Here is a 49,131-nt window from a genome sequence, read left to right on the forward strand (position 1 = left end):
TCAAACGAACAAATAGAGCAGATAGAATTTGCACTCAACCATCGTCCTAGAAAAACACTAGGTTGGTATACACCGAGTGAAGTTATGGCTGGTTTTTATACTGTTGCACTTGCCGCTTGAATCCGCCAATTAATTATTCCTAAATTTGATAAATTTACTAGTTTTCTTATTTGTCTAATATCATTTTTTATTTTTTTAGTTGTTTCCTTTAGTCTTGAATCTGCTGAATTTTTATACTATATAATTGTATGTATTTATTTATATATCTTTTATATATTGATCTATAATATCTCTCTAGAATATAAATATTTATCTAAAATATTGAATAATAATTCTAGTATTGAAAATGCTTATGAAAAAATTCTCAAAAATAAACTTAGAGAAAGAAAAAATGCTTTATCTATTCTTATGGGGGCTTTTTTGATCATACCATTTTTAATGGGTGGTCAATATAATGTAATTGAAAAAATAGTTAACTTTTCAATGGAAAAAACTAATGTGAGAGTCATGAAAACTAGTATTTATATTAAAAATGATTTTGCACAGTTGATATTAATGAAGAGTATGGGGGGAAATAAAATAAATTATACTAGAATTAATAATGTTGATATCCTTTTTAGGGGCGGAGGTAAAAATACATTAATAGGCTTCTTAAAGAATGGGGTTTATATAAAAATGGAAGTACCAAATGATTCTCTTTTAAACGTTTATCATGTTAAAAATTAAATTATAATATTAATATCTTCAATTATTGATGTAGATACATGCCCAAATAATCCCGCTTTCTCTGTATCGGTGGCTTCCTAAACGCAACCCAAGTGAAAGACCAAGGCGACAGTTTTATCTGTGTCGAAAATGGTAAAAAGGTGACTTACCATAAAAAAGAAATCTTCCATCAAGATGCTTGGGATCATGATTATTATGTTTGTGAAAGTACGACAGACCAGCAAGCACACAATTGGGTTTATGATATTCCATCGTATTAATTGAATCTATTTAGGACATAAATTAAACAATTACTAGAAACAATAACTTGCATAACATTTCTAAAATTGATTTTTCATACTGTTTTCCTAAAACTTTATGAAAATAAAGCCAATAGGGAATGTTATGAATTATGAAATCGATGCCTTTGGCACCTTGGTGATTGCAGTATTTTTTCTTTTTATTGGGCGGTATCTTGTTAGTAAAATTGGCTTCTTTAGAAACTATAACTTACCTGAGCCTGTAATCGGCGGTCTAATCGCAGCGATTACAGCTTTTATTCTCTATAAATTTTTTAATATCAGTGCCACATTTGACTCAGAAATTCAAACCATTCTGATGCTGATGTTCTTTACCTCTGTTGGTTTAAGTGCAGACTTTACCAAGCTCAAAGAAGGTGGGAAATCACTGCTGATCTTTCTGGTCTGTGTCATTCTATTTGTAGTTGTACAAAATGCGGTTGGCATGAGTTTAGCCACAGCACTTGGGCTTGATCCATTGATTGGTCTGATTGTCGGTTCTGTTACTTTAACAGGGGGTCATGGTACTGCTGGTGCTTGGGGTGAAGTTCTGGAAACTCAATATGGAATCCAGGGGGCAATTGTTCTTGGTATGGCCAGTGCTACTTTTGGTTTGATTATTGGTGGACTTGTAGGCGGTCCGGTTGCCAAATTCCTGATTAAACGCAATCAATTGGCAGAGACAGTAGCGCAAGAGACCAATGAGCAACAACTCGATACTAGCATCAACACCGCACCCTTCGAATATCCAAAGAAAACCCGGTTGATTACAGCCAGTAATGCAGTGTCGACTTTGGGGATGTTTGCGCTATGTATTTTTGTTGCGAATGAAATGACAGAGATTAGTCAGGGAAGATGGTTCGAACTGCCGACCTTTGTCTGGGCTTTAGGTACAGGGGTGATTGTACGTAACTTCCTGGAGCATGTACTGAAAGTCGATATTTTCGACCGTGCCATTGATGTATTTGGCAACGCGTCATTGTCCCTGTATTTATCTATGGCTTTACTGTCACTGCAACTCTGGTTGCTGGCCGATTTGGCAGGCCCGCTCATTACCATTTTGTTTGCGCAGACAGCGGTACTGATTTTATTTACCGCAATTGTGACCTTTAGAATCATGGGAAAAAATTACGATGCAGCCGTATTGGTGGCAGGGCATTGTGGTTTTGGTATGGGAGCAACCCCGACGGCGATTGCCAATATTCAGGCGGTCACCAATAGTTATGGTCCATCGCATAAAGCCTTTTTGATCGTACCGCTGTGTGGTGCATTTTTTATTGATATTGTGAATGCTGTGGTCATTCAGAGTATCATTGCATTTTTCGGTTAAATGTTAATACGACTTTAAAATCATATAGACATGAAAAAGCCCCATGGTTAGGGGCTAGTCGTATGCACATCTAAGGCACATACTGTAAGAGGCTCATCTCATACTAAGTGTATTAGAACACAGAACTGCATGGACGGATATAAATATCGTATTTTCCTCACCAGATTTTTAACAGCTGATTTATTTATATTCGGTTTGATCTTTATTTTAAAATCAGTTTAGTAGGGGAGTTACCAAACCAAAAGATTGTCTTAATTTAAGACGAATGGTATTTCTATTAATTTAATGACGCTTATCAATGTGATAGAGTTGGCAAGTTTTTTCTAAAACAACTTAAAAATTATAAAATTAAATAAAAATTAGGTTAGTTATAATGTTCATAAAACAAAAACATCCAATATTATTGGGAGTAGCACTCTCATGTTTATTATCCGCATGTGGTGGCAGTGGAAGTTCTGATAGTTCTAATTCTTCAACCAATGAATCCAATAATAATCTCACCCAAACAACTTACGCAGAAATTTCAGGTGTTGCATTCGCTAATAAAGCGTTGGCTTCAGCAGAAGTAAATGCAATCTGCAAAGATGGCAGTGGATTTAAATCTAAGGTAAGTACAAATCAAGATGGAGCGTGGTCTGGTGAGGTCAACGCATCACAGTTTCCATGTCGTATCGAGGTGCAAGCTGACCGAAAATATTATGGCTATGCGCAAAAAGCCGGGAATGTGAATGTAAACCCATTAACAGATTTATCTATAGCTTATGGGAGCTCACAACTACCTGAAATATGGTACAAATCAGGGGTGATATCTACCGATAAATTAAATTCAGGTCAATTTGAATTATTAACTGAATTAATTAAAAAAGGTTATGGCATTGAAAACAATGTCGATATTTTTAATGGTAAGGTTGAAATAGCTGATCCAATTCATCAAGTTATACAAAATTTATTGGAAGCAATTCGAACTGGAAATACAATTAAAGATTATGATGCTTTATTGATATTGGTTAAGGATGGGAATTTATCTTTTATACCAGATAAACCTAATAGTGCTTTAGTTGATCCATTGAATATACAAGTAAATACAGGCGCTTGTGTTCCTTATGATCCAAAGGAATTCGGTCGATATGAATATTGTAATTCTAGCGTACTTCCAGATTTCGAAGAAGATCAATTGATTTCGGTATTTGGTCAAAAATGTGTATTAACGAAAGTCGGTGAAATATTAAGTATTACTGACGGTAAATTGACAATTTCCGCTCGTATTAATCAAGACAAAGATGACGCAATTTTGGTGCAATATAGTGAGGGTGCTTTATTTGCTGCAGTGAATCCAAATCCTCTAGATGCAGATGATGTGACGCATAACGTCGCCATTTCATTGCTTCCATCAGGTCAAATAAATGGTGTAACTGCAGGTAATGATCAAGGGGATGCTTTATACTGCGCATCAACACGCCCACATTAATAAATTGATTTTATAAATGTTCAGACATTAAAAAGCCTATGGTTAGCGACTAGTCATCTTGTGTATTAGAGCGCATATATGATGGAATTTATAAAGAATCTTATTAACTCAAAAAACCATCAGGTCGGGTTACAGGCCTGATGGTATCAAAATACAAAAATGAAAAAGAGTTAAATCGCTGTGATTTCCTGTTCAATCACCGGCCATAAATTCTGGTGGCTACGTTTAAACATTAGCATATGTCCAATGGCTTTATGTCCAAAAGCGGAGGGCTTGAGTTTTTTATGACTGGCATTTGCATTTGGATATAAACGGATCAAATCTTTGACATTGGCTTCGGTGGCAATTTCATCATCCGTACTCCATAGCACTGTAATCGGGCAGGTGATTTGCTCATGATGATCTTCGGTTTTTGGCACAGTCTTACCAATGGCATTAATGACATAACCCGGCTTACTACAGAACTGTGCCCATTGTTTTGCCACATCTTTCGGCAGATTTTCACCCATACCAATTTTGCTGGTTGGGCCATAACCCAGAGTAAAGCGTGATAGAGGAAAGATCACATCAAACATGACAGGAGCGAGTAGTTTGGTTCGACCTTTTAAGCCTTTGACATGACCAGTTGAACCAGAAACAGCGACGACTTTCGCTACTTTGTCATAGTTTGGCACGATACCGAGTAACTGACCGCCAGCACTATGGCCGACCAGAATCACTTTTTCTGCTTTAGTTTTATCCAGTAAAGCATCAATCGTTGCTGGAATATCTAACTGACCCCATTGCACGATGCTGGCTTTGGATTTTTTTAAAGATCCATTCAATGATTGTCCAATACCACGGAAGTCGAAACATAAGACATCATAGCCTTGCGCTTGCAGCCAGACATTAAAGCTGTGATAGAACTGAGCGGTGATTCCGGTCGCTGGACAGATCAATACCGGTAAAGATTTTCGGGCTGCTTCATTCGCTGTATAAAAACGTGCTGTCAATGGATAGCCATCCTTGCACCTAATGGTCAATGTTTCGAATTCGGACATGCGTTACACTATATTTTTGGAATCATTATCAAGAATTAATCTACACCAGTTCCGAATAGGAACGGCTTTAAAATATGACTAAAAAGTCAAAATAATGAATGTAATGGAATTTATTTATGCAGCCAATGGAACTAAGTCTGGCAGTTAAGCTGGCAATATTATTTAGTGGAATTTTCTTGTGGGTGGGGATGCTGACTGGGGTATGGAAGTATTTACAGATTCGCAGTTCAGCACAGTCACGGGCACATTATTATGTCGATATCGCACATCGTAGTAGCTTGCTGTATGCACCGGCAGCGCTGATCCTTGCAGTGCTGGCTTATTATTCTCAATTTTCAGAAACTATAAATCTACTCTGTGTGGTACTGAATCTGGCTTTTTTCAGCTTTTCTATTGGCGCTTATATCCTGCATGGTATGCTGAAAGATACCACCAACCAATTTAGAAAACCGCATCAATTAGGTAAGTTTCAATTACCCGGCATATTGATGACTTTGGCGATGATCGGATTAATTTTGGCGGAGCTGGGTGGAACAGGAGTTTTGTTTTGGGGCGCAGCGCAAGGGATTTTTTAGGTTATTTTTATTCTAAGTGGGAAGAGAGAATACTTGAATTGGACTTTTCTTTTTCTTCTACCATATGGATGAGTGGCCAGGTCATCCATATGGTTCAACACCGGTGTTGATTAGCGATATTTCTGGTCAATGACCACCCACAGGTAAAATGCAGCCGAGACGATCAGCGCATACGCTAAGTACTCTGGCTTTAAATTTCCTTGAATTACGCAATGCACGATTAAAGTCAACATAAGCGCAAAGGTGGTGCTTAAGAACACCACAAGGTTTGAATTGGCTTTAAGAGCGTCAATGAAGACTTGCTTATTGAAATGTATTGATAACATCTCCATCCCTCCTATTTTTAGTGTTATTGATGTCCAAAACTGAGTGAATTAATCAGGATTGAACATACAGTTGTACTGCGAATACTAGAACTTTTCAATAGCTCCGGATGACTGTGCTGGAGAAATACAGAAACTTTAGTCGTAGAGCTAAAAAAATATCAAAGTACAGCAATTTATCTGGACCATTTAAGCGCTTAAATTGGGGTTTAAGAGTGGATTAGTGAATAAAACTTAAATGGTACAAGCGGAAAAAAGCAAATTGTACGCCACAATCTGTGATTTACTGGGAAGAGAGTGTAAGCACGTGTATATGGAATGCGTAAGAATAATAAATAGTGTTGGAATGTTGATATAAGTCAATGAAATTGAATAATTTTGAAAATGATTGTAGTGTTTTGGTCAAATGAATATCTGGATTATTTCATAGATGGATTTTTATCCACTTTATTTAATTAAACGCTTTCGGATGAATCAATATGCAGTGAATTGAACCAATAAATGTCCGTTTGGGTAAAACCTGACAATTATTGATCATGCTTAAATCGTGTTTTGGGTAAAAAGACGATTTATTGACACTGTCCAGAAAGATTAGTTTCTGATACGGTCAATCACAGCTGAAATCACGAGAACAATTAGGGCTGGGATAAGCCATGCCATGTTTTGTTCAGAAAGCGGTAAATTCTGTAGTACTTCAGGTAAATCAAAGCCGGCAACTTTAAGGCCATCAAATACCCCGAAAATAAAGGCAACCAGTGTGGTTGGTGCAACGACTTGAGCAGGCTTTTTAAAGAAATGTCCGCAGAAGCTCAGCAGGATCACTGCAATTGCAGGCGGATAAATCGCGCTCAATACAGGCACAGACACGGCAATCAATTTAGTCAAACCAAGATTTGAAATCACCAGCGAGAAGCCGACCAATACAAAGACAAAGGCTTTATAAGGCAATTTAGTAATAGACGAGAAATATTCAGCACATGCACAGGTTAAGCCAATCGCAGTCACCATGCAGGCAACAAAGATCATGGTAGCAAGGAAATAAGCCCCCATATCACCAAAAGCATGTTGTACATAGGCATGCAGAATAATCGCACCATTCGCAGCATTAGGGGCAACATCATGACTACCTAAGCCTAGTTTAAACAGGCTGAGATACACCAGTGTCAGACCGATACCTGAAATAATCGCTGCATTGACTGCATATTTGGTAATCAGCTTGCGATCCGTTACGCCACGAGAAGTAATCGCACGCACAATCACAATACCAAAGACCAATGCACCTAAGGTATCCATGGTCAGATAACCATTAACGATGCCTTCAGTGACCGGGCTTGTAACATAGTTACCCACTGCAGCAGGTGGTTTGCCGGCAGGAATCAATACTGCAGCACCGCCTAAAATGATCAACGCGATAATTTTTACTGGGGACAGGAAGTAACCAACCGTATCCAGAATCTTATTTGGATAAAGGGAAACTAAAGTCACTACAGCAAAATAGATCACACTATAGATCAGCAGGTTGCTAGGTGCATTGCCAAAGTATGAAGAGAAGCCGATTTCATAAGAAACGGTTGCGGTGCGTGGTGTCGCGAATAAAGGCCCAACCGTCAGATAACACACGACAGTCAGTAAAAGACTGGCAGCTTTACCTAAAGGAGAACTTAAGATCTGAATTGAACCTTCAACACGTGACAATGCCACGATGGTGATGACAGGTAGGCCAACTGCCGTAATCAAGAAACCTAGGGCAGCTAACCATACATGCTCACCGGCTTGTTGAGCCACAATCGGTGGAAAGATAATGTTGCCCGCACCAATAAACAGTGCAAAGGTCATAAAACCTAAGGCCACAATATCTCTTGTACGGAGACTTGTCATAGAGGGAGAACAAATAAATAAAAGAAAGCGATTTTAGTGTATATATGATGATTTTTGGAGTTTAATTTAATCCTGAAAGCCTTGATTTTACTGATCTTGACGATCGGATAATGTGAACTTTAAAAGCTTGGTAGAAATATATCTTTGATATTCAGTTGAAAAAAATATAATTTATTTTTAAATAAATAAATCATTTAGGCTTCACTCAATCATTTAAGGCTTATTGTTTGTATAAATAAGCAGCAGTGAAATTCTCTATAGCAAGTTTTAAGAATTGTCATGCAGAGCGAACAAATGCGCATCTTGGCTGAAAAAGGACTATAATTTCCTGATTCACCTTGAGGATAGATCCATGCGAGCTCCAGCGATTACTCTGAAAACCGAACAAGATATCGAAAAATTACGTATATCTGGGCGTTTGGCTGCACAGGTTTTGGAAATGATCGGGGAGCATGTCAAGCCGGGTGTCACAACTGAATATCTGGATGACATCTGTCATGATTTTATCGTCAATACACTAAAAGTGACGCCAGCTAATATTGGCTATTATGGTTATACCAAAACCACCTGTATTTCACCGAATGAAGTGGTTTGTCATGGTATTCCATCTCCGAATACGGTCTTGCAAGATGGCGATATTATTAATATTGACGTTGCGATCATTAAAGACGGTTATTTTGGCGATACCAGTCGAATGTATTATGTCGGTACACCAACTCCTGAAGCCAAACGTCTGGTCAAAACCACTTATGAAGCTATGGTTGCCGGGATTCATGCCGTTAAACCGGGCGCAACCCTAGGCGATATTGGTTATGCAATCCAGTCTGTTGCACAGCGTGAAGGCTACACCATTGTGCGTGAATATTGTGGTCATGGGATTGGTAAAATTTATCATGAACAGCCAAACATTCTGCATTACGGGCAACCAGGTCAGGGCATCAAACTGGTACCCGGCATGGTCTTTACCATTGAGCCTATGGTCAACATGGGTAAAGCGCGTGTTAAAGAGTTGAAGGACGGCTGGACAGTCGTGACTGCAGATAAATCCTGGTCGGCTCAATGGGAACACATGGTAGTCGTGACTGAAACAGGTTTTGAACTGTTATCGCCGTGGCCAGAAGGCACTGGCGAATATCCGGAAATTTAAATTATTTTTCATGTTATGCATTGAAATACAGTAGCTTACATAAATTACAGCTTGCTTGCTATTAGTGACGAAAGTCTACAAAACACTACATGAAGAAGTGGTTTAACCAGCCAAATTCTCTTAATCTATTTATAGTTAGTTGATGTTTGCTTTGTTAGATGTCTGATTGCTGTATATTAGATTTGGCTTGGCGGTAGTAGTTTCCTTTCGTTCACTTCATGCTGTAGTGAATCGTTTTTATTAGCTCATTTTTCCCCAAGAATGAGCTATTTTTTTTGCCGGAAATATGTCTATTTATACAAGATGCAGATGCTCAACCAGATAATCAATAAATACTCTTACAGCTGGTAACAGACCACGACGGGAAGGATAAACCAGATGGAAAATTCCATGTGCCGTTTTCCAGTCTGAAAGTACCCGAACCAGTTCGCCCCGTTCTATATATTGCTGCACGACATTATCGGGCAATAAGGTAATACCACAGCCTGAAGCTGCCAGTTGTGCCAGCATATTCAGGTCTGATCCCATTACGGTCGGGTTGATCCGGATTTTCTTCTGTTGCTGCTGCTCATTCTGCAATATCAGGAACTGTTCAGTATGTTCCTCAGCCATGCTTAAAATTTTATGTTCAGAGAGCTGTTCAGGTGTTTTAAGATCGCCAAATTCATTTAAATAGCCCTGACTGACAAACAGATGTTGTTCAATTTTTTCAAACTGACGAATTACCAGATTCGGATCATCATCCAGGCTGGTCCGTACCCGTAAGGCCAGATCAAAACCTTCATTAATAATGTCCACACGTCGATTGGTGATCATCATCTGGACTTTAATTTCAGGATATTTTTTCAGGAAATCCGGCAGGATTTTTGCCATTTCATTCTGGGCAATGGAGACGGGCAGGCTGATTTTAATGGTACCACGCGGTTCAGTACTGAGATGATCCACCAGATCATGGGCGGCCTGTGCTGCACTGAGCATCACTTGTGCATGTCGATAGATATTCATGCCAATATCAGTGACTGCAAAATGGCGAGAACTACGCTGAATCAGGCGGACACCAAGGCGTTCTTCCAGATTATAAACACGGCGGCTGAGCTTGGATTTGGGAATATCGGTGGCACGTTCGGCTGCACTAAAGCCGCCATGTTCAACGACCTGCGCAAAACAGTAAAAATCATCCAGATCAGTCAGCATCGTTTAATTCCATTCCTGCAACAATAGGCTGATTAAAAAATGATTGTTGCATACTGTCAACTATAGAATACGAATTTTGAATGATGACTAGATCTCGGACTCAAGTAATTTAAGTAAGGTCTTCATGCCTTCTGTGGCCGTCTGGGAAATCTTGTGGAACTGGGCGGGTAAATGCTGTTGATCTGCTTTGGGATCAATATAATAAGCTGTGCAGTGAGCTGTAATCTCATGGATTAAGCCAGCAACAGGATATACTTGCAGACTAGTTCCAATAACCACGAAAATGTCAGCATCCTGTACACAATCTTGTGCTTCTTCATAAGCAGGTACGGCTTCGCCAAACCAGACTACATGTGGACGTAGTGGATAGCCCTCCTTACAGAAGTGTTTAGTTAAATCTAATTCAGTCCCTTCAATCGGATAAAACTCGGTGGTGTACTGACAATTCGGGCCTGAGGTTTTGGCTAGGCGGATATTGCCATGCAGATGAATGACCTTGGAGCTTCCAGCACGTTCATGCAGATCATCAATATTCTGGGTAATCACATGGACATCAAAATCATCTTCAAGTTCGGCAATGAGTTGATGAGCTGCATTTGGCTGCGCTTCCAGAATGTTTTTACGTCGGGCATTATAAAAGCGTTGCACCAGTTCCGGATTTTTAGCCCAAGCTTCGGGTGTCGCCACTTCTTCTATACGATACTGTTCCCAAAGCCCATCACTATCACGGAAGGTGTTGATCCCACTTTCCGCACTCATGCCAGCACCTGAAAACACCACCAGTTTTTTCATGATTTCTTCTCCTGAATCTTTAGGCCGCTGATGAACTCGACTGTAAATTGTCTTTCAGAAAGATACCGAGCTCCCTGGCAAATTTGAGTGGTTCGGTCAGTAAGGGGGTATGGCCAGATTTCGTGAAAAATATCTGTTTAGCCTGAGGCAGGCTTTGGGCAATCAGGCGCTGACCTTCAACAGGATAGAGTTTGGACTGCACACCGCTAAAGAAAGTCACCGGACAAGTAAGCTTCGCCAGAGCTTCACGATAATCTTCCTGATGATATAAATAATTATTGATGTACCACGTCATATAATCCACCCGGCTAGAAGGCAGGAGCAGGCTTTGCAGACGAGGTTGATTCATGATGAACTTAAATACTTTCAAACTGGCTGGACGATCATTTTGTAGCTGGATAAAGCGCAGCCATAATGCTGCAATCTGCTGACGTACTGCAGTATCCAGATCTCGAATGAATTCAATATGCTGATGTTCTGCAAGTAGTGATGAAAGCTGCTGCAAAATTTCAATAAATTCCTGATGGCGTGGACCAAAAAGTCCAAATGCCCAGGCATCATCCACCGGAATCTTCGGTGTTTGATCAATATGCAAATAAGCTGCTATGTGTTTGGAAAAATCTCCATAGCACAAGCCATGCATGGTAGTGGTTGCGCCCATAGAGTAAGCAATTACAATGAATTGATCTAAATTGAGCTGCTGGATCACCGACTGAACATCAAGCCAGTGACTCGAAATTGCATCCACATCTTGCGGGATTTTACAGTGACTAGACGCCCCAAAACCACGCCACTCGGGAATGATAAAGCGGAAATTTTTCTGATGTGGATAGAGAAAAGCTGCCCATTGCCAGCTCAACATGCCTAGACCTGATAGGACCAGTACCGGTTGACCCTGACCGTATTCACGTACAAATAACTGTTCGCCATCTGGCATGGTATAGAAGGGCATGCATATCTCCGTATTTATAATTTTTCTACATCGAATTGTTTAAGTCTGGGAATAACCTGTTCCAGCCAGGCAATCCAGCCCAGTTCCTGATCAATACCCAGTTGCAGAATCATTTTATGAATATACAGGGTTCGGTCATTTTTGTCAGCTTGAGCAAAGTCTTTGGCGAAAATCTGCTGATAGGTTTTAAGCTTCTCTTTATGTATTTCTAGATGGCGTTCCAGTTCAGGTAAGGTGCTGTTGCCGCCAAGCTGGGCTTCTGCACGCAGACGAACCATCAGTTCTTCCCGAAGCTGTGCTGGGGAACTGTGCTCCAGCATCCAGTTAGCCAGTTCTTCCCGGCCGAGTCGCTCTACCTGATAGGTTTTTTTACGGCTATGAGAATCTTCCTCTTCTATGGTCGAAATCCAGCCTTTTTGCAGCATGGCATTCAGTTCACGATAGATCTGCTGATGGGTGGCATTCCAGAAGAAGCCCATGGAGCGGTCAAAACGGCGTGCCAGTTCAATGCCGGTGCTCGGTTTCTCAATCAGGCTGGTGAGTAAAACATGTGATAAAGACATAAACGTCTCAAAAAAATGACTCGGGATTATTATGCAACATGTTGCATAAAAATCAATTCTGCACTATAAATTAGTGCAACAAGTTGCATAAGGCTGCTGCTTGATGGAAGTAAATCAGTCAGCCTGAATAAAAATAGCCAGCACATCTGCACGCTAGGGAGTTGAAATGTCTAAATATCCGAATTTACTTGCCCCACTGGATCTGGGTTTTACCACGCTTAAAAACCGTGTCTTGATGGGCTCCATGCATGTGGGCTTAGAAGAAGCACCGGCCGGTTATAATCGGATGGCTGCCTTTTATGCAGAACGTGCCAAGGGTGGTGTAGCCTTAATTGTCACAGGTGGTATTTCGCCGAATGATCATGGCGTCACTTTTCAGGGTGGTTCCAAGCTCGATACGATTGAAGAAGCTGAAAAGCATAAAGTGATTACCCAAGCTGTACATGAAGCTGGCGGGAAAATTGCCATGCAGATCCTGCATACCGGCCGTTATTCTTATCAGGCGGAAAATGTTGCGCCGTCTTCAATTCAGGCACCGATTAATCCAGTCAAACCGCATGCTTTAAGCTCGGCTGAAGTGCAGCAGACCATCGATGATTTTGCTAACTGTGCCAGACTGGCTCAGTATGCCGGTTATGACGGTGTGGAAATCATGGGCTCAGAAGGTTACCTGATCAATGAGTTTATCGCAGCACGTACCAATCATCGTGATGATGAATGGGGTGGCAGCTATGAAAACCGTATCCGTTTCCCGATTGAAATTGTACGCCGTACCCGTGAAATGGTCGGTGAGAACTTTATTATTATTTATCGTCTTTCGATGCTGGATCTGGTTGAAGGCGGTTCAACTCTAGAAGAAGTAATCCAACTCGCCAAAGCCATTGAGAAAGCGGGCGCGACGATTATTAATACCGGTATTGGCTGGCATGAAGCGCGTATCCCGACCATTGCTACCAAAGTGCCACGTGCGGCCTTTACCTGGGTTACGCGTAAGCTAAAAGGTCAGGTGAATATTCCTCTTATTACCTCTAACCGTATTAATACCCCGGAAATGGCAGAATATGTCCTGGCTACAGGCGATGCTGATATGGTGTCAATGGCACGTCCAATGCTGGCAGACTCTGAGTTTGTCTTAAAAGCAGAACAGGGCCGTAGTGATGAAATCAATACCTGTATCGGTTGTAACCAGGCCTGTCTGGATCATATTTTCTCGATGAAAATTGCCACCTGTCTGGTGAATCCACGTGCCTGTTATGAAACCGAACTGATCTTTAAGGAAACCAATTTAGCCAAAAATATTGCAGTGATCGGTGCGGGGCCGGCAGGTTTAAGCTTTGCTATCTATGCAGCAGGTCGTGGTCATCATGTCACTGTATTTGAAGCTTCGGCGCAGATTGGTGGGCAATTTAATATTGCGAAGACTATTCCAGGTAAGGAAGAGTTTTATGAAACCTTGCGTTATTTCAAACGTCAGATTGAGTTGCAACCACGTATTCAATTGAAATTAAATTGCACCGCGACCTTTGATCAGCTGGTTTCAGCCGAATTTGATGACATTGTGGTTGCCACTGGGGTGACACCGCGTCAGCTCGATATTCCTGGAATTGATCATCCTAAAGTGTTGTCTTATCTGGAGGTACTAAGAGAGCGTAAACCAGTCGGCCAGCGTGTGGCGATTATTGGTGCAGGGGGTATTGGCTTTGATACAGCCGAGCTGCTCAGTCATGGGACCGAAAGTGGTAGTGTCAATCCGGAAAAATTCTATGATGAATGGGGAATCGACACTAACTATGAAAATGTTGGTGGACTCAAGACAGCCAATGTAGAACAGCCTGAACGTGAAATTTATTTATTGCAGCGTAAAGCAGTTTCTGTCGGTTCAAGTCTGGGTAAAACCACAGGCTGGATTCACCGTACTGGCTTAAAACATCGTAATGTCAAAATGATTGCCGGTGCAAGCTATGAAAAAATTGATGATCAGGGCTTGCACGTTATAGTGAATGATCAACCTACAGTGTTAGACGTAGATAATGTCATTATCTGTGCTGGTCAGGAATCTTATACTGCCATGTTTGATGAACTGAAAGCTGCCGGTAAAAACGTGCATCTCATTGGTGGTGCCAAAGAAGCAGGTGAACTGGATGCGAAACGTGCAATCCGTCAGGGTGCTGAATTGGCTGCGGTGATTTAATTGATAAAACTTAAAAGATGACAGTTTTTGCTTTCATGCGAAATTGTCATGAAAGAAAGTTGATTCGCAACATTCCCTCTCCTTTGTTAAAGGAGAGGGTTAGGGAGAGGATTCTATTCTGAAACACCAGAATCCCCCTAAATCCCCCTATTTACAAAGGGGGACTTTACAACAAAAAGGAAATAATAATGACACTACAAACAACCCAAACTGCAATTATGCGTTGGCATGAAATGTTGGAAACACGTGACATGTCCATATTGAATGAACTCCTCGCGGACGATGTTGTATTCCGCTCGCCCGTGGCTTTTCATCCTTATCCCGGGAAACAGGTTGTATTTTTTATCTTGACCAATGTGGTTCAGGTCTTTGAAAACTTTAGTTATCACCGCGAATTTCTTAGTGAAGATGGTAACAATGTTGTACTTGAGTTCTCCGCCAATGTCGGCGATAAGAAACTTAAGGGAATCGACATGATTCAGTTCAATGATGAAGGTCAGATCATTGATTTTGAAGTAATGATACGACCAAAATCTGGACTTGAAGCCTTAGCTATAGAAATGGGCCAGCGGATTCAGGCTTATCAGGCTAATACTTAATTTCCTACAATTGATTCAAGTCGGCATGAAGTTTGTACATCACTGATAGAAAACTAGAGGGGAATACAGATGAAAATGTGGCTTAAAAAAATGAGTCAACTTTCAAGTGAATATCTGGACCGCTTTAGCGGAGCCGATCTTCCAACACTTTATTATAATCCGAATGGTTTATTTTCTGGTGTGATTGAACGTTTACCACTTTTAAAACAGAAATATCGTCCAACACCGTGGTTATCGAATGCGCATGCGCACATTCTATATCTGGACTTGATAAAAAAACGCACGATTAAGCTGCAATATGATGTGCTTGAGCAGCTGAATATGTCCGATGGCGGCATTACTGGCATTGCCTGGTATGGTTTAGATTTACCGCCAAGTACACCTACCATTGTGCTATTGCATACCATTACCGGCTCTCCGGAATCCATGCGGGAGCTGGTGCGTGACCTACATAAATATACAGGCTGGCGTGTTGCTCTGTGTTTGCGCCGTGGTCATGCTGACCTGCCAATGCCTGTGCCAAAAATGAACTTGTTTGGTTCAACCCAAGATCTGCGTGAACAGTTGCTTTATATTCAGGACAAGTTTCCTCAATCCGATCTCTATGGTGTGGGTTCCTCTGCGGGGACAGGACTGTTGGTTCGCTACTTGGGTGAAGAGGGCGAGCAAACCCCACTCAAAGCAGCCTTTGCTTTATGCCCAGGCTATAACACTGAAACCGGTTTTGCCTATGTACATCCGTTTTATAGCAAAGTCATGGCTAAAAAACTGATCAAACGTTTTATCCATCCTTATCAGGAAACCTGGCAGATTTATCCTTCATGGAAGCAATTGCTTGAGGTGAAAGACTTGTCTGAATTTGAACAGCGCTACTATGAGCTGGCAGGCTTTTCAGATTATGAAAGTTATACCAAGGCCACCAATCCAATTTATGTATTTGAAAATGTCAAAATTCCATTGATGATTTTGAACTCGGAAGATGACCCGGTCTGTCATATCCAGAATCTGGAACCGTATAAGGATGTCATTCGAGCCATGCCAAATATTGTGGTCGTCACCACTAAAAAAGGTAGCCATTGTGGCTTTTATCAGGGCTTAATGCAGACAGAATCATGGGCCACTCGTCTGATGGCAGATTATTTACTGCAACTTTCCGATACTCCAACGGCAGCTTGAAAGAGATTTTTAAACCATAAAAAACCCAGCATAAGCTGGGTTTTTTTGATGAAGGATTATATTAGTTTTCAAGTGCTGGCATAGCAGCAGCAATTGCATCTGCAACTGCATCATCTTCAGACTTATTTGCAGAAGATGAGTTGTTTTTAGGAGCGGCTGGTGTTGCTGCAGGTTTTGCAGGCTGCTCAGTGCTTGAATTTGTTTCAGCTGCAGGCGCAGGCTCTGATTGAGCAGGTTCCGGTTTTTTAACTTCACGGCGAATTTCAGTCGTAGTATTCGCAGTTTGTTCGCGCTGGATTTCAACAGTCGGTACTGCTGGTGCTTCTTCAACCGGTTCAACTGATGTTGATTCTAATGGTTCAACAGGCTCAAGTTGTACAGGTTCCGGAGCAACCACTTCAGATGCTGGAGTAACTTCGGTTTGTTCTTCTTCTTTTGGAGCTTCTTTTTTTACACAACCAGTCAGTGTAAGGCCAGTCAGGATCAGGGTACAGATTAAAAGTTTCTTCATCATCATTGCATCAAACAGAATAGTGTAGGGTGTGAATGTTCCTATTATAGCAGCAAAATGCAATATATAAATCATATGAACTTACTGTAATTTTTTTCAGGAATTGCTGTTAGAATAGTCAATTGTTTATTGTTCTTTGATTTGATGCGGATTGACTTTGCTTTATTGGTACAAGGTAAAGTAAAATTGCGCAACATTGCAGGCCGATTTAGGCTCGATTGTACGAGAAACCCAATGACCCATTTTATTTTCGTGACTGGTGGTGTTGTTTCATCACTAGGTAAAGGTATTTCAGCTGCTTCTGTTGCTGCACTTTTAGAAGCCCGTGGTTTAAAAGTGACCATGGTAAAAATGGATCCATACATTAATGTCGATCCAGGGACTATGAGCCCATTCCAGCACGGTGAAGTTTTTGTTACAGAAGACGGTGCTGAAACAGACTTAGACTTGGGTTACTACGAACGTTTCTTGCGTCGTGCGAAAATGACCAAACTGAATAACTTTACATCAGGCCGTGTTTACCAGGATGTTCTGAATAAAGAACGCCGTGGTGACTACCTGGGTGGTACTGTACAAGTTATTCCACACATTACTGACAACATCAAAGAACGTGTACTTCGCGCTGGCGAAGGTTATGACGTTGCGATCGTTGAGATCGGCGGTACTGTAGGTGACATTGAATCTCTCCCATTCATGGAATCTGTACGTCAGTTAATGGTTGAACTTGGTCATAAACGTACGATGCTGATGCACTTAACGTTACTCCCATACATTAAGTCTGCAGCAGAATTAAAAACTAAACCAACTCAACACTCAGTAAAAGAACTTCTGTCTATTGGTATTCAACCAGACATTTTGATCTGCCGTACTGAACATGATGTTGATGCAGATACGACGCGTAAAATTGCCTTGTTCACTAACGTAGAAGCGCGTGCAGTAGTCGTGTGTAAAGATGCACGTACGATCTACCAGATTCCACGTACTTTCTATGAACAGAACGTTGATGATCTCATCTGTGAACGTTTCGGCTATGACAATCTTCCAGAAGCAGACCTGTCTGACTGGGATAATGTGGTAGAAGCTTTACTGAACCCTGAATACACCGTTCGTGTGGCAATGGTTGGTAAATATGTTGAACTTCCAGATGCCTATAAGTCTGTGAACGAAGCACTTTTACATGCCGGTATTCAAAACCGCGTGAAAGTTCAGATCGACTATGTCAATGCTGAAGAACTTGAAAGCCAAGATGTCAATGAAGTATTGAAAGATGCGGATGCGATTCTGGTACCAGGCGGTTTTGGTGAACGTGGTACTGAAGGAAAAATGAAAGCAATTCGTTTTGCACGTGAAAACGGTGTGCCATTCCTGGGCATCTGTTTAGGTATGCAGCTTGCAGTGATCGAATATGCACGTAATGTGGCGGGTATCACTGATGCGACTTCAACAGAATTCAACCGTTCAACCAAATCTCCATTGATTGGTCTGATCACTGAATGGTTAGATGAGCGCGGTGAAGTTCAACAGCGTTCAGTAGATTCTGATCTTGGCGGTACCATGCGTCTAGGTGCACAGAAGTCTGAACTGGTACCGGGTACCAAGACTGCTGAAGTGTATGGTTCGGATGAAATTATCGAACGTCACCGTCACCGTTACGAGATGAACAACCGTTATATCCCAGTGCTGGAAGAAAAAGGCATGAAGATTTCTGGTTATTCTCCAGTGCAACACCTGGTAGAAACTGTTGAAATTCCTGCACATCCTTGGTTTATTGCAGTACAATTCCACCCGGAATTTACCAGCTCGCCACGTGATGGACATCCATTATTTGCCGGTTTCATTGATGCTGCGAAAAAACAGTACCAAAAAACTAAATAATGCGAGTTTAAGACACAACTAGGAAGTTTAAATGTCACAATTAAAACCACAAGAAATTGTACGTTTAGGCGATATACAAATGGCAAACCACTTGCCATTTGTACTATTCGGCGGCATGAACGTACTTGAGTCGAAAGACTTAGCTTTTGAAATTGCAGAGACTTATGTTGATATCTGCAAACGTTTAGATATTCCATATGTCTTTAAAGCAAGTTTTGACAAAGCCAACCGTTCAAGCCTGAACTCATTCCGTGGGCCTGGCCTGGAAAAAGGAATCGAGTGGTTAGCCGACATTAAAAAACATTTTAATGTGCCAATTATCACTGATGTACATGAGCCGTATCAGGCTGCTCCTGTGGCAGAAGTTGCTGACATTATCCAGCTACCTGCATTCTTAAGTCGTCAGACTGACCTAGTTGAAGCGATGGCAAAAACTGATGCCATTATCAACATCAAGAAAGCCCAGTTCCTTGCTCCGCACGAAATGCGCCACATTTTGCATAAGTGTCTGGAAGCAGGGAATGACAAGCTAATTCTTTGTGAGCGTGGTTCAGCCTTTGGTTACAACAATCTGGTTGTAGACATGCTGGGCTTCGACATCATGAAAGAAATGAACGTGCCAGTATTCTTTGATGTAACACATGCATTACAAACTCCAGGCGGTCGTGCTGACTCTGCCGGTGGTCGTCGTGCGCAGATTACTACACTGGCGCGTGCCGGTATGGCAACAGGTCTTGCAGGTTTGTTCCTGGAAGCTCATCCAAATCCGGATGTGGCAAAATGTGATGGTCCTTGTGCCTTGCGTTTATCTCAACTAGAACCATTCCTGGCTCAATTAAAAGAGCTGGATACTCTAGTGAAAGGATTTGAAAAATTAGATACCCATTGATGCAGTTTTAAGCATCCTGTTATTAATCAACTGAGGAATTGTTCATGAGCCAAATCGTTGACATTCGTGCACGTGAAATTTTGGACTCTCGTGGTAACCCAACCATCGAAGCAGACGTTATCCTGGCATCTGGCGTAGTTGGCCGTGCATGTGCACCATCTGGTGCTTCAACTGGTTCTCGTGAAGCTTTAGAACTTCGTGATGGCGATAAAGCACGTTACCTAGGTAAAGGTGTTAAAACTGCGGTTAACAACGTAAACACTCTGATTCGTGATGCGTTAGTGGGTAAATCAGTATTCGAACAGAAAGACATCGACAATACGATGATCGCTTTAGATGGTACTGAAAACAAAGAAAAATTAGGTGCAAACGCAACTTTGGCAGTATCTCTTGCTGCTGCGCGTGCTGCTGCTGAAGAAAAGAAAACGCCGCTTTACCAATATATCGCAGATCTTCGTGGTCAAAAGATTTTGACTATGCCTGTTCCAATGATGAACATCCTGAACGGTGGTGCTCACGCAGACAACACTGTTGATATTCAGGAATTCATGATTGAGCCTGTAGGTTTCACTTCATTTTCTGAAGCGTTACGTGCCGGTGCTGAAATCTTCCATTCTTTAAAATCAGTTTTGAAGAAACAAGGTTTGAACACTGCAGTTGGTGATGAAGGTGGTTTTGCGCCAAACCTTCGTTCTAACGAAGAAGCTATTACTGTGATCCTGTCTGCAATCGAGCAAACTGGTTACAAGGCTGGTTCTGATATTATGCTTGCGCTTGACTGTGCATCTTCAGAATTCTACAAAGATGGTCAATATATCCTGGCTGGTGAAGGCAACAAATCGTTCACAAGCAACCAGTTTGCTGACTACCTTGCAGGTCTGGTAAATCAATACCCTATCATCTCGATTGAAGATGGTCTGGACGAATCTGACTGGGAAGGCTGGTCTTACCTGACTTCTATCCTTGGCGATAAAATCCAGTTGGTGGGTGATGACCTGTTCGTTACGAATCCTAAGATTCTTCAACGCGGTATCAACGAGAAAGTAGGTAACTCAATCCTGATCAAGTACAACCAGATCGGTACATTGACTGAAACTTTAGATGCAATCTACCTTGCGAAAGCAAATGGTTACTCTACTGTAATCTCTCACCGTTCAGGCGAAACTGAAGATTCTACTATTGCAGATCTTGCAGTAGGTACAGCAGCAGGTCAAATCAAGACTGGTTCACTTTGCCGTTCTGACCGTGTAGCGAAATATAACCAATTACTTCGTATCGAAGAATTGACTCAAGCTGCATATCGCGGTAAAGCTGAGTTCAAAGGTTTGAACTAAGCGACTTATGTCAATGTTAAATGTATTCGACTCCTTGATGAGTAAAGTACTGTTGGGCCTTGCGATCGTTTTGATCGCAGGGTTTCAATATTTATACTGGTTCGGTGAGGGTGGTTATAATGACCATCAGGCATTGACCCAGAAAATTCAGCAACAAGTAGAATTGAATGAAGAACTGAAAGAACGTAATCGCGTTCTGGCCGCAGAAGTTTATGATTTGAAGAATGGTATTGAAGCCATCGAAGAGCATGCCCGTCTCGATCTAGGTTTGATCAAGCCGCATGAAACCTTTGTGCAAATGAGCACTATTAGTACTCAATATAAACCGATTTATCTTAATCCGAATAAAGTAGACCTGAGAACCAATGAATCAGCTGATGTTCCAACAACACCATAAATTGTGGGTCATTTTACCAGCTGCAGGTTCCGGTAGCCGATTTTCCAAAACCGAACTTAAACAATACCAGATGATTCAGGAACGGACCGTTCTTGAACACACGGTTTCCCGTCTGAATCAATTGCCATTAGCAGGTTATGTCCTTGCGATTGGTGCACAGGATGATGTTGCCAAGACTCTGCCACTTTCTCATCTGGATAAAGCACATTTTTGCTTGGGCGGTGCAGAGCGCGTCAACTCTGTACTAAATGCCTTGGAATATTTATCTGAGATTGCTTCAGAAGAGGATTGGGTTTTGGTGCATGATGCAGCCCGTCCTTGTGTGAGTCAAAGCTCCCTGATTGATCTGGTCAATACAGCAATTCAAACTGATCAGGCTGCGATTCTGGCCATTCCGGTACGGGATACCTTAAAACGTGTCGTAAAGGATCATGGTATTGAAATGACAGTAGATCGTTCGACATTATGGCAGGCGCAAACACCACAAATGGCGAAACTTGGAACTTTGAAGCGTGCGATTCAGCAGGCACTCGCAGATGGTGCTACCATTACCGATGAAGCCAGTGCACTGGAACATATAGATGAACCCGTCCAAGTAGTACAGGGGCGTTCCGATAATATTAAAATTACCTATCCAGATGATCTGGAACTGGCGAAGTTGATTCTGGCTGTCCAGCGCTAAATATATTGCAATAAAAATGGAATAAATCGGTCAATGGCGATTTATTCCGGAGCACTTTAACTTATAATTTTGCCATCATGAATTTTCTACCCGTGGGCCAATGATCCCTTCACAGCAGTATCGTTTTTTGCGGCAGTCCGCACGCGATGGACGTAGTATTAATCCCCAGAATGCCTCCCGATGGACCAAGTTGCACCTTGATCCATGGCTGCTTTGTTTCCTGATTTTAAATGCGATCTTGGGTCTGATGGTGGTTTACAGTGCCACCTCTGAAGATTCGGGGATGGTGATTCGCCAGGCGATCAGTTTTGGTGTGGGTTTTGTGGTAATGTTTATCTGTGCCCAAGTACCACCCAAGGTCTATCAGGCTGCCAGTCCATATTTTTATATGTTCGGTATCTTTATGCTGCTGCTGGTCTTTGTGATTGGTGAAAAGCGTCTTGGGGCAACCCGCTGGATTACGTTGCCGGGTGTGGGGAGCATGCAGCCGAGTGAGGTAATGAAGTTTGCCATGCCACTGATGATGGCCTGGTACTTTGCCCGTAAACCTTTCCCTCCAAAGTTTCTGGATATTGTCGGTGCCTTGGTGATTTTAGGCGTGCCTTTCGTACTGGTGGCATTACAACCTGATTTAAATATTGGTCTGGTGATTCCGGGAATCTTTGTACTGTTCTTAAGTGGCATGTCATGGCGTTTAATTGCTGGAGCCTTTGCTGCTTTAGCTATTGCAGTACCGCTGCTGTGGATGTTCTTGTTGCAGGAATATCAAAAGAAACGGATTTTGACTTTATTCGATCCAGAATCAGATGCCTTGGGCGCAGGCTGGAATATTATCCAGTCCAAAATTGCCATCGGTTCGGGTGGGGTTATGGGGAAAGGCTATTCGCAAGGCACCCAGTCTCATCTAGGTTATCTGCCTGAACATCATACCGACTTCATCATGTCGACTTATGCCGAAGAATTTGGTTTTATCGGGGTGTTTCTGCTATTCAGCCTGTTTACGGCCATTATTATTCGCTGTCTGATTATTGGCATGAATAGCTTTCATAACTTTGGCCGTTTGTATGCCGGTGCGATCGGACTGACTTTCTTTTTCTTCGTGTTTTTAAACTCAGGCATGGTCAGTGGGATTTTACCTGTAACGGGTGACCCTTTGCCATTGATGAGTTATGGTGGTACAGCCGTAATTTCCATGTTGGCAGGGATGGGTATTGTGATGTCAATTCATACTCATCGGTAGAAAATTCAATGAAGTAAGTTTTCAAAGCCGGACCAGTTCTGGCTTTTTTATTGCTCGTATTTATTAAAAGTAGCTTTATGCTATAAATATTCAATAACTTAGATAAATCGTATGTAATTTTTATTGTTGAGGGGAAAATGCATAAATTAATTATAGCCATTGGAATTTTGGGCTTATCTGTTTCAGCTTGGGCCAAACCACTGAGTCAGGCTGAATTTAAGGCGCAAACCAAACAAAAATATGATGAGTTAGAGCTAAAACTTGCCGTGTTGAACTCATCGGTAGACCGACGTGAGCATCCTGCACTTATGATTGCTAAAGCCTGTGAATATGCAACCGGTTTAAAGCAGTTAAAGTATCTATCAGAACAGAATCTGCATCTTGCGACAGCGCAGGATGAATTCCGGTTTGTGAGTACACTGGATAATCAGTTTACTCAATCCCTTCAGGATTTGGGAACTACCTATGAAACAGGCTGTGTTTCACAAAAGAAATAAAGAACAAAAAGCCCTCAAATGAGGGCTTTGTTTTTGGCTGTTTAATACCTAATTAAGAAACCAGGTGTAATAACCCCATAGCATTAACGGCCAAGCCAGAAACGGACTAAATAGCCATTTCCAGAACCAGTGCTGAGGGATAAAGCCAACCCCGTGAATAAAACCGCCTGAAATGCCGATCATGATAAACATCATGGCGCGGTGGCTATATTCCCCGTTGGCATCCAGCATTGCAGCAGGATGAACCAGCAACACCGCTGCGAGTGGAAAAGCCAATAGGCAAGAAATCACCATTGCAAAAGGGTTAGATTTTTTTTCTATCTTTACTTGTTCAACTGCAGCGTCTGTCATCTCTTATTTCTCATCCAGGTCTTGATGATTTTCAATATACAGTGCACTGAGTACACCAGCGAAACAGGCCATCAAAATGCCGAGAATCCATGCGAAATACCACATAATTTTATCTCCTAAGACACAGCCTTAGTACAGGCTGTGTGAATTCTCTTGAATATGTTTTTTGGTAATCACGCCCCACATCTTGTAGTAACACCAAGTGGTGTAGCACAGAATCAGTGGAACGAAAATGCATGCAGCTACAGTCATCACAGTTAAGGTATTTTGGCTGGAGACCGCATCCCACATGGTTAAGCTTGCAACTGGGTTGATGCTAGATGGCATCAGGAATGGGAACAGGGCAAAACCGGCAGTCAAAATTGCACCGATCACTGCCAGGGATGAACCCAGGAAGCTCAGGCCTGCTTTATTTTTACCTGCTGCCAGTACAATGATCAAGCCACCCAAAATGCCGGCAATTGGAGCAGCCATTGTGATTGGATAAGTCGAATAGTTGTTCATCCAGCCTGGATTGGCATTGGTCATCACTTCTTTGGCAAGCGGGTTGGCAACACCATTGGTATCAAAAGGTGTAACCAGGGTGTAGCCTTGAATACCACCAAAGTACAGCCAAGCGCCTGCAGCCAGGAAAGCTACCAGATAAACAATCCCCATGATTTTGGTTGCTTTGGCAGAACGTTCACGTAAATCGCCATCTGTACGTAGCATCAACCATGCACCACCGTGTGCACACAGCATAGATAAGCTGACAACACCACATACCAGTGCAAATGGATTGAGCAGGGCAAAGAAGCTGCCAGAATAAGTCGAACGAACTGTTTCGTCTAATGTAAATGGAACACCCAGGAACATATTGCCGAATGCGACACCGAAAACCAGTGCAGGCACAGCACCACCAACTGCTAGGCCCCAATCCCAGGCATTACGCCATTTGGTATTTTCCAGTTTGGAGCGATAGTCGAATCCTACTGGACGCAGGAATAAGGCAAACAGAACAAGCAGAAGTGCCCAGTACATACCAGAAAAGGCAGTTGCATAAACCATTGGCCAGGCAGCAAACAGGGCACCACCCGCAGTAATAAACCAGACCTGGTTACCATCCCAATGCGGGGCAATCGTATTGATTGCCGCACGACGTTCTTCATCATTCTGACCCACGAATGGCATGATCGCCATGGAGCCCATATCAAAGCCATCAGTCAGGGCGAAACCAATCAGCAAGACGCCAACCAGTACCCACCAGATTATTTTGAGTAATTCATATTCGATCATGCTTGAGCCTCCTCATTTGCCTTTTTTGCAGCTTCAAGTTTCTCGAAGTGGTATTTACCAGTATGTAGAGAACTTGGGCCAAGGCGTGAGAATTTAATCATTAAGTACATTTCAATGATCAGCAGTACAGTGTAGAACGCTGCTAATGCAATGATTGAACCCCATACATCGCCTGTGCTTAAGCTTGAAGTCGATAAATGTGTAGGCAGAACCTCACCAATAGTCCAAGGTTGACGACCTACTTCAGCAACAAACCAGCCAGTTTGTGCCGCAATCCATGGAAGTGGTAGTGCAAATAATGCAAATTTTAATAACCAAGGTTTGTTTTCTGCATTGCGTTTAGCCACCGCAAAAGTTGCAAGAACAAATAGAACCAGCATCAGGAAGCCAGAAGCGACCATGGCACGAAATGCCCAGAACAGGCTTGGTACATGTGGAATAGTATCTTTTGCTGCTGCCTTAATTTGCTCGTCAGAAGCATCTACAACATTTGCAGTATATTTTTTCAGAAGCAGACCGTAGCCCAAATCTTTTTGAGTTTCTGCAAATGCAGCTTTCAGCTCAGGAGACTGATCACCAGCACGTAGTTTTTCCAGTTGTTCATAAGCCACCATACCGTTTCGGATACGACCTTCATGTTCAACCAGCAGGTCTTTAATACCGGTAACAGGCGTATCTACAGAACGTGTAGCGATAATCCCCATAACATAAGGAATTTTCACAGCATAATCGGTAGACATGGTTTCTTTATTTGGGAAGCCAAATAAAGTAAATGCTGCAGGTGCTGGTTCAGTTTCCCATTCTGCTTCAATCGCAGCCAGTTTGGTTTTCTGTACATCACCAATTTCATAACCAGACTCATCGCCCAGCAGGATCACAGAAAGAGTTGAGGCTAAGCCGAAAATGGCAGCAATCGCAAATGAACGGCGTGCAAATGGCAAGTCACGTTTTTTCAGCATATAGTAACTTGAAATCGCCAGTACGAAGATGGCACCAGTCACATAACCTGCAGAAACAGTATGTACGAATTTAACCTGTGCAACCGGGTTAAAGATCAGTGCTGCAAAGTCCACCATTTCCATACGCATGGTTTCATAGTTGAATGCTGAACCAACCGGGTTTTGCATCCAGCCATTGGCAACCAGAATCCACAGTGCAGACATGTTAGATCCCAGTGCAACTAACCAGGTCACGCCCAGATGCTGTACTTTGGATAAACGGTCCCAACCGAAGAAGAATAAACCAATGAAAGTAGATTCAAGGAAGAAGGCCATCAAACCTTCAATAGCCAATGGTGCACCGAAAATATCACCCACATAATGCGAATAATATGCCCAGTTGGTTCCGAACTGGAACTCCATGGTCAAGCCTGTGGTTACCCCTAAGGCAAAGTTAATCCCGAACAGTTTTCCCCAAAACTTAGTCATGTCCTTGTAAATTTCTTTGCCGGAAATCACATAGGTGGTTTCCATAATGGCAAGCAGAAATGCCAGGCCTAAGGTCAGTGGAACAAAAATAAAGTGATACATCGCGGTCATAGCGAACTGGAACCGCGAAAGATCGACCACGCTTTCAGAAATCATCAACGTGTCTCCTTGATTTGGGAAGGATTGCCGGCGATACGCTCGGCGACTTGAGTGTCAAAATCTTTTGGAATAGTAGGCGCATCAAACCAGATATTTTTAATTATCATTAGTAAAATAACCTTGATAATTAAAATGGCGGTTATTTCTCTAACCACTCTCTGGTTTAGATTTTTGGGAACTAAGCTCATTCGACTAAGCCTGTTATATGACTTGTTGTATATTATTAATCTATTGTAACTAAAAAATAAATAGACGATACAGTTTAAATAAATATATATTTATAAGTATTTGAAAATAATAAATATATATTTATATGAGTTAAAATTTATTCTAAATATTTTTTTATGTAATTTTATTGGTTTTTAAATCCGACTAAAATGCTTATATTTATATATTTTAATGTAGATTATTTTGGTTGGAATAATATTCTCCTATTTTTAAATCTGATTAAAACGCTTGGTTTTAAAATAAAGAATAAAATTAATCAAACTAAATTGGTTGGTTTTATAAGGGTTGAATATCAGTGTCACAATCTTTCTCATCTTATTTATTTTGATAAAAAACACGCAAAAGAAAGAACATGCTGGAGGCATGTTCTTTTTAAGCTTTGTGAGGGAGGCTGGACTTAGAAGTCGTAACGCATGCCTAGAGAAAGACCTAGGCTGTCTTCACCGCGTACGCCACCTACAGTATTGGTACGACCTTGTGCCCAAGGGGTAAGGTTTGAGTTTTCATCATTTAGTACAGTTGCTATGTTGCCATAAATGCGGACTGTTGGATCTAAACGATGTTCAATTCCAATCGCCAGTAAAGTAGCATTGGCATCATCGGCATCTACATCACGGTGAAAGACCTGTCCACGCAATGAGGTCTTGGCTGCTAATTTATATTCACCCGCGATGCCAAAGACCTGAGCATCAGGATTGACTTCGGTATTGTCATGCTGAAGGAACTGATACAGACCACCGAGTTTCAAGTCTGGCGTGATTTTGTAGGCACCTGCAATCCGGAAACCATCACGTTCACCACGACTGGCTTCTTCTTCATAATGTTCATATGCCGCTGCAAAATCAACTTTATCTTTTTGGTAGGTAAGGGCAAGGTCATAAGCCTTATCTTTATCTTTTTCACCATCCTTAGATGCATCCGGGCTGTTGGCTTCATGTAGGGAAAGTGCACCCAGAACATTAAATCCATTGCCGAATTTTGGTGATTTATATTCAATGCTATTGGCATTACGTTCATCAAAACGCAGATTCCCTACTCGGGTCACATTACGTACATCGCCGACCATATCTCCAAAGAAGTTAACTGGACTGCGCGCCACTTTAAATGGGCTGTCGAAACGGCCGATCCGTGCCTGACCGAACTCACCTTTTAAACCGACAAAGGTATCACGAGTAGCAAACTCGACATCATCATTTGCAGAGCCACTGGCAAAGTTAATTTCCTGCTCAATCTGGCCAAATACGGTCATGCCATTTTCAAGTGTCTGTTCAGCTTTAAATCCAAGGCGTGATGCATTGGAGGAAATTCCAACTTCATTATAATCCTGGCCATCATCTAGATAATCTAAAGACACATGTGCACGTCCATAGACTTTGACATCAGCAGCGACTGCCATGAGCGGTGTGAAAACGCTCGCCCCAATTGCGAAAATGCAAAGTGATTTTTTCATATAAAGCTCCAATCAGACTTTTTTAGGTCTTTTGAGGTGTATGCAGTAGCTCGGTCTTGGCTACCATCCTGTATTGGTGCTCAGTATTGAGGATGAATAAGTCAGTATGGTTAAGGAAATATTGCAGATCTATGAAATCTAAAAAGGGAGCAATTTTAATTTTTAAGATTCTGTGCAGGATTTTTTTGCTTTAGTTAACGCTGATCCAGTAGATGAGTAATGCGGTTTTAATAAAGTCATTTAAGAGGAATACTGTATTTATGAATGGTGATAAAAAATGAAAAATAAGGCATAAAAAATGGAGCCGAAGCTCCATTTTTAAGGACGAAGAATGAATTAAAGAGCAGCTTTAATTTTCTCTGCCAGTTGTTTGATTTTTTCCTGATCACCCATTTGTGCAGCATGTTTGCCGAGATTGTGCAAAGAGGTAGGTACCAGATGGAAATGAACATGCGGAACAGTCTGACCCGCCGCAGCGCCAGAGAGCTGCATGAGTACAATGCCATCTACACCTAAACCTTTTTCAATCGCTTTGGCAATTTTTTGCACCACCTGAATGGTATAGGCTGCAACTTCAGGATCCAGGTCAAGCAAGGTAATTGCTGGAGTTTTAGGAATGACCAGAGTATGACCATCGGCCTGTGGCATGATGTCCATAAATGCAAGAACTCGGTCATCTTCATACACTTTAATTGCTGGAAGTTCATCACGCAGAATTCGTGCAAAAATATTTTGGTCATCGTAAGTCATAAGTGCATTCCTTGAGCAGAATTGAATTGTATTATTTACAGTTCAATTCTTTCTGACGTTCTTTGATCGCGTCAAGACGTTGCTGCTCTTTTTCTGAAAATTTTGGCTTGGTTGTGTAGCAATTATCATTAAACTTTGCTTTTGCTTCAGGATCCTTGAAACAGAAACCTTTTGATGCATAAATGACATCATGGTCATTTTTCAATTTTTTGCATTCCTGTTCAGATGCAAGAACCGATGTTGAAGCCCCAAACAAAGTTGCAGAACCGACGAGTGCTGCAACAAATAACTTATTCATAAGAGTTTCCTCAGTATCACTGCATGTGGCTAGTCTATAGTCACAATATTAGGTTTGTTTATTATTATTCAATGGCGAGATATTACTCAATGGTAATATTACTCCATGATTCATACATTTTTACAGCACTGGAAAAGTCACTATTTTTATCCGACAGATTGCTAGCAGCTTGCACCAGACTTTGACCTAAAGCGAGAAGTGGTACTGCCAGTTTGGCATCGCGCGCAAGATCAAGTGCAATGCCTGTATCTTTGGCTAAAAGAGGCAGGGCAAAGGTAACAGGGAAGCTACGGTTCAAAACACGCTGTGGTAAAACGGTTTCAGTCACATTGCTTTTACCGCTTGATGCATTGATACAATCCAGCGCTTCATTCAGGTCAACGCCGTGCGCTTTCAGTGTGGAAAAGCCTTCTGCTGCTGCACACAGGTTTACAGCCAGTAACATATTATTTACCGCTTTTACCGCAAAGCCGGCACCTGATGTCCCCACATGCTTGATCAATTTGCCAAACGCCTGCATCGCTGGCAGGGCTTTTTCAAAGCCTTCCGCATTACCGCCGACCATCACAGTCAATGTGCCATTTTCCGCACCAATGGTCTGGCCACTCACAGGCGCATCCAGGAAAATCACACCCTGTTCAGCCAGTGCTTCTTCTAAGCGTCGGGCAGCGTCAGGAACACCGCTGGTACAGTCTACCCAGATACTGCCAGCTTTAAGGCTGAGGCCTTGGACTAATGCTTCAACATCGGCACTGGTCGGCAGGCAGGAAAAAATAATATCTGCCTGAACTGCCTGTTCTAAAGCGACAGCTTGGGTGCCATATTCAGCAGCATGTTCTTCAGCCTTGGCAAAAGTACGGTTCCAGACATAAACTGTCTCAAAATGCTTGGGTAAATGCGCTGCCATGCGATAACCCATTGCGCCTAAACCAATAAATGCCACTGACTGAATCATGTCATACCCTCTGAATAAAATAATAAATACCTGAAAATTGCCGGCTCTTCCGGAATTAAGCATCTATCCGGGTTGAGCGTTGTGCCAGCCAGGTGGTCAGTTTCGGCCAGAATGTATTGGCTGTTTTCTGATTGGACATCAGTCCAAGATGACCACCCGGGATAAGAGTAAACGTCTTATCGGTACTACTTGTCAATTCCATCAATGGTTTAGCTGACTGTTCCGTAACAATCTGATCGGTTTTCCCAGCCCCGACCAGTAAGGAACAGTTAATATTTTTCAGGTCAATCGTTCGGCCGTTTAAAGTCATTGAGCCATTTTTTAAAGGATTTTGCAGCCATAAGTGCAGCACCATGTCCTGATTGATTCCACCCGGATAATCAATCATCTTGTTCAAAAAATTGCCCATGGTGGCATGTTCATAGACATCTTCAACATTTTCCAGGTTCATCAAAAACTGCTTCTGGCTTTTAAACCAGCCAATCGGATCAAGGAGCTTAAATCCCAATGCATTGATGATGCCGGGCGAATGAATATATTCCTTAGGAATCAATCCTTGGTGAATCGCCTGTTGCAGGGTTTTATTTTTGGAAATGAGCTTGTTGGTGGTGCTAAAAAGCTTGCCAACGCGACCGGATGCATAACTGTCAATCGGGCTACCCAGTACAATCAGGTTTTTAACATGTTCAGGGGAATGTAGCGCAGTATAAAGTGTGACAAAAATTCCAGCCATACTCCAGCCATGCAAGGAAATAAACTGACTGCCTGAATGCGAGCAGATTCGTTCAATAGCCTGAGGAATCGCGCCGTCGATAAAAGACAGGAAATTCAAGTGACGGTGTTTATAACGGAAACGTTTCCATTCCACTAAATAGACATCAAAACCGCTATGCTGAAAATGCTTGACTAGTGAACGGTAAGGATACAGATCATAAATATCCATATTAATCGCAAGAGGGGCAACAAAGACTAACGGCTCACGGTACTTTTTTTCAGGCGCTGCATAATAGCGAATTTTGCAGAACTCAGTCGCAGCAATATATTCAAAGGGCGTTTTTTGCGAAAGAATCAGGGAAGACGAGTTAAATAACCGTGCATTCAGGTGTTTTAATTTTTTCTTCTGGCGTTGAATATTTTGTTTTAACTGAATCATGTAAATAATTTATCCGTATACAAAGGAGAATTGGTCGAAGTCTAAGCAATAATTGCTTATTATGCCTTGACCTGAAATAGCTTAGACGCTCAAAATGTTGGCAATTTTTTACAAAAGGCAGCCTTTGGGCTGAAGTAAAGTGATGAGCCAGCAAGACGATTTTAACTATCAATTAGAAACTTTAGCCATCCGTACCGGTCACACCCGCAGCTTCGAGGGTGAGCATGGTGAACCGATTTTTCTAACATCGTCATTTGTTTATGAAAATGCGGCTGAAGCCGCAGCGAAATTTTCAGGCCAGGAGCCGGGTAATATTTACTCTCGCTTTACTAATCCAACTGTTGCCATGTTTGAAAAGCGTCTGGCTGCCTTAGAAGGCGCAGAACGCGCTGTTGCGACCAGCTCTGGTATGGCTGCGATTATGGCAGTAGCGATGGCTTACCTGAAAGCAGGCGATCATGTCATCTGTTCACGCGCCGTATTTGGTTCAACAGTTTCTTTATTTGAAAAATACGTGGCTAAATTTGGTGTCGCAGTTGAGTTTGTCGATCTGACGGATCTGGATGCATGGAAAAATGCCATCAAGCCAGAAACCAAGTTACTTTTTGTTGAATCTCCGTCAAACCCACTGGCTGAAGTGGCAGATATTCAGGCTTTGGCAGATATTGCACATGCCAATGATGCATTGCTCGCGATTGACAACAGCTTCTGTACACCAGTGTTACAACAACCACTCAAATTTGGTGCAGACTTAGTCGTATATTCTGCGACTAAATATCTGGATGGCCAGGGTCGTGCACTCGGTGGCGCTGTGGCAGGTAACCACAAACTGCTTGAAGAAATTTTTGGTTATGTACGTACTACCGGTCCTTCTATGAGCCCGTTTAATGCCTGGGTATTCCTGAAAGGTCTGGAAACTTTACGCTTACGTATGCGTGAACATTCTGCCAATGCACAAAAACTGGCAGAATTCTTAAATGCACATCCGAAAGTAGAAAAAGTTTACTATGCAGGTTTGCCTGAGCATATCGGTCATGAACTGGCTGCAAAACAACAAACCGGTTTCGGTGGTATCGTATCTTTCGAAGTGAAAGGCGGTCGTGAAGGTGCCTGGAAAGTGATTGACAATACCCAGTTCATTTCAATCACCGGTAACCTGGGTGATGTGAAATCAACCATTACTCATCCGGCAACAACCACGCATGGTAAATTGTCTCCAGAAGCCAAAGCAGCAGCGGGTATTCGTGAAGGTTTAATTCGCGTTTCTGTTGGTTTGGAAGAGATTGATGATATTATTCGCGACATTACACGCGGTTTAGATCTAATCTAATTTTATAAATATATGTTCGGAGATCTTTATGAACATTAATATGTTGATGCAGCAAGCACAGCGCATGCAAAAAGAAGTCGAAAACAACATGAAAAAAGCCAAAGAAGAGCTTGCGCAAACTGAAGTGCATGCTGAGGCTGGTGGCGGTCTGGTGAAAGTTACCATGACTTGCCGCAATGTAGTGAAGCGTATCGAAATCAATCCTGAACTGTTACAGGACGATCCAGATATGATCGAAGATCTAATTGCAGCAGCGATGAATGATGCAGCGCGTCAAGCAGAAGCGATCTCTGAAGAGAAAATGAAATCTGCAAACTCAGGTATGGGCTTACCACCTGGTCTGGCTGGTTTATTCTAAGGAAGTATGCGCAATGTTTAGTGATCGTTTTGATCAACTGGTTCAAGCATTACGCATTTTGCCAAGCGTTGGGCCGAAATCGGCCCAACGTATGGCTTTGCATTTAATCATGAAAAATCGTGAAGGGGCGATCGGTCTGGCACATGCCTTGACTGAAGCAATCGATCACATTCATGAATGCTCGATCTGCCATTCATTGACGGAAGATGAAGTCTGTAATATCTGTACCTCACTTGAGCGTGATGATGAACTGCTTTGTGTAGTGGAGTCACCCGCAGATGTCATGGCAATTGAGCAAAGCGGCAGTTTCCGCGGTAAATATCATGTTCTGGGTGGTCATCTGTCACCTCTAGATGGAATCGGGCCTGAAGAAATCGGTATTCCGTATTTACTGCAACGCTTAAGTCAGGGACAGATCAAGGAAGTGATTCTGGCTACCAATGCGACTGTCGAAGGACAGGCAACTGCGCATTATCTGGTTGAAGCCAGTAAACATTTACCGGTGCAAATGACGCGTATCGCTCAAGGGGTGCCTCAAGGCGGAGAACTGGAGTATGTCGATAGTCATACATTGAGTCAGGCAGTGCATAACCGGATGCGAATTAAGTGAAATATTAATTATATTCTCTTAATATATAATATAAAAAAAATATTATTAAAAATATAAACTAGATAAGCTATATTCGAAAAATATGGAACAAAAAGTGTGATTTGGTTGTCATATTTTTATATAAAAATTCTATATATCGGGTAATATAGCTTCATCGAGCATCTAATTTTAGACTCAGTCTTTATGTTTCAATTTATTCAACATCAGCACGACTTAAATCATGTCCTGAATCTTATGGATCAAAATCCGGTCTATGGCCTGGATACAGAATTCATTAAGGTAGACACCTTGTGGCCAAAACTTGGTGTTTTTCAAATCAATGTCAATAACAATGTCTATTTGCTGGATGGAACAACACTGGATCTGAGTGAATTTCTGAATAAGATTTTTAATGCTCAACAGAATATTTTCCATGCCTGCAGTGAAGATATTGACCTGATTTATCATTACACCCAGAAAAAAGCCCTGAGCAATGTCTTTGATACACAGGTCGGCATGTCATTCCTCGGACATGGTTTGCAGGTCAGCTATCAGAATGCCTTGAAACAGATGCTGGATGTCGATATTGAAAAAGATCAGACCCGCTCTAACTGGCTGGCACGACCTTTAAGTTCTGAACAGTTACTGTATGCAGCCAATGATGTGCATTATCTGGTGCAGTTGTCGGATAAAGTCAAACAGGATCTGGAAAGCAAATATCTGCTCGATTTCGCTCTTGAAGATTGCCGTTTTTTGACCCATGAAATTGGTGAAGAAACGCCGACTGCCTTACTTTATCAGGATGTCGGTAATTATCGCCATTCACGCCGTCAATTGATGCAGTTACAACAACTGGCTGTATGGCGTGAGCAGATTGCCAAGGCGTTGAATCAGCCGCGTAGTTTTATTTTGAAAAACTCGACCATGATTGATCTGGTAGAGAAATTCCCGCGCAATAATTTCCAGCTCAGTCAGATGAAAGACATCCGGGCCAATATTGTCCGTGAACATGGCAAGACTATTCTTGATCTGTTGAAATTCCTGCCTGATCAGGCCGACTGGCCACTGCGTCTGGCACGCCCAATCCGTCATTCATCCAGAGAGATTGGTGAGAAGGTCGAAACAATGATCCAGAATATATCCAATGAAATCTCTGTACCTAAAGAAGTGCTGATGCGCAAGAAATGGCTGAATGCCTTATATCAGCATGTGGTATGTCATAAGGATGAACAGGATCTGCCAAACTACTTGCTCGGCTGGCGCTATGAGTTATTAACTCTGCCGCTAATTAAGGTATTGCATCAGGATGAGTCTTATCTGTCGACCCAGATGAAAGTGGTTGAGTGATTTTTACTGGATTGATTAAAGATAAAGCAATTATACAAAATCACGACTGATGCATTGGAGGCGGCTAATGTTTCTGTCGTTTTTTTGATGTATCCTTGCGATTGTTTTTTCAGAAAAGTCGTTTGAAACATGCAAGTGTCTATCTACAAATCTAGCAAAAAAGATGAAATGTATCTTTATGTGGCGCGTCCTGCAGATGAGAACGAAGCCGAAACATTTGAACCACTAGAGGTATTGGCTGAACCGGTACGTGTTGCTTTTGGTCGTGCGACTTTTGTCATGCATCTTGAATTGAGTGAATCGCGTAAACTGGCACGTGCCAATGTTTTACATGTGATGGATTCAATTTCTACTCGTGGTTTCTTCCTGCAAATGCCACCAGAAGGTTTGATTAACCCGAATGCGCCAGCGCCAGAAGGTCTTCGTGGGGCTTAAGCTCAGTTCAGGAGTTGTGAAATGAATGGTTTTGTAGCTGTATTGGACTCAATTCCTGACCAGAGTATTGCGTTTGCAGTGTATCTGCTGGGCAGTCTGATTGCGTTAGCCTGCTGGTATGGCGTGACCAAGCGCATGCCAAAGGCAATGGGCGGTTTTTTATGGTTGTTAGCCTTTGCCGTGCTATTAACCCCAACCGTTTCTGAAGGCAGTAATGCTTCAGTTGCACCTGCTATTTTCGGGCTGCTGTTTGGTATTCTGACCAAGGAATATGAACTCGTTTGGATTAATGCGTCACTTATTTTATTTGTCATTGGTATCGGGTCTGTGATTGGCTATTGCTGGTCGACCTATGCATCCAGTAAAACGGGTCTTGGGTCAAACAAGAAAAGTTCACCGCTGTAAATAGAAAAATAAGGTTCAATCATGTCTGCTGATATTCAACAATTCTCAGGTACGGATCAGTACATTGCCACTGACAGTTTAAAACTAGCTGTGAAAGCTGCGCGTAGTTTGCAAAAACCCTTGCTGGTTAAAGGTGAGCCGGGTACAGGTAAAACCTTGTTGGCTGAACAGGTGGCACAAAGCCTTGGACTGAAGCTGATTACCTGGCATATCAAATCAACGACCAAGGCACAGCAGGGCCTGTATGAATATGATGCGGTATCACGCTTACGTGATAGTCAGTTAGGTGATGATCGCGTTTATGACATCAAGAACTACATCAAGCCGGGTAAACTCTGGGAAGCATTTACCAGTGAAGAACGCTGTGTATTGCTGATTGATGAGATCGATAAAGCAGACATCGAGTTCCCAAATGACTTGCTGCATGAACTCGACAAGATGTCTTTCTTCGTTTATGAAACGGGTGAAACCATTACTGCTACCCAGCGTCCGATTGTCATCATCACTTCAAATAACGAGAAAGAGCTTCCAGATGCTTTCTTGCGCCGTTGTTTCTTCCACTATATCGAGTTTCCGGATGAAGCGACCATGCGTGAAATTATCGATGTGCATTTTGAGAATATTTCAGCAACGCTGGTGAATGAAGCTCTGCAAGTCTTCTTCAAGTTACGTCAGATTCCAGGCTTGAAAAAACCACCTTCAACTTCAGAACTGATCGACTGGCTAAGCCTACTCATGGCAGATGATATGCCGGAAGACATTTTAAGAAATACCGACAAGTCCAAAGCGATTCCGCCTTTGTACGGCGCGCTGATCAAAAATGAGCAGGATGTACAACTGCTTGAACGTCTAGCCTTTATGTCGCGTCGCTAAGGGAGAAACACGCATGTTTGTGCGATTGTTTTATACCCTCAGAAAATATGGCGTACCAGTTTCCACCCGTGAGCTGATTGATCTGAATCAAGCGGTGGCGGCAGGCGTGGTTTTTGCTGATCAGGGCGAGTTCTATCAGCTTGCTAAAACTGTGATGGTCAAAGACGAGCGCTACTTCGACAAGTTCGATCGCGCCATGAAAGATTACTTTGATGGTATCGCGACTTTTGATCTGGATGAACTACTGAATCAGGTGCATAAACTACCCAAAGACTGGTTTGATCTGGAACTTCTGGAAAAGCACTTAACCCCTGAACAGCGTGAAGAACTGAAAAAAGCCGGATCGCTGGAAGAACTGATGAAAATGCTGGAAGAACGCTTGCGCGAACAGCATAAAAAACATCAGGGCGGGAATAAGATGATTGGTACTGGTGGCACATCGCCATTTGGTGCCTATGGTGATCATCCTGAAGGTGTGCGCATTGGCGGGCCGGGGCGTAAACGTTCCGCCGTCAAAGTCTGGGAACAGCGTCAATACCGTAATCTGGATGATGATCAGATTCTTGGTAGTCGTCAGATGCAGATTGCACTGCGCCGTTTGCGTAAGTTCGCTCGTCAGGGTGCGGCTGAAGAACTGGACATTGATAGTACTATTCGTGAAACCGCCAAACAGGGGATTCTGGATGTGCAATTGGTGCCGGAGCGTCGTAACCGTATTAAAGTACTAATGCTGTTTGATATCGGCGGATCAATGGATGCGCATATCGCTCAGTGTGAAAAACTGTTTAGCGCCGCTAAGACCGAATTTAAGACTCTGGAATATTTCTATTTCCATAATTGTCTATACGACTATGTCTGGAAAGATAATGTCCGTCGTTCCAGTTCGCGCATGAACACCTGGGATCTGTTCAATACCTATGGACGGGATTACCGGGTGATTGTAGTGGGTGATGCCAGCATGGCACCCTATGAGTTGAACTCCGTCGGTGGGTCGGTCGAATATATGAATAATGAGGCAGGACAGGTCTGGTTACAGCGTCTGCGTCAGCATTTTGATAAAACTGCTTGGCTCAATCCTGAAGAAGAAAAATACTGGCATTACACGCATACCATTGGCCTGATTAGGCAAATCTTTGAAGATCATATGTTTCCAATGACCTTAAAAGGTATTGAGGATATGACCAAATATCTGGCGCGTTGATTCCATTTATCTATAAGTGACTTTATCTATAGTTATTAGTGCTTTAAAACGAATTATTCTAGTATAAAGTCACTTGTTATACCTTATTCCAATATTATTCAGGAATTATTATGGCTCATCAAATTAATGGTATTGCGTTGCCCAATGAAGAGGGTTTCTTTGGTCAATATGGCGGTCAGTTCATTCCACCGGATCTAAAACAGGCCATGGATGACATCAATGTTGCCTATCAGGAAATCCGTCAAACTGAAGAATTTCAAAATGAATTAAAAGACCTGTTTGCTAACTATGTCGGCCGTCCTAGCCCTTTGTTTCATGCTAAACGCCTTTCTGACCAGTTAGGTGGAGCACAGATCTATTTAAAACGTGAAGACCTGAATCATACCGGTGCACATAAAATCAATCACTGCCTGGGTGAAGCACTGCTGGCGAAATATATGGGTAAAACCAAAGTCATTGCAGAAACCGGTGCAGGTCAGCATGGTGTAGCATTGGCTACTGCATGTGCTTTGGTGGGTATTCCATGTGAAATTCATATGGGCCAGGTGGATATCGAAAAAGAACATCCAAACGTCGTAAAGATGAAAATCTTGGGTGCTAAGCTGATTTCTGTGACGCGTGGTACTGCGACCCTTAAAGATGCAGTCGACAGTGCTTTTGAAGAATACTTGAAAGATCCGAAAAACTATATCTATGCGATTGGTTCGGTGGTAGGACCACATCCATTCCCAATGATGGTGCGTGATTTCCAGTCCATTATTGGCGATGAAATCAAGGTTCAAACCAATGAACGCTTCGGTGCAAACCCAGATTATGTGGTGGCATGTGTGGGTGGTGGTTCAAATGCTATGGGTGCATTCACGGCATTTCTAAATGATCTAGAAGTGAAACTGGTGGGGGTAGAGCCTGCAGGTCATGGCTTAAATACTGATAAGCATTCCGCAACGCTGACTTTGGGTAAACCAAGCCAGTTGCATGGTATGGCCTGTTATGTACTCGAAGATGAGCAGGGTGAGCCTTTACCTGTGCATTCGATTGCTTCTGGGCTGGATTATCCAGGCGTAGGGCCACAGCACAGCCTGCTGAAAGATCTAGGTCGTGTGGAATACACTACAGCAACAGATCAGGAGTGTCTGGATGCCTTTATGACCCTGTCACGCGTTGAGGGAATTGTGCCAGCATTAGAAAGTTCACATGCAGTGGCTTGGGCAATTCGTGAAGCGGGTAAACTGCCTAAAGAGACTAAGATTGTAGTGAATCTTTCAGGTCGTGGTGATAAAGACTCTGACTATGTCGCAGAGAAACTCGGTCTTTAATTTGATCTAATAATCAAAAAATCCCAGTCTTAAGGCTGGGATTTTTTATATCTAATCTGGTTTTGATATGGCATTGTCATTTGTTTGTAATGACATTTTGAGTTTGAGTCTTAATTTACGTATTCAACTAAGAAAGAATTTTAGCCTGAAATATATTGTTGTAACTGATCAATCAGCTTACGTTGATCTTCCATTGCAGCTTTGACCAAGTCACCAATCGAAATCAGGCCAATCAGTTTGTCATTTTCAACTACAGGTAAGTGGCGTAAATGGCGGTCAGTCATTAATGCTAAGCAGTCTTCAACAGAAGTTGCAGAAGTCACGGTTATGACTTTAGGTGTCATAATTTCATTGACCGTGGTATCAAAAGAGGTTCTTTGCATCAATGCGATTTTACGGGTGTAATCACGCTCTGACAAAATGCCGACCACACTATCTTCGTGGGTAACGACCAGCGCCCCGATTCCTTTTTCTGCCATCAGGCTAATTGCTTCTAAAACTGTAGAGTCTGGACGGATGGTATAAACTGCCTGATGTACTTTATCACCGAGCACTTGTGCTACGTTGGTCATTCTATTGAGTCCTTTTTATCTAATTATTATTAGTCCTAGAGTATGTATCCAGCTGAACATCTCTAGGTGTCTATTTTATGTCTTTATAAATAACATGTTTTTAGGCAAAGTGCAGTCTTTGTTGTGAAAAAAACAGGTGACGCATCTGTGGAATGGATAACTTTAGTTTAGTGCCATTGCCGCTACATAAAGTAGGTGTCACGGCTAGTCGGGACAGTGTAGGTAACAAGTTGTTTTCGAAATCTTCCGGGTTGATTCTACGGGGTACATAACCTGGCCAATGTTCCTTGGCATAATTTTTGGCATCCAGAGAATTAAGCCAGAATGGAAAAATATAATCTTCCTGATCACGCATCATCGCCCAACCCTGATGATAGACGCCCCACAAAACGCCGCAATACATCATAGATTTGAGGATGGTCAGCCTCAAAAGAAAGTTTTTACAAATCGGGTCGTATTGAATAATTTTTCGCATTGTCGTTAAAATAAAGTGCTATTAGAGTTCAGCTCTATTCTAGAAAGTTCCAGTGAAATTACTGTTTCAGCTTTGCAAGCAATCGTAATAAATTATGTCTTAATTGCAGTATTTCGAAAAAATGGCATAAAAAAACGTCACCGAGGTGACGTTTCTTCAGGCTTGCATGGTGGCCATGTTCTGCCAGTATTGTGCTTTGAGTGAATCTCGTTCTACACGAAAACCCTGATAATACAGTTCAGCTAAAAAGAGAGCTGCTTTACCGTGACCGGCGCGCGCTGCATCTTCTAATTGTTTTACTGCATCGACAAAGTTCATTTGCGATTGAATGGTATTCACTGCATCTGCATACAGATGTTCCAAATCATGTTGAGAGATATTCTGCATAATATAAAAACTCCTTAATTTTAATTATGATTTCGGATAGACTTTTAAGTCTAAATACAAATATAACTTAATATTATTAAACTAATATTACAGAATAATGGAAAAGTCAACTATATCAGCTTTCCTGTTTACTTAATTTATAGTTTGTACGATCAAACTATACACACTTGGAAGTTTGGTTGGTATAGATTTTAACAATAGAACAAAAGAAAAGGAGAACAACATGATGCAAAGAACTCTTGAAGGGCTCAGTTTTGATATGCCCCCAACAGCCAGTCAGATTACAGAATTGGCGCATGTACACCGTAAAAAACTGGATGAGGCAATTTATGACAAATATACCCATCTAGGTGATTACAGTCTGGCTCAACGTAAAGAAGTTTATGATTTTACCCGCGCTCTGGACGAAACCCAGCGTGCAGAGTTTTATAGTCACTATAATGATGAATTGGTCCGAATTGCAGATGAAGATCGACTGCATCCACCTGAAGCAGAAGCCGGCTTGAGCAAGTTTGCAATTTTACTGGTCTTAGGTCTGGTGGCAATGGTCATTGCTTGGAGTGTGTACGAATTGTTGAAATCCTAATCGATTTATAGTCATATCGAGATGTGTATTTATACTGGTCATTCAATCTTTGACTTGAACTTCATGGGGCCCAGCCATACACTAGCTGCAACTTGAGGTAGTGTATGGCTATAGATAGCAAAAAATTAAGCGATTTTCTGAATAAAATTAAGCTTGAACAAATTTATAATGCGGTTGTTATTTTTATTGTGGCATTAATTTTATGTCTGGCTACATTTGCCATTTATCGTCCACTGACGACTTCCCAATTTAATTTACTTCAGGAACTTGCAGAACAGCAGAGCTTACCTCAAACCCAGGATATGGCTCAGACTTTGCTGCAACAGCAACGCATCCATCGCGGTCAATATCTTAAATTGATGCAGGCGTATCAACAGGAATCTCTACGGGCTCGTCAGCTTCCGCCGGTTTCTGTGGAGATGCCTTAGGTATTGGAATCGTATTCGGCAGTGGTGTAGAAGGATCTAACAGGTTCTGTTCCAATCGTAGTTTTAATGCTTCTTTATCTAATTCTTGACTTACCACGACCAGTGTCAAGTGTTCTGGATGCAGATGTTTGCGCACGGCATTTTGCACATCTGCAGCGGTAATTTTGGCTAGACGTTCTGGATAGCGTGACAGATAGTCGGCTTGCTCTGCATAAAAGCCCATTGTGCCTAACTGGGCATTGATTGTGGCATTGCTGCTGTAATTATTCGGAAATGCTCTTAACATCCCGGCCTTGGTTTCTTCCAGTCGCTTAGTATCAATCGGCTGATTTACAAAATTGATAAAAGCCTGATGTGCGACCTGAATGCTATCCAGTAATTGATCTTGTCTAGTCGAATAACGGAAGCTAAATATACCGGGTGCCTGACTAAAGCTGAATGTGCTATAAGCACCATAGGTATAGCCGCGTTTTACCCTTAATTCCTGCATTAATACTGCATTAAATCCGCTACCACCAAACATGCGATTAGCCACTTCTAGAGCAAGCCGATCTTCAGTAAAACGGTTTGGTCCTAAGTGGCCGAAGGTCACATGCGCTTGGGATGAGTTATAAGGCAAATGCACGATATCAAAACCCGATTTTTCTTCAGGTTCAGTTAATGCAATAGCTTTCTGTCCTTGAGGCAAATTGCCTGCAATTCGTTCAGAAAGTTCCAGTGCCTGTTTAGGACTCAGTTTGCCAGTAATTGCAATATTCATATTTTGTGCCACCAGAAACTGGTCACGGAATTTTTTCAGTAAATCAGCCGTAATTTTTTTGGTACTGCCAATGGTGCCGGTAATGGGTTCGGCATAAGGATGTTGTCCATACAATGCCCGATAAAACCGGATATCCATCAGCTTGCTTGGATTTTCCTGAAGCTGTTTTTGTCCTACTTGAGTATTGCTGAGTGCTAGCTGAATGCTGGAAGGCTTGAATGTGGCATTTTTGAGAACTTCCATCATCATGGCCAAGGCAGGTTCCATTTTCTTGGGATCTGACAAAGTTCGCAGGCGAATGACAAACATATCGCGATAAGCCTGCACGCTAAATTGTGCGCCTGTGGCATCAAAGACAGAAGCCACCTGTGTAGCCGTATATTTATCTGTTCCTTCGCGCATCAGTTTGGCTGCTGTGCTGGATAAACCAAATAGACCTTTAGCAATTTCCTGATCTCGTGCTGATCCGGCATTAAAGGTCAGTTGAATATCGACCATAGGTAAATCACGGGTTTCAACAAATAAGGTGCGAACTTTGTAACGATTATTCAGGTCATGAATAAAAGGCGCCTGAAATGCCTGCTTTTGATTAATGTTTTTTAAACTTTGCAGGAGAGGAATAGCTTGTAACTGACTGGGATTATCATTCAGATCAGGTTGGGTATCTAAATAATTTTCTGCCCAAAGGATTGAACTGAGGCTTAAGCTGGTTAAAAGGATAAGAGAGCGAACTTTAGACATTGTAATAACCATTATTGAGCTTTCTGTTCAGGCAAAAGGTAGAGCGTACTTAAATTTTCACGGACAAAATAGGCATTAGCAACCCGCTGAATATCCTCTGCACGGACACTGTCATAATGCTGAGGTAGTTCATCCATCAGGCGGTAACTCAATCCGTTTACTTCAAGGTTTCCAATCATTTTGGCCTGTCCGCTCAGACTGTCCTGACTATAAATCAGATTTGAAATAAAGCGTGTGCTGATCCGTGCCAGTTCATGCTCAGAAATAGTTTCAGTTTTTAATAAATCAATTTCTTTCTGGATGGCCGTTTGTGCTTCTGTCAGATTTACACCTGGAGCCGGAAGTGCGGAAATACCAAACAGGCTGTCTCCACGGTTATAAGGATCATAAGACACACTCACAGAAGTAAGCACTTTGCGGTCGCGAACCAGACGATCCTGCAAACGAGAAGAAATTCCGCTATCCAGCAGGCTGCGAATAATGGTTAGGGCGTAGGCATCTTGAGGATTCTTGGCGGTAGCTAGAGATTTCACATTCCAGGTCATATACAGGTTAGGCACCTGAACATTGCTCTCAATTTCCATATGACGATAGCCTAAGCGCTCAAACTCGAGTACATCATTACGTGAGGGTGTGGGACGTGCCGGAATATCGCCAAAATATTTCTGTACCTGAACGAGAGCTTCTTGAACGTCAACATACCCGACAATCACCAGAATGGCATTATTCGGGCTATACCAGTCTCGATACCATTTTTTAACATCACTGAGCTGAATATTATTGAGCGTTTTCATGTGACCAATCACGGGCTGGCGATAGTGGCTGGTGGGGTAACTGATCCATCTAAATCGTTCAAATGCCTGGGCACGCGGATTATCATCAGTATGCTGACGACGTTCTTCCATTACCACTTTAATTTCTGGATCAAAATCTTGCTGGCGTAACAAGAGGTTGTTCATGCGGTCAGATTCAAGTTCGAGCGCCATCGGAAAATAGGCTTTGGGATAGAGCTGATAATAGTTCGTGTAATTAGTAAAGGTTGCGGCATTAATACTGCCACCATAAATCCGGCTTAACCGGGTAAATTCATCATTGGGAACTTTGCTGGTGCCTTTAAACATCATGTGTTCCAAAGCATGAGAGACACCCAGAATATTGCCGGACTCGTCACTACTGCCGACTTTATACCAGATCTGTGTCATCACCATCGGGGAGCGGTGATCTTCCCGGATAATGACTTTTAAGCCATTACCTAAATATGTTTCGATGGTGGTGCGGGATAATTCACTCTGGGTTGCGGCATGTACGGGGTTAAAACCGAAACTCAGGATGAGTACTGCGACTGGAGAAATCCGCTGTTTGATGATTCTGGATAAGGAGGAGATAGCAAAAAAAGATAGGGACACAAAGTCTTCCAATGAATAGATATTTGTATTTAGGATTATTTTTCAGAAATCTTGTATTGAAAGCAACCAAACACTGTTATTTTTTGGTTGTTTATTCATGGATTGGATTGCCCGCTCAAAACACTGCAAGTTATGCTAGAATTCAATTTTTTAACGCAATGCTTTTCAAGGATTCGGCATGCAACAGCAATCTAATGGGCAAAACAAATTTTTGATTGATGCTGATATCGGAGATGATGATGTCACGTTACCGAGTTTACCTGCGGTTAATGTGCCAATTGTAGAAACACCAAGCGCAACTGCTGAGGTTTCTGCACCTGTAGCGACAGAAGCTCAGGAAGAAGAACCTGCTACAAAAGGCGGTTTCTTTAGCCGTATGAAAGAGGGTTTAACCAAAACCCGTAAAAATCTTGCCGATGGGATGGTCAATATCCTGATTGGTGGCAAAGAAATTGACGATGAATTATTAGAAGAAGTTGAAGAACAGCTTTTGGTTGCAGATATCGGTGTTGATGCGACTAAAACGATTATTGCCAATTTGACTGAACGTACTGCACGCGGTGACCTGATTTATTCTCACTCGCTGTATAAAGCGCTTCAGGAAGAACTGGTCGCTCTGCTGGCTCCGCGTGTAAAACCGCTGCATATCGATCCAAACAAAAATCCATATGTAATTCTGGTCGTGGGTGTAAATGGTGTAGGTAAAACCACGACCATTGGCAAGCTCGCAAAACGTCTGCAAGGCGAAGGTAAAAAAGTCATGCTGGCTGCGGGTGATACTTTCCGTGCTGCTGCAACTGAGCAGTTACAGATCTGGGGTGAACGCAACAATATCGCCGTCGTAGCCCAAGGTCATGGTGCTGACTCTGCTTCTGTCATTTTTGATGCTTTCGAAAGTGCACGTGCCAAAGGTGTGGATGTTTTAATTGCAGATACTGCAGGCCGTTTGCATAACAAAGGTCACCTGATGCAGGAATTGACCAAGGTTAAACGTGTCATGCAGAAGATTGATGCGACTGCGCCACATGAAGTGATGCTGGTGGTGGATGCCGGTACAGGACAGAATGCCATTAATCAAGTTGAAATGTTTGATGAAGCAGTAGGTTTAACGGGTTTAACCATTACCAAGCTGGATGGTACTGCAAAAGGTGGTGTGCTGTTTAATATTGCCAGCCGTACCCATGTACCGATTCGCTTTATCGGTGTAGGTGAGAAAATTGATGACTTGCGTCCATTCTCGGCAAAATCATTCGTTGCGGCATTGTTTGAAACTGAAAAATAATTAATGCAACTTGCGTCACATAAACTCCGCTAAATGCGGAGTTTTTTGTTTTTAAGGAGTTTGAATGCTCTAAAAAGCAGCATGAAAAAAATAGCAAATCCTGCCTGCCTGAATAAACCCATTATAATTGTATGGGATTTTCCTGGTGATTGAAGTTCAGGCTATATGTAGAGGGTAGAAAATGGCATTACTCAATAAAATTGGACAGGTATTAACAACTGACCTGACTAAGGATTTTAAATTTCCTAAAAAAAGTAAAGCAGTTGAAAATTTAGAATTCACTTTTGTTGAGAAATTAAAAAAGTGCCGTGGGACCTATCAGCTAGGTAAGCGTGTGCATTACAGTCAGGCTTATCTGACCGAGCTGATTCAGGAAGCTGTGCATAGTTGTCCTTCAGCCTATAATTCACAAAGTGCACGCATTATCGTGCTATTTGCCGATTCACATCATCAATTCTGGAATATTGTGAAAGACATTCAACGCCAGCATGTGCCGGCATCGGTCTATGAAGGGATTAGAATCAAGCTGGATCAATGTGCAAATGCCTATGGCACGATTCTATTCTATGAAGATCAGCGTGCCATTCAGCAATTACAGAAAAAGATTCCATTTAGTGCCGATGATTTTCCACTGTGGTCAGAGCAGACTTCTGGCATGGTACAGTTTGCTGCGTGGACTGCGCTGGCAGATGCTGGTCTAGGTACTTCTTTGCAACATTATAATGCGCAGATCAATCACCCTGTAGCTGAGCATTTTAAGATTGATGAAAACTGGTTGCTACGTGCTCAGCTCTGTTTCGGTTCAATTGAAGAAGCAATAGAAGATAAAATTGAGTCTGTAAACCCAGACAGCTTCCAGGTATTTAGCTAAGACCTGTGATTCTTGAAATTAGTATGTGCTAAGGTGACTGATACAAAGGATCAACCTTAACATCTCTGAGAATGTTCTATAAATAAAACACATTGTTATCGAAATAAGACTGTTTTAGGCAGTGAAAATGCTTAGGATGATCTTATCGGTTTTAAATAATCAGAATAGAACGAGGTGAGATCATGGCATTCCTAGATCATATTAAAAAACGCCGTAGTATTTATGCTATTGGGAAAAATGTCAGCCTGGATCAGGCAGAAATTGAGAACATCATTAAAGAGGCGGTGAAACATAGTCCATCATCTTTTAACTCGCAATCTTCACGCGTGGTGATTTTGTTTGGTCAATCACATGATACTTTCTGGCATATTGTGCGTGAAACTTTACGCGACCTGGTGTCAGCAGATGCTTTTGAGGCTACCAATAGCAAAATAGATGGTTTTGCGGCAGGTTATGGAACTGCACTGTTTTATGAAGACCAGAATGTCATTAAAGGAATGCAAGAAAAATTTGCGCTATATGCAGATAATTTCCCGATCTGGTCAGAGCATGCTAGCGGTATCGCGCAGTTTGCAACCTGGACAGCTTTGGCTGAACATAATATTGGCGCATCACTACAGCACTACAATCCGATCATTGATGAAGAAGTGGCGCAAACATTTAGTATTCCATCAAACTGGAAGCTTCGTGCTCAATTGGTATTTGGTTCAATCGAAGCGCCTCCAGGTGAAAAAACCTTTATGGATGATGCAGAGCGATTTAAGACCTTTGCATAATCGATTTAGAGATGAGAAAGAAGTACTGTTAAGTACTTCTTTTTTTATGTGTGATATAGCAGAAATCAGAAAATAGATAGTCTGATAAATGCTGAGTAAATTGCTGTAGAGACAAAGCATTTGTCATATAATTGTCATTCATACACGGCATAGTGCAATGAAAATTTTATATATTAACCAGGATGAGTGAGTGAAATGGATTTACGTATCACAGCAGCTGTAGTTACATTATTGAGCAGCACATCCGCTTTTTCAGCCGTGACATTAACCGTACCTGAAGAAATCAAGATAATCGCAGTGAATGATCAGGAAGTACGTTCAGGTCTATTGCGCTCAGATCAAACTTATAAACTGGATGCTGGTACGAATGCGATTAGCGTTCGTTATACTGAATTTTTCCAGCATAATGACAATTCTCATGACATTTTAAAATCTGGCGTAGTAACCATAAAAACACCAGAACTTAAAGATGGTGAAGCTTATAAATTGGCTTTAATTAATGCGCCTAAAAACTTTGATGAAGCGAAAAAATATAAAGATCAGCCAATTATTGGTTTATATAATGCAAAAAATCAGCTTCTGGTTCAGCAGGCGGGAGCAAAAGATGCAGTGAAACCATTAATAGGGCAAAGTGTTTTAGGAAAATCTGTGGATTTGACAACGAATAAAGTAATAACTCCAACAAATCAGCCGGCAGCGGTCTACACTCAAACTGCAAGTACACCGAATATTGCTACTGCAAACGTTCAGGAAAATGCATCAGTTGGTCAGCTTGATCAGCAATTAATTCAGTTATGGAAGCAGGCATCTAAAGCTGAACGACAAAAATTTATGAATTGGCTTGGCGAGCAGGAAAATTAAAATTTATTGTTCAATATTAAAAGGGATCGTATGCAACGATCCCTTTTAATAAAAACTAAACCAGTCGAAATTCACATTTGCTTAAAATTTCAGGCCAAAAGTGACTGGAAAAAAGCATTAAAACTGCTAAAAATAGCAATTCAGATTAAAAAATAAACGTACAATGCGCTTTTTTGAATATTTTTAAGAAAAGCTCTTGCACTGGTTCGGAAACTGTATAGAATACGCAGCACACCAACGCAATGCATGAAACGAAACGTTAAGTGATTGGGTTGGAGCTTAAAACTGACGAGGTTTTAAGTAAGATCATTAAGAGATTATGAAGAACAACTTGTGTGGATTTTTACTGGTTGATTGATCGAAATTATTTTCATTGATTGAATGGTAGAAATTACTCGAAGTTTATTTGAGAAATATTTGTCAGAAAAT

Annotated in this window: 54 protein-coding genes and 1 pseudogene; 32 read left to right on the forward strand and 23 right to left on the reverse strand. The window is 41.9% G+C overall.

The genetic code is table 11. The annotated features are described in order from the left end of the window. The 5 genes and pseudogenes from FTV18_RS11165 to FTV18_RS11185 all read left to right on the forward strand — a co-directional run. A pseudogene (locus tag FTV18_RS11165) lies at positions 1 to 120 on the forward strand (IS30 family transposase); the annotation flags it as partial. 201 nt (positions 121 to 321) lie between these two features. Continuing rightward, positions 322 to 726 (forward strand): hypothetical protein, encoded by a 405-nt coding sequence (locus FTV18_RS11170; RefSeq protein ID WP_180018302.1) that lies wholly within the window; start codon positions 322 to 324, stop codon positions 724 to 726. A 65-nt stretch (positions 727 to 791) separates the two neighbouring features. Continuing rightward, positions 792 to 986, forward strand: a complete 195-nt coding sequence (locus tag FTV18_RS11175; protein ID WP_257229522.1) for a hypothetical protein — start codon at positions 792 to 794, stop codon at positions 984 to 986. A gap of 124 nt (positions 987 to 1,110) precedes the next feature. Beyond that, the gene (gene gltS, locus FTV18_RS11180) at positions 1,111 to 2,334 is read left to right on the forward strand and encodes a sodium/glutamate symporter (protein WP_104484060.1); all 1,224 of its coding nucleotides are present in this window, start codon (positions 1,111 to 1,113) and stop codon (positions 2,332 to 2,334) included. Between the two features lie 373 nt (positions 2,335 to 2,707). After that, positions 2,708 to 3,802, forward strand: a complete 1,095-nt coding sequence (locus FTV18_RS11185) for a hypothetical protein (protein ID WP_180003715.1) — start codon at positions 2,708 to 2,710, stop codon at positions 3,800 to 3,802. A gap of 170 nt (positions 3,803 to 3,972) precedes the next feature. Here the strand turns inward: FTV18_RS11185 and FTV18_RS11190 are convergent, their stop codons facing one another. Next, positions 3,973 to 4,842 (reverse strand): alpha/beta fold hydrolase, encoded by an 870-nt coding sequence (locus FTV18_RS11190; protein WP_180018304.1) that lies wholly within the window; start codon positions 4,840 to 4,842, stop codon positions 3,973 to 3,975. 116 nt (positions 4,843 to 4,958) lie between these two features. On the opposite strand from FTV18_RS11190, the gene FTV18_RS11195 reads away from it, so the two are divergent. Beyond that, a complete protein-coding gene (locus FTV18_RS11195; RefSeq protein WP_180018306.1) occupies positions 4,959 to 5,417 on the forward strand; it encodes a hypothetical protein in 459 nt (152 codons plus the stop codon). Between the two features lie 110 nt (positions 5,418 to 5,527). Here the strand turns inward: FTV18_RS11195 and FTV18_RS11200 are convergent, their stop codons facing one another. Together FTV18_RS11200 and brnQ are read right to left on the reverse strand one after the other, a co-directional pair. Then, the gene (locus tag FTV18_RS11200) at positions 5,528 to 5,743 is read right to left on the reverse strand and encodes a hypothetical protein (RefSeq protein ID WP_099338976.1); all 216 of its coding nucleotides are present in this window, start codon (positions 5,741 to 5,743) and stop codon (positions 5,528 to 5,530) included. A 588-nt stretch (positions 5,744 to 6,331) separates the two neighbouring features. Beyond that, positions 6,332 to 7,618 carry a branched-chain amino acid transport system II carrier protein gene (brnQ, locus tag FTV18_RS11205; protein WP_180018308.1) on the reverse strand — a complete coding sequence of 429 codons (1,287 nt, stop codon included), beginning with the start codon at positions 7,616 to 7,618 and terminating at the stop codon, positions 6,332 to 6,334. A 352-nt stretch (positions 7,619 to 7,970) separates the two neighbouring features. Here brnQ and map point away from each other — a divergent pair, with 352 nt between their 5' ends. Next, positions 7,971 to 8,765, forward strand: coding sequence for a type I methionyl aminopeptidase (gene map, locus FTV18_RS11210; RefSeq protein WP_166134899.1), 795 nt, complete (start codon positions 7,971 to 7,973; stop codon positions 8,763 to 8,765). A gap of 294 nt (positions 8,766 to 9,059) precedes the next feature. On the opposite strand, the gene FTV18_RS11215 is transcribed toward map, so the two are convergent. The 4 genes from FTV18_RS11215 to FTV18_RS11230 all read right to left on the reverse strand — a co-directional run bounded on the left by FTV18_RS11215 (position 9,060) and on the right by FTV18_RS11230 (position 12,266). Beyond that, positions 9,060 to 9,959: a LysR substrate-binding domain-containing protein gene (locus tag FTV18_RS11215; RefSeq protein WP_180018310.1), complete on the reverse strand. Its 900-nt coding sequence runs from the start codon at positions 9,957 to 9,959 to the stop codon at positions 9,060 to 9,062. Positions 9,960 to 10,046: 87 nt separating this feature from the next. After that, positions 10,047 to 10,751: an NAD-dependent deacylase gene (locus FTV18_RS11220; RefSeq protein ID WP_159123161.1), complete on the reverse strand. Its 705-nt coding sequence runs from the start codon at positions 10,749 to 10,751 to the stop codon at positions 10,047 to 10,049. A 19-nt stretch (positions 10,752 to 10,770) separates the two neighbouring features. Then, on the reverse strand, positions 10,771 to 11,703 hold the full coding sequence (locus FTV18_RS11225; protein WP_180018312.1) for an alpha/beta fold hydrolase: 933 nt from the start codon (positions 11,701 to 11,703) through the stop codon (positions 10,771 to 10,773). A 14-nt stretch (positions 11,704 to 11,717) separates the two neighbouring features. Further along, on the reverse strand, positions 11,718 to 12,266 hold the full coding sequence (locus FTV18_RS11230; protein ID WP_180018314.1) for a PadR family transcriptional regulator: 549 nt from the start codon (positions 12,264 to 12,266) through the stop codon (positions 11,718 to 11,720). 166 nt (positions 12,267 to 12,432) lie between these two features. Between FTV18_RS11230 and FTV18_RS11235 the strand changes: the two genes are divergently transcribed. The 3 genes from FTV18_RS11235 to FTV18_RS11245 all read left to right on the forward strand — a co-directional run bounded on the left by FTV18_RS11235 (position 12,433) and on the right by FTV18_RS11245 (position 16,232). Beyond that, positions 12,433 to 14,457, forward strand: a complete 2,025-nt coding sequence (locus FTV18_RS11235; RefSeq protein ID WP_180018316.1) for an NADPH-dependent 2,4-dienoyl-CoA reductase — start codon at positions 12,433 to 12,435, stop codon at positions 14,455 to 14,457. A 188-nt stretch (positions 14,458 to 14,645) separates the two neighbouring features. Next, the gene (locus tag FTV18_RS11240) at positions 14,646 to 15,056 is read left to right on the forward strand and encodes a nuclear transport factor 2 family protein (RefSeq protein ID WP_034171064.1); all 411 of its coding nucleotides are present in this window, start codon (positions 14,646 to 14,648) and stop codon (positions 15,054 to 15,056) included. Between the two features lie 69 nt (positions 15,057 to 15,125). Beyond that, a complete protein-coding gene (locus FTV18_RS11245; protein WP_166134882.1) occupies positions 15,126 to 16,232 on the forward strand; it encodes a YheT family hydrolase in 1,107 nt (368 codons plus the stop codon). Positions 16,233 to 16,293: 61 nt separating this feature from the next. On the opposite strand, the gene FTV18_RS11250 is transcribed toward FTV18_RS11245, so the two are convergent. Then, entirely contained in the window at positions 16,294 to 16,749 is a 456-nt protein-coding gene (locus FTV18_RS11250) for a hypothetical protein (protein WP_373686951.1), read from the reverse strand. 228 nt (positions 16,750 to 16,977) lie between these two features. On the opposite strand from FTV18_RS11250, the gene FTV18_RS11255 reads away from it, so the two are divergent. From FTV18_RS11255 to FTV18_RS15745, 7 genes are all read left to right on the forward strand, one after another. After that, positions 16,978 to 18,618, forward strand: a complete 1,641-nt coding sequence (locus FTV18_RS11255; RefSeq protein ID WP_104426986.1) for a CTP synthase — start codon at positions 16,978 to 16,980, stop codon at positions 18,616 to 18,618. Positions 18,619 to 18,649: 31 nt separating this feature from the next. Beyond that, complete coding sequence (gene kdsA / locus FTV18_RS11260) at positions 18,650 to 19,507, forward strand: 3-deoxy-8-phosphooctulonate synthase (protein ID WP_004783756.1); 858 nt, start codon at positions 18,650 to 18,652, stop codon at positions 19,505 to 19,507. Between the two features lie 44 nt (positions 19,508 to 19,551). After that, the gene (gene eno / locus FTV18_RS11265; RefSeq protein WP_034171067.1) at positions 19,552 to 20,841 is read left to right on the forward strand and encodes a phosphopyruvate hydratase; all 1,290 of its coding nucleotides are present in this window, start codon (positions 19,552 to 19,554) and stop codon (positions 20,839 to 20,841) included. 7 nt (positions 20,842 to 20,848) lie between these two features. Next, positions 20,849 to 21,238 (forward strand): septum formation initiator family protein, encoded by a 390-nt coding sequence (locus FTV18_RS11270; RefSeq protein WP_004783752.1) that lies wholly within the window; start codon positions 20,849 to 20,851, stop codon positions 21,236 to 21,238. Next, the gene (gene ispD, locus FTV18_RS11275) at positions 21,207 to 21,920 is read left to right on the forward strand and encodes a 2-C-methyl-D-erythritol 4-phosphate cytidylyltransferase (protein WP_159123155.1); all 714 of its coding nucleotides are present in this window, start codon (positions 21,207 to 21,209) and stop codon (positions 21,918 to 21,920) included. Before FTV18_RS11270 ends, ispD begins: the two co-directional genes overlap by 32 nt. 100 nt (positions 21,921 to 22,020) lie before the next feature. Further along, entirely contained in the window at positions 22,021 to 23,160 is a 1,140-nt protein-coding gene (gene rodA, locus FTV18_RS11280; protein ID WP_159123154.1) for a rod shape-determining protein RodA, read from the forward strand. Between the two features lie 137 nt (positions 23,161 to 23,297). After that, complete coding sequence (locus FTV18_RS15745; protein ID WP_227607366.1) at positions 23,298 to 23,657, forward strand: hypothetical protein; 360 nt, start codon at positions 23,298 to 23,300, stop codon at positions 23,655 to 23,657. Positions 23,658 to 23,705: 48 nt separating this feature from the next. Here the strand turns inward: FTV18_RS15745 and FTV18_RS11290 are convergent, their stop codons facing one another. The 10 genes from FTV18_RS11290 to FTV18_RS11335 all read right to left on the reverse strand — a co-directional run bounded on the left by FTV18_RS11290 (position 23,706) and on the right by FTV18_RS11335 (position 31,703). After that, a complete protein-coding gene (locus FTV18_RS11290) occupies positions 23,706 to 24,008 on the reverse strand; it encodes a cyd operon YbgE family protein (RefSeq protein ID WP_159123153.1) in 303 nt (100 codons plus the stop codon). A 3-nt stretch (positions 24,009 to 24,011) separates the two neighbouring features. Next, the gene (gene cydX / locus FTV18_RS11295; RefSeq protein WP_004783742.1) at positions 24,012 to 24,113 is read right to left on the reverse strand and encodes a cytochrome bd-I oxidase subunit CydX; all 102 of its coding nucleotides are present in this window, start codon (positions 24,111 to 24,113) and stop codon (positions 24,012 to 24,014) included. Positions 24,114 to 24,137: 24 nt separating this feature from the next. Continuing rightward, positions 24,138 to 25,283, reverse strand: coding sequence for a cytochrome d ubiquinol oxidase subunit II (gene cydB, locus FTV18_RS11300; protein WP_159123152.1), 1,146 nt, complete (start codon positions 25,281 to 25,283; stop codon positions 24,138 to 24,140). After that, positions 25,280 to 26,866: a cytochrome ubiquinol oxidase subunit I gene (locus FTV18_RS11305; protein WP_125279135.1), complete on the reverse strand. Its 1,587-nt coding sequence runs from the start codon at positions 26,864 to 26,866 to the stop codon at positions 25,280 to 25,282. Before FTV18_RS11305 ends, cydB begins: the two co-directional genes overlap by 4 nt. Then, entirely contained in the window at positions 26,866 to 27,057 is a 192-nt protein-coding gene (cydP, locus tag FTV18_RS11310; protein ID WP_180018320.1) for a cytochrome oxidase putative small subunit CydP, read from the reverse strand. The genes FTV18_RS11305 and cydP overlap by 1 nt, the downstream gene beginning before the upstream one ends. A 437-nt stretch (positions 27,058 to 27,494) precedes the next feature. Further along, positions 27,495 to 28,547: a porin gene (locus FTV18_RS11315; protein ID WP_180018322.1), complete on the reverse strand. Its 1,053-nt coding sequence runs from the start codon at positions 28,545 to 28,547 to the stop codon at positions 27,495 to 27,497. Positions 28,548 to 28,883: 336 nt separating this feature from the next. Continuing rightward, positions 28,884 to 29,297: an HIT family protein gene (locus FTV18_RS11320; RefSeq protein ID WP_180018324.1), complete on the reverse strand. Its 414-nt coding sequence runs from the start codon at positions 29,295 to 29,297 to the stop codon at positions 28,884 to 28,886. Between the two features lie 31 nt (positions 29,298 to 29,328). Then, positions 29,329 to 29,595 (reverse strand): YARHG domain-containing protein, encoded by a 267-nt coding sequence (locus FTV18_RS11325; RefSeq protein ID WP_159124442.1) that lies wholly within the window; start codon positions 29,593 to 29,595, stop codon positions 29,329 to 29,331. A gap of 82 nt (positions 29,596 to 29,677) precedes the next feature. After that, positions 29,678 to 30,550, reverse strand: a complete 873-nt coding sequence (locus FTV18_RS11330) for an NAD(P)-dependent oxidoreductase (protein ID WP_180018326.1) — start codon at positions 30,548 to 30,550, stop codon at positions 29,678 to 29,680. Positions 30,551 to 30,605: 55 nt separating this feature from the next. Then, entirely contained in the window at positions 30,606 to 31,703 is a 1,098-nt protein-coding gene (locus FTV18_RS11335) for an alpha/beta fold hydrolase (RefSeq protein ID WP_034171075.1), read from the reverse strand. A 142-nt stretch (positions 31,704 to 31,845) separates the two neighbouring features. Here FTV18_RS11335 and FTV18_RS11340 point away from each other — a divergent pair, with 142 nt between their 5' ends. The 9 genes from FTV18_RS11340 (at position 31,846) to trpB (ending at position 39,557) form a co-directional block, all read left to right on the forward strand. Further along, on the forward strand, positions 31,846 to 33,033 hold the full coding sequence (locus FTV18_RS11340; protein ID WP_125279139.1) for an O-succinylhomoserine sulfhydrylase: 1,188 nt from the start codon (positions 31,846 to 31,848) through the stop codon (positions 33,031 to 33,033). A gap of 28 nt (positions 33,034 to 33,061) precedes the next feature. After that, on the forward strand, positions 33,062 to 33,391 hold the full coding sequence (locus tag FTV18_RS11345; protein WP_125279140.1) for a YbaB/EbfC family nucleoid-associated protein: 330 nt from the start codon (positions 33,062 to 33,064) through the stop codon (positions 33,389 to 33,391). Positions 33,392 to 33,404: 13 nt separating this feature from the next. After that, the gene (gene recR / locus FTV18_RS11350; protein WP_180018328.1) at positions 33,405 to 34,001 is read left to right on the forward strand and encodes a recombination mediator RecR; all 597 of its coding nucleotides are present in this window, start codon (positions 33,405 to 33,407) and stop codon (positions 33,999 to 34,001) included. Positions 34,002 to 34,184: 183 nt separating this feature from the next. Next, positions 34,185 to 35,327, forward strand: coding sequence for an HRDC domain-containing protein (locus FTV18_RS11355; protein WP_005235921.1), 1,143 nt, complete (start codon positions 34,185 to 34,187; stop codon positions 35,325 to 35,327). Positions 35,328 to 35,456: 129 nt separating this feature from the next. Beyond that, a complete protein-coding gene (locus tag FTV18_RS11360; protein WP_004783715.1) occupies positions 35,457 to 35,762 on the forward strand; it encodes a YcgL domain-containing protein in 306 nt (101 codons plus the stop codon). A 21-nt stretch (positions 35,763 to 35,783) separates the two neighbouring features. Beyond that, the gene (locus tag FTV18_RS11365; protein ID WP_180003755.1) at positions 35,784 to 36,167 is read left to right on the forward strand and encodes a hypothetical protein; all 384 of its coding nucleotides are present in this window, start codon (positions 35,784 to 35,786) and stop codon (positions 36,165 to 36,167) included. 21 nt (positions 36,168 to 36,188) lie between these two features. Next, positions 36,189 to 37,040, forward strand: a complete 852-nt coding sequence (locus FTV18_RS11370; protein ID WP_104426039.1) for a MoxR family ATPase — start codon at positions 36,189 to 36,191, stop codon at positions 37,038 to 37,040. Between the two features lie 13 nt (positions 37,041 to 37,053). Further along, positions 37,054 to 38,241 carry a VWA domain-containing protein gene (locus tag FTV18_RS11375; protein ID WP_180018331.1) on the forward strand — a complete coding sequence of 396 codons (1,188 nt, stop codon included), beginning with the start codon at positions 37,054 to 37,056 and terminating at the stop codon, positions 38,239 to 38,241. Between the two features lie 110 nt (positions 38,242 to 38,351). After that, complete coding sequence (gene trpB, locus FTV18_RS11380; RefSeq protein WP_180018333.1) at positions 38,352 to 39,557, forward strand: tryptophan synthase subunit beta; 1,206 nt, start codon at positions 38,352 to 38,354, stop codon at positions 39,555 to 39,557. A gap of 140 nt (positions 39,558 to 39,697) precedes the next feature. Here trpB and FTV18_RS11385 read toward each other — a convergent pair whose 3' ends face one another. From FTV18_RS11385 to FTV18_RS11395, 3 genes are all read right to left on the reverse strand, one after another. After that, positions 39,698 to 40,129 carry a CBS domain-containing protein gene (locus tag FTV18_RS11385; protein WP_125279146.1) on the reverse strand — a complete coding sequence of 144 codons (432 nt, stop codon included), beginning with the start codon at positions 40,127 to 40,129 and terminating at the stop codon, positions 39,698 to 39,700. A gap of 100 nt (positions 40,130 to 40,229) precedes the next feature. Beyond that, on the reverse strand, positions 40,230 to 40,604 hold the full coding sequence (locus FTV18_RS11390; protein WP_034171083.1) for a DUF2750 domain-containing protein: 375 nt from the start codon (positions 40,602 to 40,604) through the stop codon (positions 40,230 to 40,232). A 156-nt stretch (positions 40,605 to 40,760) separates the two neighbouring features. Further along, the gene (locus FTV18_RS11395) at positions 40,761 to 40,994 is read right to left on the reverse strand and encodes a hypothetical protein (protein ID WP_034171084.1); all 234 of its coding nucleotides are present in this window, start codon (positions 40,992 to 40,994) and stop codon (positions 40,761 to 40,763) included. A gap of 220 nt (positions 40,995 to 41,214) precedes the next feature. Between FTV18_RS11395 and FTV18_RS11400 the strand changes: the two genes are divergently transcribed. After that, on the forward strand, positions 41,215 to 41,577 hold the full coding sequence (locus tag FTV18_RS11400) for a hypothetical protein (RefSeq protein WP_081402667.1): 363 nt from the start codon (positions 41,215 to 41,217) through the stop codon (positions 41,575 to 41,577). A gap of 104 nt (positions 41,578 to 41,681) precedes the next feature. After that, entirely contained in the window at positions 41,682 to 42,005 is a 324-nt protein-coding gene (locus FTV18_RS11405) for a hypothetical protein (RefSeq protein WP_180018745.1), read from the forward strand. Here the strand turns inward: FTV18_RS11405 and FTV18_RS11410 are convergent. Together FTV18_RS11410 and FTV18_RS11415 are read right to left on the reverse strand one after the other, a co-directional pair. Further along, positions 41,929 to 43,506 carry a pitrilysin family protein gene (locus FTV18_RS11410; RefSeq protein ID WP_180018747.1) on the reverse strand — a complete coding sequence of 526 codons (1,578 nt, stop codon included), beginning with the start codon at positions 43,504 to 43,506 and terminating at the stop codon, positions 41,929 to 41,931. The genes FTV18_RS11405 and FTV18_RS11410 overlap by 77 nt on opposite strands. 11 nt (positions 43,507 to 43,517) lie before the next feature. Further along, a complete protein-coding gene (locus FTV18_RS11415) occupies positions 43,518 to 44,858 on the reverse strand; it encodes a M16 family metallopeptidase (protein WP_373686952.1) in 1,341 nt (446 codons plus the stop codon). Between the two features lie 232 nt (positions 44,859 to 45,090). On the opposite strand from FTV18_RS11415, the gene ftsY reads away from it, so the two are divergent. From ftsY to FTV18_RS11435, 4 genes are all read left to right on the forward strand, one after another. Beyond that, a complete protein-coding gene (gene ftsY / locus FTV18_RS11420) occupies positions 45,091 to 46,194 on the forward strand; it encodes a signal recognition particle-docking protein FtsY (RefSeq protein ID WP_034171087.1) in 1,104 nt (367 codons plus the stop codon). Between the two features lie 181 nt (positions 46,195 to 46,375). After that, positions 46,376 to 47,065 carry a nitroreductase family protein gene (locus FTV18_RS11425; protein ID WP_180018752.1) on the forward strand — a complete coding sequence of 230 codons (690 nt, stop codon included), beginning with the start codon at positions 46,376 to 46,378 and terminating at the stop codon, positions 47,063 to 47,065. A 182-nt stretch (positions 47,066 to 47,247) separates the two neighbouring features. Beyond that, positions 47,248 to 47,841, forward strand: coding sequence for a nitroreductase family protein (locus FTV18_RS11430; RefSeq protein ID WP_166134838.1), 594 nt, complete (start codon positions 47,248 to 47,250; stop codon positions 47,839 to 47,841). Positions 47,842 to 48,036: 195 nt separating this feature from the next. Further along, positions 48,037 to 48,702, forward strand: a complete 666-nt coding sequence (locus tag FTV18_RS11435) for a DUF2057 domain-containing protein (RefSeq protein ID WP_180018754.1) — start codon at positions 48,037 to 48,039, stop codon at positions 48,700 to 48,702. Positions 48,703 to 49,131: the final 429 nt, after the last annotated feature.

This window comes from Acinetobacter sp. YH12241 (assembly GCF_013417535.1).
Lineage (GTDB): Bacteria > Pseudomonadota > Gammaproteobacteria > Pseudomonadales > Moraxellaceae > Acinetobacter.

What these genes read in the sequence shown, in the direction of transcription:
- FTV18_RS11400 (WP_081402667.1), top strand. Translation starts at nt 41,215, where the DNA reads ATGATGCAAAGAACTCTTGAAGGGCTCAGTTTTGATATGCCCCCAACA.
- FTV18_RS15745 (WP_227607366.1), top strand. Translation starts at nt 23,298, where the DNA reads ATGCATAAATTAATTATAGCCATTGGAATTTTGGGCTTATCTGTTTCA.
- FTV18_RS11185 (WP_180003715.1), top strand. Translation starts at nt 2,708, where the DNA reads ATGTTCATAAAACAAAAACATCCAATATTATTGGGAGTAGCACTCTCA.
- cydX (WP_004783742.1), bottom strand. Translation starts at nt 24,113, where the DNA reads ATGTGGTATTTCGCATGGATTCTCGGCATTTTGATGGCCTGTTTCGCT.
- FTV18_RS11245 (WP_166134882.1), top strand. Translation starts at nt 15,126, where the DNA reads ATGAAAATGTGGCTTAAAAAAATGAGTCAACTTTCAAGTGAATATCTG.
- FTV18_RS11250 (WP_373686951.1), bottom strand. Translation starts at nt 16,749, where the DNA reads ATGATGATGAAGAAACTTTTAATCTGTACCCTGATCCTGACTGGCCTT.
- FTV18_RS11340 (WP_125279139.1), top strand. Translation starts at nt 31,846, where the DNA reads ATGAGCCAGCAAGACGATTTTAACTATCAATTAGAAACTTTAGCCATC.
- cydP (WP_180018320.1), bottom strand. Translation starts at nt 27,057, where the DNA reads ATGAGCTTAGTTCCCAAAAATCTAAACCAGAGAGTGGTTAGAGAAATA.
- FTV18_RS11240 (WP_034171064.1), top strand. Translation starts at nt 14,646, where the DNA reads ATGACACTACAAACAACCCAAACTGCAATTATGCGTTGGCATGAAATG.
- FTV18_RS11220 (WP_159123161.1), bottom strand. Translation starts at nt 10,751, where the DNA reads ATGAAAAAACTGGTGGTGTTTTCAGGTGCTGGCATGAGTGCGGAAAGT.
- FTV18_RS11305 (WP_125279135.1), bottom strand. Translation starts at nt 26,866, where the DNA reads ATGATTTCTGAAAGCGTGGTCGATCTTTCGCGGTTCCAGTTCGCTATG.
- FTV18_RS11190 (WP_180018304.1), bottom strand. Translation starts at nt 4,842, where the DNA reads ATGTCCGAATTCGAAACATTGACCATTAGGTGCAAGGATGGCTATCCA.
- recR (WP_180018328.1), top strand. Translation starts at nt 33,405, where the DNA reads ATGTTTAGTGATCGTTTTGATCAACTGGTTCAAGCATTACGCATTTTG.
- FTV18_RS11320 (WP_180018324.1), bottom strand. Translation starts at nt 29,297, where the DNA reads ATGACTTACGATGACCAAAATATTTTTGCACGAATTCTGCGTGATGAA.
- ftsY (WP_034171087.1), top strand. Translation starts at nt 45,091, where the DNA reads ATGCAACAGCAATCTAATGGGCAAAACAAATTTTTGATTGATGCTGAT.
- FTV18_RS11375 (WP_180018331.1), top strand. Translation starts at nt 37,054, where the DNA reads ATGTTTGTGCGATTGTTTTATACCCTCAGAAAATATGGCGTACCAGTT.
- FTV18_RS11290 (WP_159123153.1), bottom strand. Translation starts at nt 24,008, where the DNA reads ATGACAGACGCTGCAGTTGAACAAGTAAAGATAGAAAAAAAATCTAAC.
- FTV18_RS11330 (WP_180018326.1), bottom strand. Translation starts at nt 30,550, where the DNA reads ATGATTCAGTCAGTGGCATTTATTGGTTTAGGCGCAATGGGTTATCGC.
- FTV18_RS11315 (WP_180018322.1), bottom strand. Translation starts at nt 28,547, where the DNA reads ATGAAAAAATCACTTTGCATTTTCGCAATTGGGGCGAGCGTTTTCACA.
- FTV18_RS11215 (WP_180018310.1), bottom strand. Translation starts at nt 9,959, where the DNA reads ATGCTGACTGATCTGGATGATTTTTACTGTTTTGCGCAGGTCGTTGAA.
- map (WP_166134899.1), top strand. Translation starts at nt 7,971, where the DNA reads ATGCGAGCTCCAGCGATTACTCTGAAAACCGAACAAGATATCGAAAAA.
- FTV18_RS11335 (WP_034171075.1), bottom strand. Translation starts at nt 31,703, where the DNA reads ATGATTCAGTTAAAACAAAATATTCAACGCCAGAAGAAAAAATTAAAA.
- ispD (WP_159123155.1), top strand. Translation starts at nt 21,207, where the DNA reads ATGAATCAGCTGATGTTCCAACAACACCATAAATTGTGGGTCATTTTA.
- FTV18_RS11405 (WP_180018745.1), top strand. Translation starts at nt 41,682, where the DNA reads ATGGCTATAGATAGCAAAAAATTAAGCGATTTTCTGAATAAAATTAAG.
- FTV18_RS11345 (WP_125279140.1), top strand. Translation starts at nt 33,062, where the DNA reads ATGAACATTAATATGTTGATGCAGCAAGCACAGCGCATGCAAAAAGAA.
- FTV18_RS11230 (WP_180018314.1), bottom strand. Translation starts at nt 12,266, where the DNA reads ATGTCTTTATCACATGTTTTACTCACCAGCCTGATTGAGAAACCGAGC.
- FTV18_RS11410 (WP_180018747.1), bottom strand. Translation starts at nt 43,506, where the DNA reads ATGTCTAAAGTTCGCTCTCTTATCCTTTTAACCAGCTTAAGCCTCAGT.
- FTV18_RS11370 (WP_104426039.1), top strand. Translation starts at nt 36,189, where the DNA reads ATGTCTGCTGATATTCAACAATTCTCAGGTACGGATCAGTACATTGCC.
- eno (WP_034171067.1), top strand. Translation starts at nt 19,552, where the DNA reads ATGAGCCAAATCGTTGACATTCGTGCACGTGAAATTTTGGACTCTCGT.
- FTV18_RS11390 (WP_034171083.1), bottom strand. Translation starts at nt 40,604, where the DNA reads ATGCGAAAAATTATTCAATACGACCCGATTTGTAAAAACTTTCTTTTG.
- gltS (WP_104484060.1), top strand. Translation starts at nt 1,111, where the DNA reads ATGAATTATGAAATCGATGCCTTTGGCACCTTGGTGATTGCAGTATTT.
- FTV18_RS11325 (WP_159124442.1), bottom strand. Translation starts at nt 29,595, where the DNA reads ATGAATAAGTTATTTGTTGCAGCACTCGTCGGTTCTGCAACTTTGTTT.
- cydB (WP_159123152.1), bottom strand. Translation starts at nt 25,283, where the DNA reads ATGATCGAATATGAATTACTCAAAATAATCTGGTGGGTACTGGTTGGC.
- trpB (WP_180018333.1), top strand. Translation starts at nt 38,352, where the DNA reads ATGGCTCATCAAATTAATGGTATTGCGTTGCCCAATGAAGAGGGTTTC.
- kdsA (WP_004783756.1), top strand. Translation starts at nt 18,650, where the DNA reads ATGTCACAATTAAAACCACAAGAAATTGTACGTTTAGGCGATATACAA.
- FTV18_RS11225 (WP_180018312.1), bottom strand. Translation starts at nt 11,703, where the DNA reads ATGCCCTTCTATACCATGCCAGATGGCGAACAGTTATTTGTACGTGAA.
- FTV18_RS11360 (WP_004783715.1), top strand. Translation starts at nt 35,457, where the DNA reads ATGCAAGTGTCTATCTACAAATCTAGCAAAAAAGATGAAATGTATCTT.
- FTV18_RS11235 (WP_180018316.1), top strand. Translation starts at nt 12,433, where the DNA reads ATGTCTAAATATCCGAATTTACTTGCCCCACTGGATCTGGGTTTTACC.
- FTV18_RS11425 (WP_180018752.1), top strand. Translation starts at nt 46,376, where the DNA reads ATGGCATTACTCAATAAAATTGGACAGGTATTAACAACTGACCTGACT.
- rodA (WP_159123154.1), top strand. Translation starts at nt 22,021, where the DNA reads ATGATCCCTTCACAGCAGTATCGTTTTTTGCGGCAGTCCGCACGCGAT.
- FTV18_RS11365 (WP_180003755.1), top strand. Translation starts at nt 35,784, where the DNA reads ATGAATGGTTTTGTAGCTGTATTGGACTCAATTCCTGACCAGAGTATT.
- FTV18_RS11195 (WP_180018306.1), top strand. Translation starts at nt 4,959, where the DNA reads ATGCAGCCAATGGAACTAAGTCTGGCAGTTAAGCTGGCAATATTATTT.
- FTV18_RS11255 (WP_104426986.1), top strand. Translation starts at nt 16,978, where the DNA reads ATGACCCATTTTATTTTCGTGACTGGTGGTGTTGTTTCATCACTAGGT.
- FTV18_RS11200 (WP_099338976.1), bottom strand. Translation starts at nt 5,743, where the DNA reads ATGTTATCAATACATTTCAATAAGCAAGTCTTCATTGACGCTCTTAAA.
- FTV18_RS11270 (WP_004783752.1), top strand. Translation starts at nt 20,849, where the DNA reads ATGTCAATGTTAAATGTATTCGACTCCTTGATGAGTAAAGTACTGTTG.
- FTV18_RS11435 (WP_180018754.1), top strand. Translation starts at nt 48,037, where the DNA reads ATGGATTTACGTATCACAGCAGCTGTAGTTACATTATTGAGCAGCACA.
- FTV18_RS11385 (WP_125279146.1), bottom strand. Translation starts at nt 40,129, where the DNA reads ATGACCAACGTAGCACAAGTGCTCGGTGATAAAGTACATCAGGCAGTT.
- FTV18_RS11430 (WP_166134838.1), top strand. Translation starts at nt 47,248, where the DNA reads ATGGCATTCCTAGATCATATTAAAAAACGCCGTAGTATTTATGCTATT.
- FTV18_RS11355 (WP_005235921.1), top strand. Translation starts at nt 34,185, where the DNA reads ATGTTTCAATTTATTCAACATCAGCACGACTTAAATCATGTCCTGAAT.
- brnQ (WP_180018308.1), bottom strand. Translation starts at nt 7,618, where the DNA reads ATGACAAGTCTCCGTACAAGAGATATTGTGGCCTTAGGTTTTATGACC.